This is a genomic window from Pseudomonas sp. R3-52-08 (assembly GCF_003851745.1).
Lineage (GTDB): Bacteria > Pseudomonadota > Gammaproteobacteria > Pseudomonadales > Pseudomonadaceae > Aquipseudomonas.
In genome coordinates, this window is the sequence record NZ_CP027730.1 from 5,531,976 (window position 1) to 5,588,019 (window position 56,044).

Here is a 56,044-nt window from a genome sequence, read left to right on the forward strand (position 1 = left end):
CTCCACCGCATCGAGGGTCTCGACGAAGGTGGGCTTGCCGCCTTCCTGGAAGGTCTCGACCATTTGCACTACAAGCTTTTTGCCGCGCTCGAGCAGTGCGACCGGCGCATCGTCGTGGCGCATATCCAGCCAGGCCGGCGTGCCATGGCGGCGGCCGCGTGGGTCGTGGCCCATGTTCGGCGCGCCGCCAAAACCAGCGAGGCGGCCACGGGTCACGGTGCTGGAATGGCCATCGCCGTCGACTTGCAGGGTGGCGCCGATAAACAGGTCCACCGCATATTGGCCAGCCAATTGGCAGAACATGCGGTTGGAGCGCATCGAACCGTCGCGGCCGGTGAAGAACACATCCGGGCGGGCGGCGATGTAGTTTTCCATGCCCAGTTCGGTGCCGAAGCAATGCACGCTTTCAACCCAGCCGCTTTCGATGGCGGGGATCAGCGTGGGGTGCGGGTTGAGGGTCCAGTTGCGGCAGATCTTGCCTTTAAGGCCGAGGGATTCGCCGTAGGTGGGCAGGATCAATTCAATGGCGGCGGTATTGAAACCGATGCCATGGTTGAGCGACTGCACATTGTGTTTTTCGTAGATGCCACGGATCGCCATCATCGCCATCAACACATGCACCGGCTTGATATGGCGCGGGTCGCGGGTGAACAGCGGCTCGATGTAGAACGGCTTGTCAGCCACCACCACAAAATCGACCCAGCTTGCCGGGATATCGACGCGGGGCAAGTCAGTGACGTCGTCCACCAACTGGTTGACCTGCACGATAACGATGCCGTCACTGAACGCGGCGGGCTCGATCAGCGCCGGCGTGTCTTCGGTGCTGGCGCCGGTGTAGATGTTGCCGGCGCGGTCGGCCATGAAACCGGCGGAGAGCACCACGTTGGGGATCAGGTCCACCACCAGCCGTGCATAGAGTTCGATGTAGGTATGGATCGCGCCGATTTCCAACAGGCCGTCTTCGAGCAACTGGCTGATGCGCAGGGATTGGGTGCCGGCAAAGGAAAAGTCGAGCTTGCGCGCGATGCCCTTTTCAAACAGGTCCAAGTGCTCGGAGCGCCCGACGCTGGGCATGATCATGTGCAAATCGTGGAGCTTTGCCGGGTCAGCCTTGGCCAGGGAGCGCGAGAGGAAATCGGCCTGTTTCTGGTTGTTGCCTTCCAGCACCACGCGGTCGCCGGGGAGGATCAATGCCTCAAGCGCCTCGACGATCCGGTCACTGGGCAACACTGCCCCGTCTGCAAACGGCTTAACCAGCCCGAGCCGCCGCTGCTTCTCGTCGCGCCGCCGCGTCCAGCGCGAGTCGGGGTTTATTGTGGTTGTCATGGTCGCTCCACGGGGTTTGCTGTCGTGGGCTGTACCTTAGGAGTGATTCAGGGGGGCATCAATCAAGCTCAGCAGCAGACCGTTACGCCTGGAGTAACGAAGATCAACATGTGGGAGGGGGCTTGCTCCTGATGGCGGTGGGTCAGTCGACACATCCATCGACAGACACTCTGCCATCGGGAGCAAGCCCCCTCCCACATTTTGTCCAGTGGTGTCTGAACGAGCCCGCTATATCCACTTATGACCAGCCAACAAACCTTCCAGTTTTATTCAGCAGATTCTCCAGGTTTGCCTTGCTGTCCATCCGTGGATTCCAGGGGGTTGGCCCCAATCAGATTGATCTTGTCCTGCTGCACGACCCGCTGCACAAAACTGTTTCCGGCATTCCATTTGCCGATCCAGTCTTCAGGGGTGTAAAGCGTCGGGTTGATGGTGCGGCCCAGGTGCTCTTCCAGCGGTATGAGCTGCTCCATGACTTCACTGTAGTTGAGGCTTTCGCCAATCAGCATCAGATCTATGTCACTGGATGAGTGCGCCTCGCCCTTGGCGATGGAGCCGTAGATAAAGGCCCAGGTTATGTGCTCGGCGAACGGTGCCAGTGCATTGCGCAATGGCTCATCCAGGCTCAGCGTCTTGCGCACGATGGCAAGCAGCTCCGCGTAAATAGGGCATTGAGGGTTGGCTTGATAGTGGGTCTGATTGCCCTGGCGCGTCATGCTCAAGATGCCCGCCAGCTGCAAACGCTCCAGTTCGCGAGTAAGACTGCCCTTGCCCACCAGCGCCCAGCGCGCGATTTCATTGGTGAAGAAACTTTGGTCGGGCTTACCGAAAAGCAGGCCCAGCACTTTTTGCTGGGTGACAGTGAAGAGCGCGGTGCTGAGAGGTAAGGTGTGCATGGCGGCGGCTAATAAGTCCCAAAAAGGGAACGATAGGTCCCTTTTTGGGAACGATCAAGTTTTAAGCCGCCGAGGAAGGGGAAATCTGTTCCAGCGCCTGATCCACCAACAACTGCCCCAGCTCGGCCATTTGCTGGATCCCGAGCATGATTGCGCGCTGGGAGGTGTCCAGGTCAAATGCCAGGTTGCAGGTGAGTGCGTTGAGGGAGGACAGGGTTTCGCTGGCGTTGACCAGCAGGGCTTCGGTATTTTGGTGAGGGGTTACGGTGAAGAGGCTTGCGGGTGGATTGGGTGTAGGTTTGACCATGATTTACAGCTCCGATATGTGATGGAGACTGCCCTTTTCCGCTTGCACGCGAATTAAGGTGGCAGCTGTGCGCAGGTGTGCAAGACCGGGCATATCGGACCCCGGCAGACCCCGAAGGATCTCCCGCGCACAGCCGCCATAACAAGTACAGCAGGCATGAAAAACGCCCGCTGAATGGCTATGGGCGTTGGTGCGCCGACATGTAACCGGACTTGCACGTCCGTGTCACCGTTTTTTGCGATGACGGGACGAAGACTAGGCGCGCGGGCTGCATGGGACAAGTTCATGCACAGCCCAAAATCATGCGGGAAAAATCCGAAGTCCCGCCTATCTGATCGTTCCCACGCTCCGCGTGGGAATGCCGCCGGGGACGCTCCGCGTCCCGCCAGCCAGCGCAACACTAAAGCCCTTCGCAAGGGTGACGCGAAGCGTCACGGGATGCATTCCCACGCAGAGCGTGGGGACGATCATCGACAGTTGCTGAGACTGGCACACCGCCATCGGGGGCAAGCCCCCTCCCACATTGGATCTGCGTAGGGATCAGGCCAGTCCGGACTCGGCCAGCAACGCTTCAAGCCCCATCAAGTCCGGCACCTTCGCCACATGTTCGCCCACCTGTACCGCCGCCAGTTCCAGCGGGCACAGCGGGACGTCCACGTAGCTCAGTTCGCTGTCGAGCTTGTACGAGCGCGGGATTCCCTGGATCACCAGCGCAATGAACTTCAACGTCGGCCGCCCACCCAGTGCATTCAACACGACGATGCGAGAACGCTCGCCGGTCATGCTGGCTTCGCCGCACACGGCTTCGAAGCTGATCAAGGGGATTTGCCGATCGCGCCAGGTCACCTGGCGCAGGTACCACGGCGGTGCATCGCTGGCCGGTTCGCCGCGCTGGAAGTCGATCAGTTCGGCTACCGCAACGTTGGGCACTATCAGGTGACGGTCAGCCAGCGGCAGCAACAGCCCGGTGAGTTGGCTTGCGCGGTGGTCAAGCATGGGACTTGCTCCAATAAGCGATGCTTTCCAGCAGCACCGACTCCTGGTACGGCTTGCCGAGGTAGTCGTTGACGCCGATGGCCATGGCGCGGTCGCGGTGTTTCTGGCCGGTGCGCGAGGTGATCATGATGATCGGCAGGCGCATCAGGCGTGGATCGTTGCGCACCTGGATCGCCACTTCAAAGCCGTCCATGCGCGGCATTTCGATGTCGAGCAGCATCAGGTCCGGGGTGTGTTCCTCGAGCACGGCGAGGGCGTCGAGGCCGTCCTTGGCGGTCAGCACGTTCATGCCATTGCGCTCCAGCAGGCGGCTGGTGACCTTGCGCACGGTGACCGAGTCGTCCACCACCAGCACCAGCAGCGGGCGCTTTTTCAGCGGGTCATTGAGGATCAGCGGCGCGTCCACCGACTGCGCCGGCAACGCCGGTTGCCGCGCGCGGATATGCGCCAGCAGGTCGATGATCAACACCACACGGCCATCGCCCAGGATCGTCGCCCCGGACAAGCCCTGAACGCCCGCAAACTGCGGCCCCAGGCCCTTGACCACAATCTCGCGGGTCCCGGCCATGGCATCCACATGCACCGCCACGTGCCGTTCATTGCACTGCACCAGCAACACCGGCACCGGCTGGTACTGGCCGAGCAGTTTGGGGCGGCTGACGGTGTGCAGCAGGTCGCCGAGGTAAAACAGTTCGTAGACTTGGCCGGCATAGGCATAGCGCGGCGGATCTTGCTGGTAGTGCCCCGCTAGTTCATGGGGCGGCACGCGCACCAGGCCGTCGATGGTATTGAGCGGGATCGCATACTGATCGTCCGCGCACTGCACCATCAGCGCACGGTTGACCGACACGGTAAACGGCAGGCGAATCCGGAAATGCACACCCACGCCGGGGATCGAGTCGATCACCATCGAACCGCCGAGCTGGCGCACTTCTTCGTGCACCACGTCCATGCCCACACCGCGTCCGGAAATCTGGGTGATTTTTTCTGCAGTGGAAAACCCCGGTTGCAGGATGAACTGCAGCACGTCGCGGTCGCTGATCTCTTGATTGGGGTCGAGCAGGCCGCGCTTGATCGCCTTGCGGCGCACGGCTTCGAGGGGCACCCCGGCGCCGTCGTCGCGCATGTCGAAGACGATGTCGCCGCCTTCGTGGGTCAGGTCCAGGGTGATGCGCCCCTTCTCCGGCTTGCCCGCCTGAAGGCGCACTTCGCGGGACTCCAGGCCATGGTCGACGGCGTTGCGCAGCATGTGTTCCAGCGGCGCCGCCATGCGCTCCAGGACGTTGCGGTCCATTTCGCCCTCGGCATTGCCGACCACGAATTCGACGTCCTTGCCCAGTTCGCCCGCCACTTGGCGCACGATGCGCTTGAGGCGCGGCAGCATACGCTCGAACGGCACCATGCGCGTGCGCATCAGGCCTTCCTGCAGCTGGGTGTTGATACGCGCCTGTTGCTGCAGCAGGTCATGGGCGTCTTGATTGCGGCGCTCAAGGGTTTCTTTGAGGTCGAGTAAATCGGAGGCCGATTCGGACAACGCGCGGGACAATTGCTGCAATTGCGAATGGCGATCCATTTCCAGCGGGTCGAATTCTTCGTAGCCCAGGCGCTCGGCCTCGGCCTGCTGGCGACTGAAAAGCCGGCTCTGGGTTTCGGTGTCGAGGCGGCGCAGTTGGTCGCGCATGCGCTCGATGGTGGTTTCCACTTCCGTGAGCGCAGTGCGTGCGTCGTTGACTTGTTGCTCGATACGGCCGCGGAAGATCGATGTTTCGCCGGCCAGGTTGACCAGGTCGTCGAGCAGTTCGGCAGATATCTTCACCATGTCGGCGGCCGGGTCGACCGCCGCTTCCGCCTTACCCACCGGTAATGCCACCGGCACTACCGGCTCATCGCTGGGGTGCACCAGGCTTTTGATGCGCTCGATCAGCTTGTCCACCGAGCCCACCGGCAAGCCGTCCGCCACCGCATCGATCATCTGCGCCAGCCGGTCGTGGCAACCTTGCAGCAGCGCGAACAGCTCGGGCGACGGCGCGAGCAGCCCTGCGGACAGCCCCTCGTAGAGAAACTCCAACTCGTGGGCCAGGTCGCCAATCGGGCCGATCTCGACCATGCGTGCGCCGCCCTTGAGGGTGTGCAGGTCACGCAGCAGGGTTTCCACTTCCTGGCGGTTGCCGGGTTCGGCTTGCCAGCGCAGCAACGCGCTGCCGGAGCTGTCGAGAATATCGGCAGCTTCCTCGAGGAAAATATCCAGCAGCTCGGGGTCGGCACCCGAGGCTTCCGGTGACGCGACCGGGGCCGCCGAAAGGCTGCTGTGGCGCAGTTCGCGCAACCGTGTGACCAGCTCGGCACTGTCGCTCAGGGGCTGGTGCTGATGCAGTTCCTCCAACTGCAAGGCCAGGCGTTCGTGGCTGGCCATCAGCAGCTGGGACAGCTCGGTGGAATAGCTGTAGCGGCGGTCTACCAGACCCTCGTAGACGCATTCCAGCTCCTGGGCCAGGTCGCCCACTGGGCCGATTTCGGCCATGCGCGCACCGCCCTTGAGGGTGTGCAGGTCTCGCTGTAACGAGGACAACGGCGCCAGGCCGTCGGGCTCCAGCAACCAGCGCTTGAGCGATTGCCCGGCGCTGTCGAGGATATCCACCGCCTCTTCAAGGAAGATGTCGACGATCTCATCGTCCATCGCCGTGTGCCGGCTCAGCTCCTCGGTCGCAGCACCCAGCTCGGCGACACTCAGGCCACGGCTGCCGTCACGTTTGATCAGGCCGGTGGCAGAGGGATCGAGGGCGTCATCCAGCAACGCGCGCAGAGCCTGTACCCGTGCCGGCACCGGGCTGATTTCCTGCCCGGCCGCCAATTGGTCGAGCATATTGATCAGCGCTTCATGGGCCTGCTCGGCCTCCTGGAAGAACCGCTCGCTGACCGCCAGGCTGCTTTCTTCCACCGCGCCATACAGGTCGAGCAAGGCTTCGCACAATTGATCGATAGGGTGCAGGTCGGCGATGTGCGCGCCCTCGCCCAGGGTGGTCAGTTCGTCCAGCAGCGCGGTCAGTTCCTGGCGCTCGCCGGGGTGTTGCTGCCAGCGGCGCAGCAGGCTTTCGGCGTCGAGCAGGATGTCCATGCCCTGGGCCAGGAAGTTGCTGATCAGTTGCGGGTCGCACTTGACGCGCAGGCCGGTGCCGGGGGCGTTGAGCAGGTTTTCGAGCTGTTGGTCCAACAGGCCTTGGGTGCGCGTGACCAAGTCTGCGGCGCCCTTGATCGGCGCCAGGGGATCGCCGTCCAGGTCACGCAATCCCTTTTGCAACAGGCCCTCGGCTTCCAGCAACAACTCGATTTCGTCCAGGTCCAGCGGCACACGGTGCGCCTTGTATTCGCGGGTCAGGTGGTCGAGCGGACGTACCAGTTCGGCAATCGGCAACACGCCGGCCATGTAGGCGCTGCCCTTGAGGGTATGCAGGGCGCGTTGCAATTCATCACTGACCTGCAGCGGCAGGTGTTCGGCGGCCTGTTGCAGGAACTGGTCGAGGCTGTCCAGATGGCTCTGGGCTTCATTGCGGAAGATCTCCAGCAACATCGGATCGTGGGGCTCGGCGACCGGTACCTGGGCGCCGCTGGCCAACCCGTGGGCGCGGGCAGCGAGGGCGTCGACCTCATCGCGCTGGCGCTGGTCGTCAGTGGCGAAGTCGGCGATCAACTCCGGCAGCAGCGCCACCGCGTCATCCAGCACCTGCTGCACTTCAGGGCCCATGGCCACGTTGCGCTCAAGCACGCGGTTGAGCAGGTTTTCCACGGCCCAGGCCAGTTCCGCCATCACCAGGGCGCGGACCATACGGCCGCTGCCTTTCAGGGTGTGGAAGGCACGGCGCATTTCGCCCTGGGCGGTTTTTTCCGTGCTGTCGGGCAGGTAACGGTGCAGCACTTCGAGGACTTCATCGGCTTCCTCGAGGAAGACTTCGCGCAACTCATCGTCAACCGGCGCTTCGTCGGGTGGGGGCGGCTGCAAGCTCCCCGGGCGCTGCAGGGCCGGAGGGTTGAGGCGCGAGGTGGGACTGGCCAGCGCATCGAATTGGGACTGGCTTGGCGCGCTGTCGCCGGACAGGGCGCCGTCGGGCGCAACCAATGCCTGGCGCCAGGGTTTTTCCACCGGCAGGTAGCCCAGCGCACTCAGGCCCTGGGTGGCCAGTTCCAGCATTTTTTCCCCAGCGGCGTCGGGGTCCTGGAGCATGCGTTCCAGGTAGTACTCCAGGCTGCTGATCACCTCGGCGAAATGCGCCAACGGCGCTTGGCCGGGTGCGGCATCGTTGACCATCAATTGCTCATCGACGTAATCGGTACAGCCGCGCATCAAGCTCGCCGCGCGAGGCAGTGGAATCATCGCCAGGGCGCCGCGCACCTGGCTCAGCAGTTCCGGCAGGGATTCCAGGCGTTGGCGGTCCCAATCGGCCTCGATGCAATCGATCACCAACTCTTTGGCCTGGCGCAGGCATTGGCAGGACTCGCGGATCACCAATTGGTGGATCTGGGTCAGGTCGGTGGTCGGCAGACGACTCTCTTCGCGGCTCTCCGGCTCCACCGTGCCGACCATCCCGGCCAACGTGGCTTCGACGTAGAGCAACGCCCCGGCAACGTCCATCAGTACGGCGTCACTGGGTTCGCGCTGGCCCTGCACCAGGCTCAAGACCACGGCGAGCTGGTCGATGATCACTTTGCGCGGCTGGCCGAAACCGAGGACCGCCAGGGTATCGGCGATCTGCCGCAGCGGCGCCAGCAGCGGGTCAAGGTCCTGGGTGTGCTGGCGGTCGCTGCGCACGAACAGATCGAGGCGTTCCTTGACCCGCACCAGCTCTTCGCACAATGCGCCGAGCACCGAGCCCATGGCGTTGCGGTCCGGCCCGGCCAGGCGCGCCCGCTCGGCATCCACCACGGCACTGTCGGGCAGGGCCTCGTCCAGGCCGTAGCGCTCCTTCAGGCTTTGCATGCGCGGCGTTGGCCGGGTGACTTTGGCGACGTAGAACAGCAGGCTCTTGAGCAACTCATCCGGCGCCGGCTGGTTGATCCCGACAATGCCCTGGGCCAGCAGGCGCTTGAGTTGCTTGCCGCTGGCCTTGAGCAGGCTGCGCAGTGCCGGGCTGTTGGCGATCACCCCGGTGAGCATGCCTTCGACCAGCGCCGAGGTGACCTGCCACAACGGCAACAGCGGCGCGCCCTGGCACAGCGCTTCCAGGCGCGCGAACACCCGCGCCATGTCTTCCAGGTTGCTCGGGCCGTGGTCCTCGCGCAGCAACCCGGCCAGGGCTTGCTGCAGCAGTGCGTGCCATTGGCGCAGTTGTTCGTGAATGTCCGGCGGCGTGCGCTGAACCAGCGCCTCGTCGGGCAGCGGCGCGATCGTCAGCAGCTGCGGGCTGAACAAGCTGGTCTCCGACAGCAGGCCTTCACCGCGGGCGCTGCGCAAATCGTTGAGCAGCGGCAACACCACCAGCGGCAGGTCGCGACGGGCGCTGTGCACGCGGTCCAGGTACAGCGGCAATTGGCCGAGGGCCTGTTGCAGCAGGCGGATGCTTTCGTCGCGCTGGCTGACCTGCCCGGCCTGCAGCGCGAGCGCCAGGGCTTCGATCTCTTCAGCCAGCAGGGCCGCGCCGTAGAACTCGACCATTTGCAGCGCGCCGTGCACCTGGTGGATACCGGCCAGGCACGCATCAATGCCGTCGCCGGTTTCAACATAAGTGTCCAGCGCCGAACGGGCCTGTTTCAGGGTTTCGGCAATGTCGCCCTTGACCCATTCGAGGGCCACGTAGTCGTGCCGATCAACCATAACTGCTCCGCTTAGAATTCATGAGTTGCTGGTGTTCTTGAAACCAATGGAGATCAACTGTGGGAGGGGGCTTGCTCCCGATAGCGGTGGTTCAGCTGATGGATCAAGTGACTGATGCACCGCCATCGGGAGCAAGCCCCCTCCCACATTTGGATCGCATTTCAGTCATCTGCCTGCTTGGCAGCCGGCAAGGTAAAACCTGACACCGACCTGCGCAACTGACTGGCCATCTTCGCCAGGTTACCAATACTTTCGGCGGTCGCCGTGGAACCGGACGACGTCTGCGTGGTGATCTGCTGAATCACATTCATGGTCAGGGAAATCTGCCCCGCCGACGAGGTCTGCTGCTGCGCCGCGTTCGAGATGCTCTGGATCAGCGCCGCCAGGGTTTTCGAGACGCCTTCGATCTCTTCCAGCGCCACCCCGGCGTCCTGAGCCAGGCGCGCGCCGCGCACCACTTCGGTGGTGGTCTGTTCCATGGAAATCACGGCTTCATTGGTGTCGGCCTGGATCGCCCGCACCAGGGTTTCGATCTGCCGGGTGGCGGCCGATGAGCGTTCGGCCAGCCGTTGCACTTCATCGGCCACCACCGCAAAACCGCGCCCGGCATCCCCGGCCATGCTCGCCTGGATCGCGGCGTTCAGGGCGAGAATGTTGGTCTGGTCGGCGATGTCGTCGATCAGGCTGACGATGTCGCCGATCTCCTGGGACGATTCCCCCAGGCGCTTGATGCGCTTGGCGGTGTCCTGGATCTGTTCGCGGATGTTGTCCATGCCGTGGATGGTGTTGTGCACCACCTCGTTGCCCTTGTTGGCGATCTCTACCGAACGCTCCGCCACCGCTGAGGACTCGGCGGCGTTGGCTGACACCTGGTCGATGGACTGGGCCATCTGGTTGATCGCGGTGGAGGCTTCGGCGATCTGCTGGGCCTGATGCTCCGAGGCCTGGGCCAGGTGCATGGCGGTGGCCTGGGTCTCCTGCACCGCGCCGGCGACTTGCCCGGCGGTGAGGTTGATGGTCGCCACCAGGTCGCGCAGCTGATCCACCGAATAGTTGATCGAATCGGCAATGGTGCCGGTGAAGTCTTCGGTGACCGAGGCCGTGACGGTCAGGTCGCCGTCAGCCAAGTCTTCGATTTCGTCCAGCAGACGCATGATCGCGTTCTGATTACGCTCATTTTTCTCGGCGGTTTCATGCAGTTGGCGGTTGGTCTCGCGCACCATCACCAGGCCGATCAGGATGATCGACGCCAGCGCCAAAAGCCCCAGCACATAGCCGCCGAGGGTATCCAGACTGCGCCCGCCAGCGAGGTTTTCAAAACCGGTGGCCAGGTGCGAGGCTTCATCGAGCAGGGTTTGCGACAGGTTGAAAATATTGCTCGCCGAAGCGCGTACCTGAAACAGCTGCGGCGAGGTTTCGAGAATTTCATCGACGGAACCCGAGACGAATTCGAACAGTTCGGCAATTTCCCCCAACCGGGCGCGGGCATCAGGGTCTTCGACCTGGGTGATGCGCAGGCCGGGGTTGCCGTTGAGCATGCCATTGAGCACCACGCCAAAACGGTTGGCGTCGCGACCGAAGGCATCGGCGGCCTGCACCGCGGTTTCGTCGCCGGCGAGCACAGTGTTGACCGCGCCCAGGATGCGCTCCGCCAGCAATGACTGGCGCTGGGCCAGTGCCACCTGGCTCGCAGGGGCGCCGCGCTGGAGCAATATGTCGACGACTTTTTCCGACTCTATCTGCAACTGCGGCACGGTCTCGGCGAGGGTGGCGGCCACCTGGTGCAATGACAGCACGGTCTGTTCGCTGGCGAGAATGGCGTCGGTATTTTTCAGCAGGGCTTCCCAGTCGGTCTGCACCGCACGCATTTCAGCGCGTACGGCGCTGGGTGCGGCCGGCAAGCCGGTTTGCGGGTCGCCTTTTTTCAAGTAGCCCCAGCGCTGGGCAAAGTCGTTGCGCGCCTCGCCCAGCAGTTTGAACGCGGCCGCCTTGCCAGCGGCGGCTTCGGTAGCGTTCTTGGCGATGCGCTGGGACAGCACCCGCAGTTCGCCCGCGTGGCCGATGTACTGTTTGTCGTAGGTGGACTGCGTGTTGAGGTACGCGAAGTTGGCGAACAACAGCATGATGAACACGATCAGGGCGATAAACAGCACGATGATCTGCGAGCGGCTGCGCGAGGCGGCCTGGGGTTTGGGCGTGGTCACGGTGCTCATGCGGCAACATCCATGAAGCCTGGAGCCTGGGCCAGGGCGAAGGGGCTGAAGACCTGCCACTGCGGGTCGCCATCGAATTGGCCCTGGATAAACGGCGCGCCAGCGGCGGTACTCGCCTGCCAGGCGTCCAGTGCGAAATGCTGCATGCCCACCACCTCGTCCACCAGCAACCCGACAAACAGATCGTTGAATTCCACCACCAGCACCCGCCGTTGCTTGCGCGCCTTGGACAGTGCCTGGCCGAGGAACCCGCCCAGGTCCATCACCGGCAGCAAGCGCCCGCGCAGGTTGGCCACGCCCTTGACCCAGGGCTTGACGCCGGGCATCAGGGTACAGCGCGGCTCATGCAGTACCTCGGCGACTTCGCCCATGGGCGCCACAAACCATTGCTGCCCCAGGCGAAAGCCAATCCCGCTCCAGCGTTGCAGGCGGGTTTCCTGGGATGGCAGGTCGGCGGCCAGCAGGCGGCAGCGGCGGTCGATGTCCAGCAGCAGCTCAAAGGCGGTTTGCGACTCGGTCATGATGGCGTGCCGTCAACCGGCCAGCACCTTGTTCAGCGTGGCGATCAGGGTTTCTTCATCGACCGGCTTGGTCAGGTAGTCCTTGGCGCCCTGGCGCGCGCCCCAGATCTTGTCGGTTTCCTGGTCCTTGGTGGTGATGATGATGATCGGGATGCCGTTGGTTTCCGGCTCTTTGGACAACTGGCGCGTGGCCTGGAAGCCATTGAGGCCCGGCATCACGATGTCCATCAGCACCGCGTCGGGTTTTTCCTGGCGGGCCAGGGCCACGCCGTCCGCGCCATTTTCGGCTTTCAACACCTGGTGACCATGCTTTTCCAGCATGCCGGTCAGTTTGTACATTTCGGTCGGCGAATCGTCGACGATCAGAACACGTGCCATGGTTTTCCCCACTACATTGGTCGGCGCCGGCCCCTTTGAGGCGGCGTCAGTGTGCTTGTTCTACTGCGGCGAAGGCAGGCACATAGGCCTTGATCGCACCCAGCAGTTCTTCCTTGCTGAAAGGCTTGGTCAAAAACTGATCGACACCCACGATACGCCCCTTGGCCTTGTCGAACAGGCCGTCCTTGGAGGACAGCATGATCACCGGGATCGACTTGAACGCCGGGTTGTTCTTCACCAGCGCGCAGGTCTGGTAGCCATCCAGGCGCGGCATCATGATGTCGACAAAGATAATGTGCGGGTGATGGTCCACGATTCGGGCCAGGGCATCGAAACCGTCAATGGCCGTGATGACCTCGCACCCCATGTTCTTCAACAGCGTCTCGGCGGTGCGGCGGATCGTTTTCGAATCGTCGATCACCATCACTCTCAAGGCGTTGGAATGCTGTTCCATAGTTGCTCTACCATCGCCACAGCGAATCGGTTTTCGGTGTGTACTGCCTGATCTCTCACAGAATGAGCGCCACAAGCCTTGGAATTCAAGGGCTGCTGCGCCGTGGCAGTCTTTTTAGCACAGTCTCCGGGCGCAATCTATCGAGGCGCCCGCCTGGTGGTTTTTCCTTGACCCACAACAGCCGCAGCGCCACTCTGACGCCACTTTTATGCGCCCTAATTTGCTAGAGGAAATCCCCCATGAGCGTTCGCGTCGGCATTGTCATGGACCCTATCGCCAGCATTTCCTATAAAAAGGACAGCTCGCTGGCCATGCTCCTGGCCGCCCAGGCCCGCGGCTGGACCCTGTTCTATATGGAACAGCGCGACCTTTACCAGGGCGACGGCGAGGCCCGTGCGCGGATGCGCCCGTTGCAGGTATTCGCCAACCCCGAGAAGTGGTTCGAACTGCAGGATGAAATCGACAGCCCCCTGAGCGACCTGGACGTGATCCTGATGCGCAAGGACCCGCCGTTCGACATGGAATTCGTTTATTCCACCTACCTGCTGGAGCAGGCCGAACGCGCCGGCGTGTTGATCGTCAACAAGCCGCAAAGCCTGCGCGACTGCAATGAAAAACTGTTCGCCACGCTGTTCCCGCAGTGCACGCCGCCGACCGTGGTCAGCCGCCGCGCCGACGTGCTGCGTGAGTTCGCCGCCAAGCACGGTGATGTGATCCTCAAGCCGCTGGACGGCATGGGCGGCACCTCGATCTTCCGTCACCGCGCGGGCGACCCGAACCTGTCGGTGATCCTGGAAACCCTGACCGCGCTGGGCACCCAGCAGATCATGGGCCAGGCCTACCTGCCAGCGATCAAGGACGGCGACAAACGCATCCTGATGATCGACGGCGAGCCGGTGGATTATTGCCTGGCGCGCATCCCGGCGGCCGGCGAGACCCGTGGCAACCTGGCGGCCGGTGGCCGTGGTGAAGCGCGGCCGTTGTCGGACAAGGACCGCTGGATCGCCGCTCAAGTCGGCCCGACCCTTCGCGAAAAAGGTCTGCTGTTCGTAGGACTTGACGTAATTGGCGAAAACCTCACCGAGATCAACGTCACCAGCCCGACCTGTATTCGCGAGATTGATAACGCATTTGGCACGAACATCGGCGAAATGCTGATGGCGGCCATTGAGCGCAAGCTACAAGCCAAGTGACATAGAACAGCCGGACATAAACCAACATTGCGTTATCATGCGCCACCTGTGAAACGCGCGATGTTGGTTTTCTTGTCATGACGCTCCCGTCCGAACTGCCCCCCGAACTCTCCCACAGCGGCGTGCGCCCGGCTGATCGGCTCGGATTTACCTTGTTTCTGGCAGCGCTGATTCACCTCGCACTGATCCTCGGCCTGGGCTTCACCATGGTCGAGCCCAAGCAGATCACCAAAACCCTGGAAATCACGCTGGCCACCTTCAAGAGCGATAAAAAGCCCGAGAAGGCCGATTTTCTCGCCCAGGAGAACCAGCAAGGCAGCGGCACGCTCGACAAGAAAGCCGTGCCCAAGACCACCGAAGTGGCACCGTTCCAGGACAACAAGGTCAACAAAGTCACCCCACCGCCGGCTCCCAGGCCTGAAGTCAAACAGACCACGCCCAAGGCTGCCGTGACCACGGTTGCGCCCAAACCGCAAAAAGCTCCGACCCAGCGCGAAAAGACCAAGACCGAGCCCAAACCCGAGCCCGTCAAGCCTGCGCCAACGTTCGATAGCTCGACGCTGTCCGACGAGATTTCCAGCCTCGAAGCCGAACTGGCCCACGAACAGCAGCTCTACGCCAAGCGCCCGCGCATCTACCGCCTGAACGCCGCCTCGACCATGCGCGACAAAGGCGCCTGGTATAAGGACGAATGGCGCAAGAAAGTCGAGCGCATCGGCAACCTCAACTATCCGGAGGAGGCGCGCCGCCAGCAGATCTACGGCAATTTGCGCTTGCTGGTGTCGATCAACCGCGATGGTTCGCTGTATGAAGTGCAGGTACTGGAGTCGTCCGGCCAGCCCTTGCTGGACCAGGCCGCCCAGCGCATCGTGCGCCTGGCCGCGCCCTTCGCGCCTTTTACGGGCGACTTGAACGATGTGGACCGCCTGGAAATCATCCGCACCTGGAAATTCGCCAAGGGTGACCGCCTTTCCAGCAACTAATCGCCGGATCATTCCCACGCTCCGCGTGGGAATGCTGCCCCGGACGCTCCGCGTCCTGTTTTAAAGCCGCGACGCTGAGCGTCACCGGATACGTTCCCACGCAGAGCGTGGGAACGATCAGCAGAGCGTGGGAATGATCAGTAACTCCCAGCTTGTCAGTTCGCCCCTCCAACGCCACACTAGTGGACATGAAAAATGTCAGCCCGACCTACCTCAAGCATCACTTCCTGATCGCCATGCCCCATATGGCCGACCCGAACTTTGCGCAGACCTTGACCTACATCGTCGAGCACACGGCCAATGGTGCCATGGGGCTGGTGGTGAACCGCCCGCAGGAGCTGAACCTGGCCGATATCCTCGAGCAGCTGCGCCCGGAAATCGATCCGCCAGCCAGCTGCCAAGGCGTGCCGATCTACATCGGCGGGCCGGTGCAGACCGATCGTGGCTTCGTGTTGCACCCCAGCGGGCCGAAGTTCCAGGCCACGGTAGACCTTGAGGGCGTCTCGCTGTCCACGTCCCAGGATGTGTTGTTCGCGATTGCCGACGGCGTCGGCCCCGAGCAAAGTGTGATCACTCTGGGATACGCCGGTTGGGAAGCCGGGCAGTTGGAGGCCGAACTGGCCAGCAATGCCTGGCTGACCTGCCCGTTCGACGCCGACATCCTCTTCAATACCGCCAGCGAACTGCGCCTGGAAGCCGCCGCCGCCAAGCTGCGGGTCAACCTCAGCCTGTTGACCAGCCAGGCGGGGCACGCCTGATGGCTTTGCGTCTGATCCTGGGGTTCGACTACGGCACCAAACAGATCGGCGTGGCAGTGGGCCAGGTGATTACCGGCCAGGCCCGCGAGCTGTGCACATTGAAGGCCCAGAACGGCGTGCCGGACTGGAACCAGGTTGAAGCGCTGATCAAGGAATGGAAGCCCGATGCCGTCGTGGTCGGCCTGCCCCTGAACATGGACGGCACGCCCAGCGAGATGTGCCTGCGCGCCGAAAAGTTCGCGCGCCGCCTCAATGGCCGCTACAACCTGCCCTTCTATACCCACGACGAGCGCCTGACCACCTTTGAAGCCAAGGGCGAGCGCCGTGACCGTGGCGGGCAGAAGGGCAGCTACCGCGACAACCCCGTGGATGCCATCGCCGCCGCCCTGTTGCTGCAGGGTTGGCTGGATGAAAACACCGCTTTATTTGAATCCTGACCCGCCGCGATCCTGTGGGAGCGGGCTTGCCCGCGAAGAACGTTAACGATACCGCGTGAAGGCTGGATGAACGCGGTGCCCATGAGTTTTTCGCGAGCAAGCTCGCTCCTACACACTTAATAAGGAGCCACCATGAGCCTGCCCAATCCCGCCGACCTGATCAGCCAGATGGCAATACGCCTCAAGACGCACCTGGAACACCGTGCCATCGGCGAACCGCGCTTTATCGGCATCCGCACCGGTGGTGTGTGGGTGGCCCAGGCATTGCTGGAAGAGTTGGGCAGTGATTCGCCCCTGGGCACGCTGGATGTGTCCTTCTACCGTGACGATTTCAGCCAGAACGGCCTGCATCCGCAAGTGCGCCCCTCACAGCTGCCGTTCGAGATCGAAGGCCAGCACCTAGTGCTGATCGACGACGTATTGATGAGCGGGCGTACCATACGCGCAGCCATGAATGAGCTGTTCGACTACGGCCGCCCGGCCAGTATCACCCTGGTGTGCCTGCTGGACCTGGAGGCTGGGGAATTGCCGATCAGCCCGGATGTGGTCGGTGCGACGCTGTCTTTGCAAGCCCACCAGCGGGTAAAATTGTCCGGTCCAACGCCGCTCGAACTCGAACTGCAAGACCTTGCCCTTTAACCCGCCTTGTAAAAGAGTCCCCGCGATGACGCCTCTAGATGCCAAGCGCCCGCTGCAGCTCAATGCTCAGGGTCAGTTGCAACATTTCTTGTCCCTCGATGGTTTGCCCCGCGAACTGCTCACCGAAATCCTCGACACCGCTGACTCGTTCCTCGAAGTCGGTGGCCGGGCGGTGAAAAAAGTCCCGCTGCTGCGCGGCAAGACCATCTGCAACGTGTTCTTCGAGAACTCCACGCGCACTCGCACCACTTTTGAGCTGGCCGCCCAGCGGCTGTCGGCCGACGTGATCACGCTGAACGTGTCCACCTCGTCGGCCAGCAAGGGCGAAACCCTGCTCGACACCTTGCGCAACCTGGAAGCCATGGCCGCCGACATGTTCGTAGTACGCCACGGCGATTCCGGCGCGGCGCATTTCATCGCTGAACATGTCTGCCCGAATGTGGCGATCATCAATGGCGGCGATGGCCGCCACGCCCACCCGACCCAGGGCATGCTCGACATGCTCACCATCCGTCGGCACAAAGGCAGTTTTGAAAACCTTTCGGTGGCCATCGTCGGCGACATCCTGCACTCGCGGGTCGCGCGCTCGAACATGCTGGCCCTGAAGACTTTGGGCTGCCCGGACATTCGCGTGATCGCACCGAAAACCTTGCTGCCCGTTGGGGTCGAACAGTACGGCGTGAAGGTCTACACCGACATGGCCGAAGGCCTCAAGGATGTCGACGTGGTGATCATGTTGCGCCTGCAACGCGAACGCATGGCCGGTGGCCTGCTGCCGAGCGAGGGCGAGTTCTACCGCCTGTTCGGCCTGACCACCGCACGCCTGGCCGGTGCCAAGCCGGATGCCATCGTGATGCACCCCGGCCCGATCAACCGAGGGGTGGAAATCGAGTCGGCGGTGGCGGACGGCCCGCAGTCGGTGATTCTCAACCAGGTGACCTACGGCATCGCCATCCGCATGGCCGTGCTGTCCATGGCCATGAGCGGGCAAACCGCGCAACGACAATTCGAGCAGGAGAACGCCCAGTGAAGCTCAGCATCCTCGGCGCCCGCGTCATCGATCCGGCCAGTGGCCTGGATCGCGTTACCGACCTTCATCTGGACGCCGGCAAGCTCGTCGCCATTGGCGCAGCGCCGGCAGGCTTTCTTGCCGTCGAGCGCATCGACGCCAAAGGCCTGGTGGCCGCGCCAGGGCTGGTGGACCTTAACGTCGCCCTGCGCGAGCCGGGCTACAGCCGCAAAGGCAACATCACCAGCGAAACCCGCGCGGCCGCCGCCGGTGGCGTGACCAGCCTGTGCTGCCCGCCGAACACCAAGCCGATCCTCGATACCTCGGCGGTCACCGAGTTGATCCTCGACCGTGCTCGTGAAGCGGGTAATTGCAAAGTGTTCCCTGTCGGTGCCTTGAGCAAAGGCCTGGAAGGCGAACAACTGGCTGAGCTGATCGCCTTGCGCGACGCCGGTTGCGTGGCGTTCAGCAACGGCCTGGAAAGCTTTCGCAGCAGCCGTACCTTGTGCCGTGCCCTGGAATACGCGGCCACCTTCGACCTGACGGTGATCTTCCATTCCCAGGACCGCGACCTGGCTGAAGGCGGCCTGGCCCATGAAGGCGCGGTGGCCAGCTTCCTCGGCTTGCCGGGCATCCCGGAAACCGCAGAAACCGTGGCCCTGGCCCGTGATTTGTTGCTGGTGGAACAAAGCGGCGTACGCGCGCACTTCAGCCAACTGACCAGCGCCCGCGGCGTCGCCCTGATCGCCCAGGCCCAGGCGCGCGGCTTGCCGGTCACGGCAGACGTCGCCCTGTACCAGCTGATCCTGACCGACGAAGCGCTGATCGACTTCTCCAGCCTCTATCATGTGCAGCCGCCGCTGCGCACCCTGGCCGACCGTGAAGGTTTGCGCGCGGCAGTAAAGTCGGGCGTGGTCTCGGCGATTTCCAGCCACCACCAGCCCCACGAGCGCGATGCCAAGCTGGCGCCGTTTGGCGCCACCGAGCCGGGTATCAGCAGCGTCGAGCTGCTGCTGCCGCTGGCGATGACCTTAGTGGAGGATGGCTTGCTGGACCTGCCTACATTGCTGGCACGTCTGAGCACCGGCCCGGCCCAGGCCTTGCGCTTGCCGGCGGGCCAGCTGGCGGTGGGGTCGGCGGCGGACCTGGTGCTATTTGACCCGGCCAGCTCCACGGTTGCCGGGGAGCACTGGCTGTCCAAGGGGGAGAATTGCCCGTTCATTGGCCACAGCCTGCCGGCAACGGTGCGGTACACATTGATGGATGGGCGGATTAGCTACCAGGCTTGAAGCGGGCACGGTAAAAAATGTGGGAGGGGGCTTGCTCCCGATCGCGGTGGATCAGTCAGCTTATCTGTAGCTGACCCACTGCAATCGGGGGCAAGCCCCCTCGCACATTTTGATTTTCACCAGACTTGAAGATCAGCGTCCAGCATTACGCTCGGCATTGCGGATCGAAATCTGGCTGTTCAATGTCCAGAAGTCGTACAGCACCCCCACCAGGAACAAACCACCGGTCAGCAGGTAGATCAGGCCGGTGATCCATTTGCCCTGGTACATCCGGTGCACACCGAACACGCCCAGGAATGCCAACAGAATCCAGGCCACGTTGTACTCGATGGGCCCGGCGGTAAAACGCAGGTCAGCTTCACGGTCCATGGCCGGGATCAGGAACAGGTCGATCAGCCAGCCAATGCCGAGCAGGCCGAAGGTGAAAAACCAGATCGTGCCGGTGACCGGCTTGCCGTAATAGAAGCGATGCGCTCCGGTAAAACCGAAAATCCATAGCAGGTAACCGATCACCTTGCTGTGGGTGTCTTGCTGCGAAGCAACCTGTTGATAGGTGTTCATGAACTACCTCTTTTCACTCAATAGATAAATTTGTTCATTTTTTTTGTGACTTTTTTACGGGCGCCCGACGTACGGCAAATGGTATCTTCCTGCCCTCAAAGCCTTATGCCGCCTGACTTGTGTCGGACAATTGCGACGAATCGTCGCGTTTTTGCTGAATTTGACCCCAAGGTTCAGTCGACAAACGGCCTGAGAACGACACCAAAACCTGTTATAAAGTTGCGCGCAAACCCATAAGAGCCACGCCTAATGCGACCATTTTTCAAGACATGGCTAACCATTTGCCTATTAATGCCACTGGCCGCCCACGCCACCAATCGTGAGCAACGTCTTCCAAACGTTAACGGTTTTACCCCTAAAGTTCATAGCACGCCTAGCACCGCCAAATCGGTAAAGCCGACTGTCAGCCGCCCGACTCAACTGAGCAAGGCCCACGGTAAAACGCTTTCCACCCAGCTGGCCGTGAATACCAAGCAAAGCAGCGATGTTCTCAGCCGTGCCGTCAACGTGCTCGGTACTCCTTATCGTTGGGGCGGCAGCAGCCCAAGTAAAGGGTTCGACTGCAGCGGCCTGGTGAAATATGCGTTCAACGATGTCAAGGCCGTGGATTTGCCGCGCACGTCCAACGCCATGGCCGCCGGCCACGGGTTGAAAGTCGATCGCAAAGACCTGAAGCCGGGCGATTTGTTGTTCTTCAAGCTCAAGAGCCGCCAGGTCAACCACGTTGCTATCTACCTGGGCAACGACCGCTTCATCCACGCGCCGCGTCGTGGCAAGTCGGTGAGCATCGACACGCTGAAAAAGCCGTTCTGGGACAAGAACTACGTGATCGCCAAGCGGGTGCTGCCCAAAGAGCAGAACAACACCCTGCGGATCGTGCAGCGCTGATTCCAGGCTGAAATGCAGTCAATGTGGGAGGGGGCTTGCTACCGATAGCAGAGTGTCATTCAACAGATTTGTTGGCTGATCTACCGCTATCGGGAGCAAGCCCCCTCCCACATTTGGTTTCATTGTTTGCTGAAACTCATATGTCTGCTGGCACCCTCGCCTTTTCTCGCGCGTCGTCCCGACTGATCACGCCCTGCGCGACCAACGCCTTCAAACTCATATCCAGCGTCTTCATCCCCACTGCCCCACCGGTCTGGATGGCCGAGACCATCTGCGCCACCTTGTCTTCGCGGATCAGATTACGAATGGCCGGCGTGCCCAGCATGATTTCGTGAGCCGCGGCACGTCCGCCGCCGATCTTCCTGACCAGCACCTGGGACACCACCGCCTGCAGCGACTCCGACAGCATCGAGCGGACCATGGCCTTTTCCCCGGCCGGGAACACGTCCACCAGCCGGTCTACCGTCTTTGCCGCCGAGGTGGTGTGCAAGGTGCCAAATACCAGATGGCCGGTCTCAGCGGCCGTCAGCGCCAGGCGGATGGTTTCCAGGTCGCGCAGCTCGCCCACCAGGATCACATCCGGGTCTTCGCGTAGCGCCGAGCGCAGGGCCACCGAAAAGCTGTGGGTATCGCGATGCACCTGGCGCTGGTTGATCAGCGCCATTTTCGGCCTGTGGATAAATTCAATGGGGTCTTCCAGCGTGAGGATATGCTGGCGCCGATGCCGATTGAGGTAATCGATCATCGCCGCCAGCGTGGTGGACTTGCCCGACCCGGTGGGCCCGGTCACCAGCACCAGGCCACGGGGTAGCAACGCGATACGCTGGAACACCTCGCCCAAGCCAAGGCTTTCCAGGCTCTGGATGTCGGTGGGGATGGTGCGAAACACGGCGCCAACGCCACGCGCCTGCTGGAACACATTCGCGCGAAAGCGCGCCACGCCGGGCAACTCGAACGCAAAATCCGTTTCAAGAGATGTTTCGAAATCCTTTTGTTGGTATTGGTTGAGCAAAGGGCTCAGTAAATCCGCCACCTGCGTGCCGGCCAGTATCGGGCTGTCCAGCGGCCAGACCTCGCCATCGATGCGCAGCATCGGCGCCAGGCCGGCCGACAAATGCAGGTCGGAGGCGCCTCGGCGCACGCTGGCCGTCAGTAATTCAGTGATATCCATAGGGCTTTCCATTTCCAGTAGAATGCCGCGGACTCCATATCCACGGGCGCAACTTGAATGTCGACGATAGCAGACAACATCGGCCTGGTTAGCCAGCGCATCCGCGCCGCCGCCGACGCCGTGCAGCGTGACGCAAGCAGCATCCACCTGCTGGCCGTGAGCAAGACCAAACCGGCGCAAGCCGTGCGCGAAGCCTTTGCCGCCGGGATGCATGACTTTGGTGAAAACTATCTGCAGGAAGCCCTGGGCAAACAGGCCGAATTAACCGACTTGCCCTTGAGTTGGCACTTCATCGGCCCCATTCAATCGAACAAGACTCGCGCGATCGCCGAGAACTTCGCTTGGGTGCATTCCGTGGACCGCCTGAAAATCGCACAACGTCTGTCCGAACAACGCCCTGCCGACCTGCCGGCGCTGAATATCTGCATCCAGGTCAACGTCAGTGGCGAAGCCAGCAAGTCCGGCTGTACGCCCGCCGACCTGCCGGCCCTGGCCAACGCCATCAGCGCCCTGCCGCGCCTGAAGCTGCGGGGCCTGATGGCGATCCCCGAGCCGACTGACGATCGCGCGGCGCAGGATACGGCGTTCGCCACGGTGCGCGAGCTGCAAGCCAGCCTGAACCTGCCACTCGACACACTTTCCATGGGCATGAGCCACGACCTCGAGTCGGCCATCGCTCAAGGCGCCACCTGGGTGCGGATCGGTACCGCGCTGTTTGGCGCCCGCGACTACGGCCAGCCGTGAAATGGCTGACGTTCATCTAGCTAAGGACCTGTCATGAAAGACATGCGTATTGCCTTTATCGGCGCCGGTAACATGGCAGCCAGCCTGATCGGCGGCCTGCGGGCCAAGGGCCTGGACGCTGCGCAGATTCGCGCCAGCGATCCCGGTGCCGAAACCCGCGCCCGCGTCAGCGCCGAACACGGCATTGAAACCTTTGCCGACAACGCCGAAGCCATCAAGGGCGTCGACGTCATTGTGCTGGCGGTCAAACCCCAGGCCATGAAGGCCGTGTGCGAAAGCCTGCGCCCAAGCCTGCAGGCGCATCAGTTGGTGGTGTCCATCGCTGCCGGCATCACCTGCGCCAGCATGAACACCTGGCTCGGTGCCCAACCGATCGTACGTTGCATGCCGAATACGCCGTCCTTGTTGCGCCAGGGCGTGAGCGGTTTGTACGCCACCGCCGACGTCAGCGCCGCACAGCGTGACCAGGCCCAGCAACTGTTATCCGCCGTGGGCATTGCCCTGTGGCTGGAGCAGGAGCAGCAACTGGACGCAGTCACCGCCGTTTCCGGCAGCGGCCCGGCGTACTTCTTCCTGTTGATCGAAGCCATGACCGCCGCCGGCGTGAAACTGGGCCTGCCTGCCGACGTTGCCGAGCAACTGGCCGAGCAAACCGCCCTGGGCGCCGCGAAGATGGCGGTGACCAGCGATGTGGATGCGGCCGAGCTGCGCCGTCGCGTAACCTCTCCGGGCGGCACCACGCACGCCGCTATCGAATCATTCCAGGCCGGTGGCTTTGAAGCCCTGGTGGAAAAAGCACTGGGTGCTGCGGCACATCGTTCCGCCGAAATGGCTGAGCAACTGGGCAAATAGTCGTCACTTACCAAGGTAAACAAACATGCTCGGAATCAATGACGCTGCCATCTTCATCATCCAGACCCTGGGCAGCCTGTACCTGCTGATCGTGCTGATGCGCTTTATCCTGCAACTGGTGCGGGCGAACTTCTACAACCCGTTGTGCCAGTTCGTGGTCAAGGCCACCCAACCACTGCTCAAGCCGCTGCGCCGGGTGATACCGAGCCTGTTCGGGCTGGACATGTCGTCGCTGGTACTGGCACTGCTGCTGCAGATCCTGCTGTTCGTGGTGATTCTGATGCTCAACGGCTACCAGGCCTTCACGGTGCTGCTGTTGCCATGGGCGCTGATCGGCATTTTCTCGCTGTTTTTGAAGATCATCTTCTGGTCGATGATCATCAGCGTGATCCTCTCGTGGGTTGCCCCCGGCAGCCGCAGCCCAGGCGCCGAGTTGGTCTACCAGATCACCGAACCGGTGCTGGCGCCGTTCCGCCGCCTGATCCCCAACCTGGGCGGTCTGGATATTTCGCCGATCTTCGCGTTTATCGCGATCCAGCTGATCCAGAGCTGGGTGATTCCACGCTTGGCGTTCTACGCGTTCATGCCTAAGGAGTTGTTCGGCCTGATCTGAAATGCGTTGAAAAATGTGGGAGGGGGCTTGCCCCCGATGGCGGTAGATCAGTCAAATAGACGTCGACTGACACACCGTCATCGGGAGCAAGCCCCCTCCCACATTTTGTATCTGTGTACCGGCGCAGGCCTTTGCTTGCCGCTGGGTCCACTGGTCTTTAGACTTACGCCTCATTTAAACGAGAGCAGGGTCGATGCCAACTGCCTTCCCCCCCGATTCCGTTGGACTGGTCGTGCCCCAAATGGCGCACTTCAGCGAACCGTTGGCCCTGGCCTGCGGCCGTTCGCTGCCCGCCTACGACCTGATCTACGAAACCTACGGCCAACTCAACGCCACGGCGAGCAACGCCGTGCTGATTTGCCACGCCCTGTCCGGCCACCATCACGCTGCGGGCTTCCACAGCGTTGACGAGCGCAAGCCCGGTTGGTGGGACAGCTGCATCGGCCCCGGCAAGCCCATCGACACCAACAAGTTCTTCGTGGTCAGCCTGAACAACCTCGGCGGCTGCAACGGTTCCACCGGCCCCAGCAGCCTCAACCCGGAGACCGGCAAGCCCTTCGGCGCCGACTTCCCGGTACTCACCGTGGAAGACTGGGTGCACAGCCAGGCGCGCCTCGCCGACCTGCTGGGCATCGGCCAATGGGCGGCCGTGATCGGTGGCAGCCTGGGCGGCATGCAAGCCCTGCAATGGACCATCACCTACCCGGATCGCGTGCGCCACTGCCTCGCGATCGCCTCGGCGCCCAAGTTGTCGGCGCAGAACATTGCCTTCAACGAAGTGGCGCGCCAGGCCATCCTCACCGACCCGGAGTTCCACGGTGGTTCGTTCCAGGAAGCGGGGGTGATCCCCAAGCGTGGCCTGATGCTGGCGCGGATGGTCGGGCACATCACCTACCTGTCCGATGATTCCATGGGCGAGAAATTCGGCCGTGGCCTCAAGAGCGAGAAGCTCAACTACGACTTCCACAGCGTCGAGTTCCAGGTGGAAAGCTACCTGCGTTATCAGGGCGAGGAGTTCTCCGGGCGTTTCGACGCCAACACCTACCTGCTGATGACCAAGGCGCTGGACTACTTCGACCCGGCCGCGAACTTCAATGACGACCTGGCGAAAACCTTCGAGCAGGCCACGGCCAAGTTCTGCGTAATGTCGTTCACCACCGACTGGCGCTTCTCGCCGGCGCGCTCACGCGAGCTGGTGGACGCCCTGATGGCTGCGCGCAAAGACGTCTGCTACCTGGAGATCGATGCACCGCAAGGCCACGACGCCTTCCTGATTCCGATTCCCCGTTATCTGCAGGCGTTCAGTAACTACATGAACCGCATTACGCTTATATGAATTGCTTACGCTTTGGGAGAACGCCATGAGAGCCGACCTGGAAATCATCCAAGACTGGATCCCCGCCGGCAGCCGCGTGCTCGACCTGGGCTGCGGTGATGGCGAGCTGCTGAGCTGGCTGCGCGACAACAAGCAAGTCACCGGCTACGGCCTGGAAAACGACCCGGACAACATCGCCCAGTGCGTGGCCAAGGGCATCAACGTGATCGAGCAGGACCTGGATAAGGGCCTGGGCAACTTTGCCAGCGACAGCTTCGACATCGTGGTGATGACCCAGGCCCTGCAAGCAGTGCACTACCCGGACCGTATCCTCGACGAAATGCTGCGCGTCGGCCGCCAGTGCATCATCACCTTCCCCAACTTCGGGCACTGGCGCTGCCGCTGGTACCTGGCCACCAAGGGCCGCATGCCGGTATCGGACTTCCTGCCGTACACCTGGTACAACACGCCGAACATCCACTTTTGCACCTTCGAAGACTTCGAAGCCCTGTGTGGCGAGCGTGAGGCCAAGGTGATCAACCGCCTTGCCGTCGATCAACAACATCGCCACGGCTGGGCGAGTAAGCTATGGCCCAACCTGTTGGGCGAAATCGGTATCTACCGGGTCAGCAGCCCTGGCCTGACCGACCACAAGATTGCCGTCTAATCATTATCAAGAGGGACGCTCATGAGTCGTTTGGCTGTTTTTCTCCTGACCGCCTGCCTGGGCGCCAGCGCCATGGCTGCGGACGCTATCGACGCTAACCGCAAAAAAGACTTCGGCGATATCACCGTCCACTACAACACCTTCACCTCCAGCTTCCTGCCACCCGAGACCGCCCAGAACGTCGGCATCGTGCGCAGCAAGGAAAAGGGCTTGATCAATGTGACCGTGATCAAGGGCGTCACACCGGTCGCAGCCCAGGTAACCGGTACCATCAAAGACCTGGGCGGCAAGAGCGAAATCCTGACCTTCAAGCAAATCGAAGAGAAAGGCGGCATCAGCTACCTCGCGCCCTACTCGGTGACGCAGCGGGAATACAAGACGTTCACCATCAACGTTGAAACCGGTGGCAAGGCCCATGGTTTCCAATTCAACCAAGAACTGTTCCCGGCCGAATGATGAACCTTACCCAACTCGTACTGGCCAGCCACAACGCCGGCAAACTCAAGGAACTGCAGGCCATGCTCGGTGAGTCCGTGCAACTGCGCTCCATTGGCGAGTTCAGCCAGGTAGAGCCGGAAGAAACCGGCTTGTCGTTCGTTGAAAACGCCATCCTCAAGGCACGTAACGCTGCACGGATCTCCGGCCTACCGGCTTTGGCGGATGATTCTGGCCTGGCGGTAGATTTCCTCGGCGGCGCGCCGGGCATCTATTCGGCACGCTACGCCGATGGCAAGGGCGACGCGGCCAACAACGCCAAGCTGCTCGACGCCCTCAAGGACGTGCCCGATGCCGAACGTGGCGCGCAGTTCGTCTGCGTGCTGGCGCTGGTGCGGCACGCCGATGACCCGCTGCCGATCCTGTGCGAAGGCTTGTGGCAGGGTCGCATTCTGCACGCGGCCAGCGGTGAGCATGGCTTTGGCTATGACCCGCTGTTCTGGGTACCGGAGCGCAACGTCTCCAGCGCCGAACTGAGCCCGGCCGACAAGAACCAGATCAGCCACCGCGCCCGCGCCATGGCGTTGCTGCGCCAGCGTTTGGGCCTGAAATGACCCAGAACACCTCTGCGCAGCCGCTGATCCACGGTGGCACGCAAACACCCCGGGCGGCTCTGCCGGTGCTGCCGCCCCTGGCGCTGTACATTCACATTCCGTGGTGCGTACGCAAATGTCCGTATTGCGACTTCAACTCCCATACCGCAAGCACCGTGCTGCCGGAAGAAGCGTATGTGGACGCCTTGCTGGCGGATCTGGACCAGGACCTGCACGCCGTTCATGGCCGCAAACTGAGCTCGATCTTCTTTGGCGGCGGCACCCCGAGCCTGTTTAGCGCCGCCGCGTTGGGGCGGCTGCTCGAAGGGGTGCAAGCGCGCATCGCGTTTGCCGACGACATCGAAATCACCCTGGAAGCCAATCCTGGCACCTTCGAACAAGAGAAGTTCGTGGCGTACCGCAAGCTGGGGATCAATCGCCTGTCCATTGGCATCCAGAGCTTCCAGCAGGAAAAACTCGAAGCTCTGGGCCGCATCCACAACGGCGATGAAGCCGTTCGCGCTGCGGGTATGGCGCGCCAGGCCGGGTTCGATAACTTCAACCTGGACCTGATGCACGGTTTGCCCGATCAGTCCCTGGACGACGCCCTGGCCGATCTGCGCCAAGCCATCGCATTGAAGCCGACGCACTTGTCCTGGTACCAGTTGACCCTGGAACCCAACACGGTGTTCTGGAACCAGCCCCCCGAGCTGCCGGAAGACGACACCCTGTGGGACATCCAGGAAGCCGGCCAGGCGCTGCTCGCCGAGCACGGTTACGCGCAATATGAGGTGTCGGCCTACGCCCAACCGGGTCGACCGGCGCGGCATAACCTCAATTACTGGAGCTTTGGCGACTTCATCGGTATCGGTGCCGGTGCCCATGGCAAGCTCAGCCATCCGGACGGGCGCATCGTGCGCACCTGGAAAACCCGCGCACCGAAGGACTACCTCAACCCGGCCAAAAGCTTCCAGGCGGGGGCCAAAGAACTGACCAATGAAGAGCTGCCGTTCGAGTTCCTGATGAACGCCCTGCGTCTCACCGAAGGCGTAGACGCCAGGCTTTACGCCGAGCGCACCGGCCTTGACCTGGCGAGCCTCGCCGAAGGTCGCCGCGAGGCAGAACAAAGTGGCTTAATGCAGGTCGAACCGTCACGCCTGGCGGCGACCGACCGCGGGCAACTCTTTCTCAATGACCTGTTGCAGACGTTTTTGAGCTGACGCTTTTTAAGGAAATCGAATGGATTTGGTACTCGACCTGCTCGCCACCGTATCCCGCTGGAGCCGTAGCAACCTGTCGGAAATCTCCCTGGCCTTGGTCGGTTGTTTGCTGGTGCTGTTCGGCGCTGACATCAAGGGCTGGATCGAAGCCCGCCTGGGCAGCATCGCCGGCGCGTTGCGCGTCCCCCTGATGGCGTTGGTGTGCATGATCGGCAGCGGCGCGGCGCTGATCTACGCCACGCCGTGGATCGTGCGCGGGCTGAGCCAGTTCAATAACTACAGCCTCGCGCCGGTGCTGGTGGTGGTGCTGGTGTTGATTGGCGTCGTCGCCGACCGCCGCTGACCGCTAACCCAGCACAAAACAAATGTGGGAGGGGGCTTGCCCCCGATGGCAGGGTGTCAGACAACACATGTTTGGCTGACCCACCGCTATCGGGAGCAAGCCCCCTCCCACATTTTTACTGCATTTCAACGTTGCAGGCGGGTTACGCCAGCTTCTCGAACTTCAAATCCCACACCCCATGCCCCAACCGCTCGCCACGGCGTTCGAACTTGGTGATCGGGCGCTCCGCAGGGCGCGGTACGCATTTGCCGTCTTCGGCCAGGTTGCGATAGCCGGGGGCGACGTTCATCACGTCCAGCATGTATTCGGCATAGGGCTCCCAGTCGGTGGCCATGTGCAGGATGCCCCCCACTTTCAGCTTGCTGCGCACCAGTTCCGCGAAGGAAGCCTGGACGATGCGACGCTTGTGGTGACGGGCCTTGTGCCATGGGTCGGGGAAGAACAGCATCAGCCGGTCAAGGCTGTTGTCGGCAATGCAGCGGTTGAGCACTTCAATCGCGTCGCAGTCGTAGACCCGCAGATTGGTCAGGCCCTGGGTCAGCACGCCGTTCAGCAGCGCGCCGACACCTGGGCGGTGCACTTCTACACCGATGAAATCCTGGTCCGGCGCGGCCGCCGCCATTTCCAGCAGGGAATGGCCCATGCCGAAGCCGATTTCCAGGGAACGCGGGGCCGAGCGCCCGAACACCTGGTCGAAGTCCACCGGCGCATCGGCCAGGGGCAACACGAACAGCGACGTGCCTTGGTTCAGGCCTTTTTGCTGGCCTTCGGTCATGCGCCCGGCGCGCATCACGAAGCTCTTGATGCGGCGGTGCTTGGACTCGTCGCCTGCTTCCACGGGGTTCGGCGTTTCGTTTGATTCAGTCATCAATAGCTCTTACTTGATCAGGCCATCCAGCGGCGAAGAGGCGCTGGCATAGAGTTTTTTCGGCATACGCCCGGCGAGGTAGGCCAGGCGGCCCGCGACGATTGCGTGTTGCATGGCTTCGGCCATCATGATCGGTTGCTGGGCATGGGCAATGGCCGAGTTCATCAGCACCGCGTCGCAGCCCAGCTCCATGGCGATGGTAGCGTCGGAGGCAGTGCCCACGCCCGCATCCACCAGCACCGGGATCCTGGCTTCTTCAAGGATGATCTGCAGGTTGTAAGGGTTGCAGATCCCCAGGCCGGAGCCGATCAGGCCAGCCAGTGGCATCACCGCGATGCAACCGATTTCCGCCAGCTGGCGGGCGATGATCGGGTCATCGCTGGTGTAGACCATCACGTCAAAGCCTTCCTTGACCAGGGTTTCGGCGGCCTTGAGAGTTTCGATCACGTTGGGGAACAGGGTTTTCTGGTCGGCCAGCACTTCCAACTTCACCAGGTTGTGGCCGTCGAGCAGCTCACGGGCCAGGCGGCAGGTGCGCACGGCTTCGATGGCGTCAAAGCAGCCAGCGGTGTTCGGCAGGAAGGTGTAGCGGTCCGGCGACAGCACTTCGAGCAGGTTCGGCTCGCCCTCGATCTGGCCGAGGTTAGTGCGACGTACGGCGAAGGTAACGATTTCGGCGCCCGAGGCTTCGATGGCCAGACGGGTTTCTTCCATGTCGCGGTACTTGCCGGTGCCGACCAGCAGACGGGACTGGTAGGTACGACCGGCCAGGACGAAAGGCTTGTCGCTACGAACGATGCTCATGGGAAATCCTCGTAATGGGGTGAGGTTCTGCAGAATGCGTTACGGCCGGGGCGACTAACCGCCGCCGATGGCGTGCACCACTTCGACACGGTCACCTTCGCTGAGCGCGGTGCCTTCGTGCTGGCTGCGCGGGACGATATCCAGGTTGAGTTCCACTGCGACACGGCGCCCGGTGAGGTCCAGGCGGGTCAGCAGGGCCGCGACGGTTTCACCGTCGGGCAGTTCAAGGGGTTCGCCGTTCAACTGAATGCGCATGCCACGGGCCGCCATCGTTTTTAGGGGCCGGCATTCTAACGCGATTGGGCGCTGAAGGTCAGCTTCAAGCGTCAAGCGGTCAGTTGCAGGCGCCAGGCGAGCAAGCCGAGGAAAAACCAGCCGAGCAGGAACGCCAGCCCGCCGAACGGCGTGATGATTCCGAGTTTGCTGATGCCGGTCAGGGTCAACAGATACAGGCTGCCGGAGAACAGCACGATGCCGACCACAAATGAAATGCCCGCCCAGGTGACCAGTCGGCCAGGAATATGCGCGGCCAGCAGCGCCACGCCAAACAACGCCAGGGTATGCACCAGTTGATACGTCACGCCGGTGTGGAAGATCGCCAGGTAGTCGGCGCTCAGGCGATTTTTCAGGCCATGGGCGGCGAACGCGCCGAGGGCGACACCGGTAAAGCCAAAAAAGGCAGCCAGCATCAGAAAGCTACGCAGCATGAGGAACTCCAGTCAGACTCATCGGGCAGGGTCTGTATAATGGCCCGCTCAACGGGTTCGGCCAAGCCATCTCTATGCTGCGTGTCCTCATCAATCGCTTTCTCAACGTCGTGAAATGGTTCGTCATCGCCAGTGTGCTGCTGGTGCTGCTGTTTCGCGTCGTACCGCCGCCGTTCACTGCGCTGATGGTGGAGCGCAAGGTCGAATCCTGGATCGACGGCGAACCTATCGACCTGCAGCGCAGCTGGGTGGCATGGGACGAGATTTCCGACGACCTCAAAGTGGCGGTGATGGCCGGTGAAGACCAGCGTTTCCCGCAGCACTGGGGCTTCGACTTTGGCGCGATTCAGGCGGCGATCGTGCATAACGAGCGCGGCGGTACCATTCGCGGCGCCAGCACCTTGAGCCAGCAGGTGTCGAAGAACCTATTCCTGTGGACCGGCCGCAGTTATCTGCGCAAGGGCCTGGAAGCCTGGTTTACCGGGTTGATCGAAGTGCTATGGCCCAAGCAGCGCATCCTTGAGGTGTACCTCAACAGCGTGGAGTGGGACGAGGGTGTGTTCGGTGCGCAAGCAGCGGCGCGGCATCATTTCGGAGTGAGTGCCAAAGGGTTGTCGCGTCAGCAGGCCAGCTACCTGGCGGCGGTGTTGCCGAACCCGCGCGTGTGGAGTGCCAGCCATCCGACCGCCTATGTGGCGCGGCGCGCGGCGTGGATTCGCCAGCAAATGAGTCAGTTGGGTGGCGAGGACTATTTGGTCGAGTTGAACAACTCCCGCAAGGCTCCTTGGTCCGACTGACACAACACAGAAACAAATGTGGGAGGGGGCTTGCTCCCGATAGCGGTGGATCAGTCACTCATATGTCGACTGACACTCTGCTATCGGGGGCAAGCCTCCTCCCACATTTTTAACCCAGCATTGCCAGCTGGATCAGGCCGCAATCGACAGCTTCAGCTTGTTCATCGCGCTTTTCTCAAGCTGACGAATCCGCTCGGCCGACACGTTGTACTTCTGCGCCAGGTCGTGCAGCGTGGCTTTTTCTTCCGCCAGCCAGCGCTGGTAGAGAATGTCACGGCTGCGGTCGTCCAGCACTTCCAGCGCTTCGTGCAGGTTGTGATTGGAGTTGTCGCTCCAGTCGGCGTCTTCCAGTTGACGCGCCGGGTCGTACCGGTGGTCTTCCAGGTAATTGGCCGGCGATTGGAAGGCGCTGTCGTCGTCTGCTTCGGCAGCCGGGTCGAAGGCCATATCATGGCCGGTCAGGCGACTTTCCATCTCGCGCACTTCACGGGGCTCCACGCCGAGGCTTTCGGCCACGCGGTGGACTTCCTCGTTGTTCAGCCACGCCAGGCGTTTCTTCTGGCTGCGCAGGTTGAAGAACAGCTTGCGCTGGGCCTTGGTGGTCGCGACTTTCACGATGCGCCAGTTGCGCAGGATGAATTCGTGGATTTCCGCCTTGATCCAGTGCACGGCGAACGACACCAGGCGCACACCCATTTCCGGGTTGAAACGCTTCACCGCCTTCATCAGGCCAACGTTGCCTTCCTGAATCAGGTCAGCCTGGGCCAGGCCGTAGCCGCTATAGCTACGGGCGATATGTACGACAAAACGCAGGTGGGCGAGCACCATCTGCCGAGCCGCCCCCAAATCCTGCTCATAATAGAGACTCTCGGCCAGTTCACGCTCCTGCTCGGGCGTCAGCAAGGGAATGCTGTTTACCGTGTGCACATAGGCTTCCAGGTTCGCACCTGGGACCAAGGCATAAGCAGGTTGCAAAGAAGTGGTCATACGAAAAAACCTCCGACTCACATAACTCGTGCAGTTCAGCACTGCGAAAATTGACCGGGGAACCGTAGGACAAGTTCCCTAAACTGCTGACAAGGTCAATACAAACGAAACTACATTACCCTGACATTAACTACTTCGGTGCCAGCTCACGTAAGTGCCGTGCCACCGCAATCCACGCACCGATATACCCCAACAATACCGCGCCAAGCAAGAGGCTCAAACCATCGGCTACCGGCACCCCTGCCAGGGCAAAATCGCTGCCGTACAAGCCGGCAAGCCCGATAACCGCATCGTTCAGCCAGTTCAGGCCAAAAGCCAGCACGCCCCAGGACAAAATCCCGGCACCAAAGCCATAAAGCGCACCCATGTACAGAAAAGGACGACGCACATAGCTGTCCGTGCCGCCGACCAGTTTAATCACTTCTATCTCGGTGCGGCGGTTTTCAATATGAAGACGAATGGTATTACCTATCACCAAAAGTAATGCAGACACCAACAGCACCGTCAAACCGAACACGAAGCGGTCGCCCAGCTTGAGGATCGCGGCCAGCCGCTCTACCCAGACTAGATCAAGTTGCGCCTGTTGCACCTTGGGCATCTCTGCGAGTTTTTGTCGCAGGGCTTCCAGGGCCGGCTTGTCCACTTCATTGGGCGTCACCAGCACCACGCCTGGCAGCGGGTTCTGCGGCAGCTCTTTAAGCGCCTCGCCCAGGCCGGATTGTTGCTGGAACTCTTCCAGCGCCTGATCGCGGCTGATGTATTCGGCATCCGCCACCCCTGGCAGGTTCTTGATCTCGTCGCGCAGGCCCTCGCCGTCCTTGGTGCTGGCGTCGAGGTTCAGGTACAGGGAAATCTGCGCCGCGCGCTGCCACGAACCGCCCAGGCGCTCCACATTATTGAGCAGCAACGACAAGCCCATTGGCAGGCTCAGGGCCACGGCCATCACCAGGCAGGTGAAAAAGCTGCCGATCGGCTGCTTGCCCAGGCGGCGCAGGCTGTCGAGCAGGCTGGCACGATGGCTTTCGATCCAGGCACGCAACAGGGTGCCAAAGTCCGGGCCGTCGTCTTCGTCGTGTTTTTTCTTTTTCGGTTGCGGGTCGGCCGGTTTCGGCGCCACGCGTTCGGATACTTTAGGGCTGCGTGTTGCACTCATACGCCAGCCTCCCCGTCGCCGATCAGACGACCGCGTTGCAGGGTCAGCATGCGATGGCGCATGCGCGCAATCAGCGCCAGGTCGTGGCTGGCGATCAACACGCTGGTGCCCAGCCGGTTGATGTCTTCGAACACCCCCATGATCTCGGCCGCCAGGCGCGGGTCGAGGTTACCGGTGGGTTCATCCGCCAGCAGCAAGGCCGGGCGGTGGACGATGGCGCGCGCGATACCGACGCGCTGTTGCTGGCCGGTGGACAGGTCGCCGGGGTAGAGGTCGGTCTTGTCCGATAACGCCACGCGCTCCAGGGCTGAATCGACCCGCTTGACGATCTCGGCCTTGGACAGCCCGAGAATCTGCAGGGGCAAGGCAATGTTGTTGAACACCGTGCGGTCGAACAGCAACTGGTGGTTTTGAAACACCACGCCAATCTGACGGCGCAGGAACGGGATCTGCGCATTGCTGATGGTGGCCAGGTCCTGTCCCGCCAGCAGCAGCTTGCCGGTGGTTGGGCGCTCCATGGCCAGCAGCAGGCGCAACAAGGTGCTCTTACCGGCGCCGGAATGCCCGGTCACGAACAAAAACTCGCCCCGCCGTACTCGAAAGCTCAGCTCATGCAAGCCCACATGCCCGTTGGCGTAGCGTTTACCGACCTGTTCGAATCGAATCATGAACGCTCCCGCTCGGCAAACAGTGCCTGTACAAAGGGTTCGGCTTCAAAGGTGCGCAGGTCGTCGATGCCTTCACCGACGCCGATATAACGAATCGGCAACCCGAACTGCTTGGCCAGGGCGAAAATCACACCGCCCTTGGCCGTGCCGTCGAGCTTAGTCAATGCCAGGCCGGTCAGTTGCACCGTCTGGTTGAATTGTTTGGCCTGACTGATGGCGTTCTGCCCGGTACCGGCGTCCAGCACCAGCAGTACCTCATGCGGGGCGTCGGCGTCGAGCTTGCCGATCACGCGGCGGACCTTCTTCAGCTCTTCCATCAAATTGTCTTTGGTGTGCAGGCGGCCGGCGGTGTCGGCGATCAACACATCGATGTTCCGGGCCTTGGCTGCCTGCACGGCATCGAAAATCACCGACGCGGAGTCGGCACCGGTGTGCTGGGCGATCACCGGGATCTTGTTGCGCTCGCCCCACACCTGCAGTTGCTCAACGGCAGCGGCACGGAATGTGTCGCCGGCGGCGAGCATGACTTTCTTGCCTTCGGACTGCAGTTTTTTCGCCAGCTTGCCAATGGTGGTGGTCTTGCCGGCGCCGTTGACGCCTACCACCAGGATCACGAACGGCTTCTTCGGGGTGATCACCAGCGGCGCTTCAACGGGTTTAAGCATGGCGGCCAGCTCGGCCTGCAAGGATTTGTACAACGCGTCGGCGTCGGTCAGCTGCTTGCGGGCGACCTTCTGGGTCAGGCTCTGGATGATCACGGCGGTGGCTTCGACGCCTACGTCTGCGGTGAGCAGGCGGGTTTCGATGTCTTCCAGCAGCTCGTCATCAATGGTCTTCTTGCCGAGGAACAGGCTGGCCATGCCCTCGCCGATACTGGCGCTGGTTTTGCTCAGACCTTGCTTGAGCCGGGTGAAAAAGCCGGTTTTGCTGGTTTCAGCGGCCGGCTCTTCGATGACGGCAGGCGCGGGGGCCTCAACGGCGGGTGGCGTCTGGACGACTGTCGCTACGGGTTCAACCACCGTAGGAATAGGCGGCGCTACGTGCTCAACCTGCACATCTTCAACCAGCGCCACCGGCTCTTCAGCCACCGGCAGTGGCGGCCACGGCTTGTGCTCTGGCTCTGGCTCTGGCTCTGGCTCGACCGCAGGCTGCAGCACCGGCTCGGCCATCGGCAACACCGTCGGCGCCGGTGTTTCGGCTACCGGGTCGGCTTCTACTATAGGCTCAGGGATAGGTTCAGGTTGAACCTGTGGCTGTTCGACGACGGTTTCCTGCGGCTTTTTGCGCAGCCATCCGAACAGGCCTTTCTTCTCGCCAGCCGCAGCTGGGGTCTTCTTGTCGTCGTTGGAACCAAACATGGAGACGGCTATCTCAAGGTAGCGACGCGCCAGCAGGCGCTTCGGTAAATAAAATTCGATGCGTAACAGACTGTTTTTTAGCCAGCTCGTTCATGCGCAACATTTTGAAGGCCAAAATAGAGCCTCAACAAGACAGCCGCAGTGGCCGCCCCTAAGTCGGATCGGTATCCTAGCACCTCCTCGCCCGCCGACGCTAAGACCAAGCGGGCAGTCCAACAGGTTAAAAAACGAATGAATGCTCTAGCCCGCCGCGCCGCAGGCCTGCTGCTCAGCACAGTTTGTCTGCCCCTTTCAGCTTTGGCTGCCGACCCACAACCCACCCACGAATTCACCCTCGACAACGGCCTCAAGGTGGTCGTGCGCGAAGATCATCGCGCGCCGGTGGTGGTTTCCCAGGTCTGGTACAAGGTCGGCTCGAGCTACGAAACCCCGGGCCAGACCGGTTTGTCCCATGCCCTGGAACATATGATGTTCAAGGGCAGCGCCAAGGTCGGCCCCGGCGAAGCCTCGCTGATCCTGCGCGACCTGGGCGCTGAAGAAAACGCCTTCACCAGTGACGACTACACCGCTTATTACCAGGTGCTGGCCCGCGACCGCCTGGGCGTGGCCTTCGAACTGGAAGCCGACCGTATGGCCAGCCTGCGCCTGCCGGCCGATGAGTTCAGCCGCGAAATCGAGGTCATCAAGGAAGAGCGCCGCCTGCGCACCGACGACAACCCGATGTCCAAGGCCTTTGAACGTTTCAAGGCCATGGCCTTCCCGGCCAGCGGCTATCACACGCCCACCATCGGCTGGATGGCTGACCTTGAGCGCATGAAGGTCGAGGAACTGCGCCACTGGTACCAGGCCTGGTACGTGCCGAACAACGCGACCCTGGTAGTGGTCGGCGACGTCACGCCGGACGAGGTGAAAAACCTGGCCCAGCGCTACTTCGGCCCGATCCCCAAGCGTGACGTCCCGCCAGCCAAGGTCCCGATGGAGCTGGCCGAGCCCGGCGAGCGCCTGCTGACCCTGCACGTGCAAACCCAGCTGCCCAGCGTGTTCCTCGGTTTCAACGTGCCGAGCCTGGCCACTGCCGAGGACAAGCGCTCGGTACAAGCCCTGCGCCTGATCTCGGCCCTGCTCGACGGCGGTTACAGCGCGCGTATCTCCGAGCAGTTGGAGCGGGGTGAAGAACTCGTCTCCGCCGCGTCCACCGATTATGACGCCTTCACTCGCGGCGACACGCTGTTCATGCTGACCGCCACGCCCAACCAGCAGAAGAAAAAGACCGTCGCCCAAGCCGAAGCCGGCCTGTGGCGCCTGTTGGAAGAGCTCAAAGCCAAGCCGCCAACCGTCGAAGAGCTGGAACGCATCCGCGCCCAGGTGATTGCGGGCGTGGTCTACCAGCGCGACTCCATCACCGCCCAGGCCACGGCGATCGGCTCGCTGGAGACCGTCGGCCTGTCCTGGAAGTTGATGGACACCGAGCTTGCCGACCTGCAAAGCGTCACCCCGGAAGATATCCAAAAAGCTGCACGCACCTATTTCACCCGCGAACGTCTGAGCGTCGCCCATGTTTTGCCTGAGGAGACCGCTCATGAGTGACCGCAAGAGCAACCGCCTGATTCTGCCCGGCCTGATCGCCGTCACCTTGATCGCGGCCGGTGCCGTGTACCTGTTGCGCCCGAGCGAGTCGGTCGCCAGCCAGGCACTGGACAAGGCCCAAACGGCCAACACACTGCAATCGCTGGCTGAACTGGACGGCAAGGCGCCGACCAACCGCAAGCTCGACGTGCAAACCTGGGCCACCGCCGAAGGCGCCAAGGTGCTGTTCGTCGAAGCCCATGAACTGCCGATGTTCGACGTGCGCATCCTGTTCGCCGCCGGCAGCAGCCAGGACGGCGATGTGCCGGGCCTGGCCCTGATGACCAATGCCATGCTCAACGAAGGCGTGCCGGGCAAGGACGTCAGCCAGATCGCCAGCGGCTTTGAAGGCCTGGGGGCCGACTTTGGGAATGGCGCCTATCGCGATATGGCCCTGGTGTCCCTGCGCAGCTTGAGCGACAGCGACAAACGCGATGCCGCACTCGCGCTGTTCGATGACGTGATCGGCAAGCCGACCTTCCCGGCCGACTCACTGGCACGCATCAAGAATCAGATCCTGGCCGGCTTCGAATACCAGAAACAGAATCCCGCCAAGCTGGCGAGCATCGAGCTGTTCAAGCGCCTGTACGGCGACCATCCGTATGCCCACCCAAGCGAAGGTACGCCTGAAAGCGTGCCGGCGATTACCGTGCAACAGCTGCAGGCATTCCACGCCAAGGCTTATGCGGCAGGCAATGCAGTGATCGCGGTGGTGGGCGACCTGACACGCGCCGAAGCCGAAGCCATGACCGCCAAGGTCTCTGCCGCGTTGCCCAAGGGCCCGGCCCTGGCGAAGATTGCCCAGCCAACCGAGCCAAAGGCCGGCCTGAGCCGCATCGAGTTTCCCTCCAAGCAGACCCACCTGCTGTTTGCCCAGTTGGGCATCGATCGCGCCGACCCGGACTACGCTGCACTGTCCCTGGGCAACCAGATTCTGGGTGGCGGCGGTTTCGGCACGCGGTTGATGAGCGAAGTGCGTGAAAAACGCGGCCTCACCTACGGCGTGTACTCCGGCTTCTCGCCGATGCAGGTGCGCGGCCCGTTCATGATCAACCTGCAAACCCGCGCCGAAATGAGCGGCGGCACGTTGCGCCTGGTCGAAGACGTCGTGGCCGACTACCTCAAGACCGGCCCCACCCAGAAAGAGCTGGATGACGCCAAGCGCGAACTGGCCGGCAGCTTCCCGCTGTCCACCGCGAGCAACGCCGATATCGTCGGGCAGCTCGGCGCCATGGGTTTCTATAACCTGCCGCTGAGCTATCTGGAGGATTTCATGAAACAATCCCAGGCCCTGACCGTGGAGCAGGTCAAGGCTGCAATGAACAAACACTTGAGCGCCGACAAGATGGTCATCGTGACCGCCGGCCCGACGATTGCGCAAAAGCCACTACCGCCCCCCACTGATAAACCTGCCGAGCAGCCGCTCGGGGTTCCGGAGCATTAATGGCCAGTTCATCTCGCCCGAAAAAACCTGTCCACAACGTACATAACGGTGTGGGCCAACTGCGCATCATTGGCGGTGAATGGGGCAGCCGCAAGCTGAGCTTCCCCGATGTCGTAGGCCTGCGCCCGACGCCAGATCGCGTGCGCGAAACCTTGTTCAACTGGCTTGCGCCCTACATCGGCGGCGCCAAGGTGCTCGACCCGTTTGCCGGCAGTGGCGCGCTGTTCCTGGAGGCGCTGTCCCGTGGCGCCTCCCAGGCCCAGGCGCTGGATGCGAGCAATGTGGCGGTGTCCAGCCTCAAGGAACACTTGGGCACGTTGCGCTGCACCAACGGCCAGGTTCAGACCGCCGACGCCTTGCGCTACCTGGAAACCCAGGCGGCCAGCGAATACGACGTGGTGTTCCTCGACCCACCGTTCAACCAGAACCTGCTGCCGACCGTGTGCGCATTGCTGGAAGAACGCCAATGGTTGGCGCCGGATGCGTGGGTCTACACTGAAAGCGAGACAGCGCCGTCGACGCTCGGCCTGCCGGGGAGCTGGCGCTTGCACCGTGAGCAGAAGTCCGGGCGGGTTTATTACGCGTTGTGGCACCGCACCCTGTAGGAGCGAGCTTGCTCGCGAAGGTCGAACAGGCGACACGGGCTGCCTGATAGCGCTGCGTTATCGTTTACGTTTTTCGCGAGCAAGCTCGCTCCTACAGGAGTCAGGGTAAGTTCGTCCGGCGGCGAGTATTTCATGACAGCATCTGTGGACCGCTTCACCCCCGCCTTCGGCCTCGGCAACCCCCATCTGCAAACGCTGTGGGGGCCGCTATGGCGTCCCACCACGCATATCGAGCGCCAGCGCGAACGCCTATGGCTGGAAGACGGCGACTTTCTGGACCTCGACTGGCACGGCCCACATGACGTGCACGCGCCTCTGGTGCTGGTGCTGCACGGACTGACCGGTTCGTCCAATTCGCCCTACGTGGCCGGCCTGCAAAAAGCGCTCGCCGCCCAAGGCTGGGCCAGCGCAGCCTTGAACTGGCGCGGTTGCTCGGGCGAGCCGAATTTGTTGGCCCGCAGCTACCATTCCGGTGCCAGCGAAGATCTGGCGGCAGCGATCGCCCATCTGCGTGCCAAGCGGCCGTTGGCGCCGTTATATGCGGTGGGTTATTCCTTGGGCGGCAATGTATTGCTCAAGCACCTGGGGGAAACCGGCGACGCCTCCGGGCTGCAAGGCGCGGCGGCGGTATCGGTGCCGTTTCGCCTGGATCAATGCGCGGACCGTATCGGGATTGGCTTTTCGCGGGTGTATCAGAAGCACTTTATGCGCGAGATGCTGGCTTATATCCGCGTCAAGCAACGCCAGTTTTTGCAGGACGGCCGACAAGACGGGCTCAACACCCTGGAGGCGTTGGGTCCGTTGGAGAAAATGCGCACGTTCTGGGATTTCGATGGCCGGGTCACCGCGCCGCTGCACGGTTTCCTCAGCGCCGAGGATTACTACCGCCGCGCCTCGAGTCGCTATTACCTGGGCGCTATCCGCACGCCGACGTTGATTATCCAGGCGGCGGATGACCCGTTCGTGTTTGCCCACAGTTTGCCCGAAGCCAGTGAGCTATCAGACTGTACCGAGTTCGAGCTGACGGCCAAGGGCGGGCATGTGGGGTTTATAGAGGGTTCGCTGAAACGCCCCGGCTACTACCTGGAACGCCGCATCCCCCAATGGCTACTGGCACAACACGGATAAAAATGTGGGAGGGGGCTTGCTCCCGATTGCAGTGGATCAGCTAAAGATAAGCTAGCTGATACTCCGCTATCGGGGGCAAGCCCCCTCCCACATTTTGATTGGGTTCACAGGCCGATTGCTCAGTCGCCAGTGGCAATTTCCCGCGCTGGATCTGTGATCCACTCACTCCACGACCCCGCATACAACTTGCCCAACGGGTACCCCGCCAAGCCCAACGCAAACAGGTTATGACACGCTGTCACCCCCGAACCGCAATACGCCACCAGCTCATCCGGCGACCGGCCCTGCAACTGCGCAGCAAAACGCTGTTTGAGCTGCTCAGCCGGCAAAAAGCGCCCATCGCTGCCCAGGTTTTCATTGAAGGCCGAGCATTGAGCGCCTGGAATATGCCCCGCGATCGGGTCGATTGGCTCCACATCGCCACGAAAACGCGCCTGGGCGCGAGCATCAATCAACGTCATGCCCGGTTCGCCCAGGCGTTTCTGCAACTGTTCGGCATCGAGCACCAATCGATTATCCGGCGTACCGGCAAACGTGCCTCGTTCAACCACCGGCGCATCCAGGCTCAATGGGAAGCCCGCCGCGTGCCACGCCTTGAGGCCGCCATCCAGGATAAACACACCCTCGCGCTTGCCGAGCCAGGCCAGCAACCACCATGCCCGAGTCGCAAAGGCCCCTGGGCCGTCGTCATACAGCACCACGTCGGTATCAGCGCTGATGCCCCATGCCTGCAATTGCTGAATGAAGGCGTGCGCCGCGGGCAGCGGGTGACGGCCGGTCACGCCCTTGATCACCGGGCCGCTGAGATGGCGCTCCAGGTCGGCATATTGCGCCCCTTCGATGTGCCCTTCGGCATAGCTGCACAGGCCGTAATCCGGGTCTTCCAGGGCAAAACGGCAATCGAGGATCACCAGCCCGGCCGACGTTTGGCGCTCGGCTAATGCCTGGGGGCTGATCAGTTGGGCAAGCGGCATGACTGACTCCTGTGCATACAAAGGGGAAAGGTCTTACTTCACTTCTTCCAATGCCTGGTTCAATGGCACGTAAAACTCTTTGAACAACGCATCCACCGCCGTTTTTGCCTGAGGCGTGACAAACCCCGCCTCCAGCACCAGCACCTGATAGACCCCACGTTTTATCGCTTCGGCGCTCAAATGGGTGGAATTTTCATTGGTGGTGCACAGGAAACGCACCCACGAGGTCAGGATGATCCAGGCATTGAGGGTCAGGGCCTCGGTTTGCACCGGGTCCATCGTGAGGATGCCGGCGTCGACAAAGCCCTGGTAGATCGCCCCGCCCTGGATCAGGCAGCGCTGGGAGAAGCGTCGGTAGCCAGTGGCCAGCTCGGGGTCGCTTTCCAATAAATGTTCGAGGTCGCGGTGCAGGAAGCGGTAGCGCCACATGCCGGCCAGTACCGCCTGCAGGTAAAAGCGCTTGTCTTCCACCACCATCGCCCGCCCCTGGGGCGGGCGTAGGAAACTGTCCACCAACGCTTCGTATTCGCGAAACAGCACGGCGATAATCGCCTGCTTGTTGGGGAAGTGGTAGTACAGGTTGCCCGGGGAAATTTCCATATGGGCAGCGATATGGTTGGTGCTGACACTGCGCTCGCCCTGCTGGTTAAAAAGCTCCAGGCTGGTTTGCACAATTCGCTCGCTGGTCTTTACTCGTGGTGCCATAGGGCTCAGCTTCCAAACACGGGATTGGGCATCTTACGGCCTATCCGGGTCAGGATAAATCTGGTTGTTACTGCAATGTTATTTGACAATTTAGAGTAATGACTCTAAAAATCCAGGCAGACCTATAACAACCGGGACCGCGCCATGTCTGCCAACGTTGCCTACCTGCAGCAATCCCAGGCGCTGGATCAACTCCAGATCCTGTTCGACGCCCAACGTCGCGCCTATGCCGCCAACCCGATGCCGCCGGCCGCGCAACGCCAGCAATGGCTCAAGGCCCTGCGCGATGTGCTCAGCGATGAACGCCAGGCGCTGATCAATGCGATCAGCCAGGACTTCAGCCATCGCAGCGCGGACGAAACCCTGTTCGCCGAACTGATGCCCAGCCTGCACGGCATTCATTACGCGAGTAAAAACCTGAAAGGCTGGATGAAACCTTCCCGACGCGCTGTAGGCATTGCCTTTCAGCCCGCGTCGGCCAAAGTCATTTACCAACCGCTGGGTGTGGTCGGCGTCATCGTGCCGTGGAACTACCCGCTGTACCTGGCCATCGGTCCGCTGGTCGGGGCCTTGGCCGCCGGTAACCGGGTAATGCTCAAGCTCAGCGAATCCACGCCGGCAACCGGCGAACTGCTCAAGGCATTGCTGGCAAAAATCTTCCCCGAGGACTTGGTGTGCGTGGTGCTCGGCGAAGCTGATGTCGGCGTGGCGTTTTCCAGGTTGCGTTTCGATCATTTGCTGTTCACCGGCGCTACCAGCATCGGCAGGCATGTGATGCGGGCCGCCGCCGAACACCTCACACCGGTCACCCTGGAGTTGGGCGGCAAATCGCCGGCCATTGTTTCCGCCGACGTACCGCTCAAGGACGCCGCCGAACGTATCGCCTTCGGCAAGGCCTTGAACGCCGGCCAAACCTGCGTGGCGCCCGACTATGTGCTGGTGCCGGAGGAACGTGTGGACGATTTTGTCGAGGCTTACGCCAACGCGATTCGCGGGTTTTATCCGACCCTGGCCGACAACCCGGACTACACCGCCATCATCAACGAGCGACAACTGGCCAGGCTCAATGCCTACACCAAGGATGCCACCGACAAGGGCGCCACCCTGATTCCTCTTTACGACCAGGGCCAGGCACGTCGTATGGCCCATAGCCTGCTGCTGAATGTGAGCGACGATATGACGGTCATGCAGGACGAGATCTTTGGTCCGCTATTACCGATCGTGCCCTATCGCGGCATCGACCAGGCCTTTGCCTACATCAACCAACGCCCTCGCCCGCTGGCCCTGTATTACTTCGGCTACAACAAACGCGAACAGGACCGTGTGCTCCACGAGACCCACTCGGGCGGCGTGTGCCTGAACGATACCCTGCTGCACGTGGCCCAGGACGACATGCCATTCGGCGGCGTCGGCCCCTCTGGCATGGGCCACTACCACGGCCACGAAGGTTTCCTGACGTTCAGCAAGGCCAAGGGCGTGCTGGTCAAACAGCGTTTGAACGCGGCGAAGCTGATCTACCCGCCCTACGGGAAAACCATTCAGAAGTTGATCCAGAAGCTGTTTATCCGCTGATAACCCCACCTGCGGGACAAAAAAACAATGAACCCCAGCCTGACTGAAACACCTGCGCTGTCGCGGCGCGGCGTCTTGAAAATCGGCCTGTGCGCCAGCGCGTTCCTGGTCACCGCCGGGCTGGGGGCGAGCCTCAGCGGCTGCTCAAGCAGCACGCCGGCCAGCGGCTTTGCGCTGTTGCGGACCAGTGACCTGCCATTTTTGCGCGCGGTCATCCCGGTACTGCTGGAAGGCGCAGCCAGCGCCCAGGCCATCAGCGCCGGAATTGAAGACACCCTGAAAAAGCTCGACTACAGCCTGCAGCACCTGTCACCGCAGATGTTCAAGCTCACCCAGCAGCTGTTCGATGTGCTCGGCATGGGCATTACCCGAGGCCCGCTGACGGGTATCTGGGGCAGCTGGGAAAATGCCAGCGCGGAGCAGATCCGCAACTTCCTGCACCGCTGGGAAAACAGCTACCTGAACCTGCTGCGCATGGGCCAGGGCTCGCTGCTCAAGCTGGTGACCATGGCCTGGTACTTCCGGCCCGAGTCCTGGGCCCATTGCGGCTATCCCGGGCCGCCGAAAATCTAATTTGCATCCCCAACAATAAAAACCAGAGACGAACCTGATGCCCGTACCCGATCTATTCCGCGATGGCATGGCCCGCGGCTGGAAAACCCACAACGGCGCCGCCCTCGACAGCGACCTGACCCTGGAAGCCGACGTAGCCATCATCGGCAGCGGCGCCGGTGGCGGCACCACCGCCGAAATCCTCAGCGCCGCGGGCTACAAGGTGCTGTTGATCGAAGAAGGCCCACTCAAGACCAGCACTGATTTCAAGCTGCTGGAAGACGAAGCCTATGCCAGCCTGTACCAGGAAGGGATCGGCCGCATGAGCAAGGACGGTGCGATTACCATCCTGCAGGGCCGGGCGGTGGGCGGCACGACGCTGATCAACTGGACCTCCAGCTTCCGCACACCGGATGCCACCCTCGCCCATTGGGCCAGCGATTACGCGGTGAAGGGCCATAGCAGCGCCGAGATGGCACCATGGTTCGAGACCATGGAGCAGCGCCTGGGCATCGCGCCATGGGCCCTGCCGCCCAATGCCAACAATGACGTGATCCGCAAAGGCTGCGAAAAGCTCGGCTACAGCTGGCACGTGATCCCGCGCAATGTGCGCGGTTGCTTCAACCTGGGTTATTGCGGCATGGGCTGCCCGGTCAACGCCAAGCAATCGATGCTGGTGACCACCATCCCCGCCACCCTGGAAAAAGGCGGCGAGCTGCTCTACCTGGCCCGCGCCGAGCGCCTCAAATACAGCGGCGACATGATCAGCAGCCTGGAATGCGTGGCCATGGATGAGCGCTGCGTGGCGCCTACCGGCCGCAAGATCACCGTGAAGGCCAAACACTACGTCCTCGCGGGCGGCGGCATCAACAGCCCGGCATTGCTGATGCGCTCAGGCGCGCCCGACCCGCATTCACGCCTGGGCAAACGCACCTTCCTGCACCTGGTGAATTTCTCCGCCGGGTTGTTCGACGAGGTGATCAACCCGTTCTACGGGGCGCCGCAATCGATCTATTCCGACCACTTCCAGTGGCAGGACGGCACCACCGGTAAAATGTCCTACAAACTAGAAGCTCCGCCCCTGCATCCAGGACTGGCCACCACCCTGTTCGGCGGCTACGGCGCGCAGAATGCCTTGGACATGAGCCAATTGCCCCACACCCACGCCATGCTCGCGCTGTTGCGAGACGGCTTTCACCCCGACAGCCCTGGCGGCGCAGTGGAATTACGCGGTGACGGTACGCCGGTGCTCGACTATCAGGTCTCGCCCTATGCCTGGGACGGCCTGCGCCGGGCCTTCCACAGCATGGCCGAGATTCAGTTCGCGGCGGGCGCCAAATCGGTCAAGCCCCTGCATCACGACGCCCGGTACGTGAATAACCTGGCAGACGCACGTAGTTTGATCGACGGTTTGAGCCTCGAGCTGCATCGCACCACCCTGGGCAGCGCCCATGTGATGGGCGGTTGCGCCATGGGCGAAGACCCGACAAACGCAGTGGCCGATAGCCTCGGTCGCCATCACCAACTGCGCAACCTGTCGATTCACGACGGCTCTCTGTTCCCCACCAGCATTGGGGCAAATCCCCAATTGTCGGTGTATGGATTGACTGCCCAACTGGCGTCGGCTTTGTCCGAACGTCTGAAAACAGCGTGAAAAATCGCAGGATTCACCGCATCTATCTACATAAGTCGACTTGGCCGACCGGGATGGCTGCGATACCATCCGGTTCCCCAACGGACTCCGCCAGGACGACGCGATGAACCGAGTGTTGTACCCAGGTACCTTCGACCCGATTACCAAAGGCCATGGCGATCTGGTCGAACGCGCCTCTCGCCTGTTCGACCATGTGATCATCGCGGTTGCCGCCAGCCCCAAGAAAAACCCGTTGTTCCCGCTGGAACAACGCGTGGAGCTGGCCCGTGAGGTCACCAAGCACCTGCCTAACGTAGAAGTGGTGGGCTTTGCGACGCTGCTGGCGCATTTTGCCAAGGAGCAGAACGCCAATGTGTTCCTGCGTGGCCTGCGCGCGGTGTCGGATTTCGAATATGAATTCCAGCTGGCCAACATGAACCGCCAACTGGCGCCGGACGTGGAAAGCCTGTTTCTGACGCCGTCGGAACGTTACTCGTTCATTTCCTCGACGTTGGTGCGCGAAATCGCTGCTTTGGGCGGAGATATCACCAAGTTTGTGCATCCGGCCGTTGCGGACGCGCTGACGCTGCGCTTCAAGAAGTAAGACCGCTCAACCGGCGCCCGCTCGCGCTGCGGGCGCCAATGCGGCACAATTGCGCGCATTAGTTTTCAGATGCCTTGGCTGACGGCCCTGGCAGGAGTTTTCATGTCCCTGATCATCACCGACGATTGCATCAATTGCGACGTCTGCGAACCCGAGTGCCCGAACGCTGCAATTTCCCAGGGCGAAGAGATCTACGTGATCGACCCCAACCTATGCACCCAGTGCGTCGGCCACTACGACGAGCCCCAATGCCAGCAGGTGTGCCCGGTGGATTGCATTCCATTGGATGAAGCCCATCCGGAGACGGAAGAGCAGTTGATGGAGAAGTACCGGAAGATTACCGGGAAGGCCTGAGGCTATTCAGCGCCTGTAAGGGCCTCATCGGGGGCAAGCCCCCTCCCACATTTGAAATGCGTTCACACGTGGGAGGGGGCTTGCCCCCGATGGCGATATCAGCCATCACACAGCACTCAGCTCTGACACTTGGGGCAAAACACACTCGCCCGCTGCCCCAGCACCACATTGCGCAACTCGGTCCCGCAGACCTTGCACGCCGCGCCGCCCCGGCCATAAACGAACAGTTCCTGCTGGAAATACCCCGGCTGCCCATCGCCGCCGATAAAGTCGCGCAACGTGGTACCGCCGCGCTCGATGGCTGCCGCCAGCACGCGCTTGATCTCGATCGCCAGCTTCAGATAACGCCCCCGCGATATACCGCCCGCCGCGCGACGCGGATCGATTCCGGCCGCAAACAGCGCTTCCGTCGCATAGATATTGCCCACGCCCACCACCACCGCGTTATCCATGATGAACGGCTTCACCGCCATCGACCGCCCACGGGACAGCTGGAACAAGCGCTCGCCATCAAACAGCGCGGTCAACGGCTCCGGCCCCAGGCGGATCAGCAGCTCGTGGTTGTGCGGGTCCTGGCTCCAGAGCATCGCGCCAAAGCGCCGGGGGTCGGTGTAGCGCAGGGCCAGGCCGGATTCCAGCTCGATATCCACATGTTCATGCTTGGCCGCAGGCATGCCGACTTCAACCAGGCGCAGGTTGCCCGACATGCCCAGGTGGCTGATCAAGGTGCCCACTTCGGCATTGATCAACAGGTACTTGGCGCGCCGCTCCACCAGCACGATGCGCTGCCCGGACAGGCGCACATCGAGGTCTTCCGGGATCGGCCAGCGCAGACGGCGCTCACGCACCACCACCCGGCTGACGCGCTGGCCCTCCAAGTGAGGGGCAATCCCGCGCCGGGTGGTTTCGACTTCTGGTAACTCAGGCATGTGTACCTCGGGAAGAAAGGCTCAGTGCGCGCCCAGCTCGCGGATCGACAACTTCAGGCTTTCGAAGTCGTAGTCCGACAGGCCCACGTAATCCAGCACCAGGTGGCCGATCGCCTCCCATTCACGGTCGACGGTCTGGTTGCCCAGCACGCGATAGGACGAACAAATGTGCTCGGCCATTTTCAGGATCGCCAGCAGGTTTTTAAGCACGGGTGCGCGCGATGACTCATCGCTGAAAATCGCCAGGGCGTTGTGGTGATTGGCGATGGCGTCGGTCACATGCTCCGGCAGGCGCCAGGATTTGGCGGTGTAGTAGCCCACCACGGCATGGTTGGTGTTGAACGCGTTGTTTTCGGTGTCGACCACACGGCAATCCGGGCCGGCATTGGCGTAGGCCTGTTCCAATACCGTCATGTAATTGGGGAACCGCTTGAGCATCAGCGGTACGCCGCAATCGTGGAACAGGCCCAGGGCATAGGCTTCGTCAACCGCTTGAGCGCCGGTGCGCTTGGCCAGGGTCAGGCAGGTCATGGCCACGTCCTGAGCCGTGTCCCAGAAGCGGTTGAGCATGACGATGGTGTCATCGCTCATCTCGCCTTTGATCGACAACGCATTGATCAGGTTGATCACCGAGCGGCTGCCCAGCAGGTTCACCGCGCGCTGGATCGAGGCGATCTTGTTGCTCAGGCCGTAATACGGCGAGTTGACGATTTTCAGCAACGCGCCGGACAGGCCCGGGTCCTGGGCGATCAGCCGGGCGATCACTTCCAGGTCCGGGTCGGGCATGTACTGTTCCATCTGCAAATCCACCATGATTTGCGGCTGGGGCGGCACGCTGATGCCTTGCAGCACCTGCTGAATCTGTTCGGCGGAAAGCTCTTGGGACATAAGTACACACTCTGGGCTAGGCGGGGATTCTAACCCTTATGCAGACATGGCCGACACCCAAATGCCCGATTGAAATCGGACTAAATGTGGGAGGGGGCTTGCTCCCGATAGCAGTGGATCAGTCAGCTCATCTGTTTCTGACATACCGCTATCGGGAGCAAGCCCCCTCCCACATGTCCGGCGGCGCGCTCAGTAACTACACAACACGGTATACTCCCGCTCTTTTTTCCGGAGCGACGTCATGTCCCTGCCAAGCCTGCGTCTCAAAGCCAACGCCGATCGTCGTTTGCGCAACGGCCACCTGTGGGTCTACAGCAACGAAATCGACGTGGCCGCCACCCCACTCCATGGCTTCCAGGCAGGTAACCAGGCTATCCTGGAAGCGGCCGGCGGCAAGACCCTCGGCATCGTGGCCATGAGCCCGAACAACCTGATCTGCGCCCGCCTGCTGTCGCGCGACATCAAGTTGCCGCTCGACAAGTCGCTGCTGGTGCACCGCATCAACGTCGCGCTGTCGCTGCGTGACCGCCTGTTCGACAAGCCGTTCTATCGCTTGGTCTACGGTGATTCCGACCTGCTGCCAGGTTTGGTGGTCGACCGTTTCGGCGACATCCTCGTCGTGCAGATCGCCTCGGCGACCATGGAAGCCCATAAAGAAGACGTGATCGCCGCGCTGACCCAAGTGCTCAAGCCGAGCGGCATCCTGTTCAAGAACGACTCCGCCGCGCGCGACGCCGAAGGCCTCAACCGCTACGTCGAAACCGTGTTCGGCCTGGTGCCGGAGTGGGTGGCGCTGGAAGAAAACGGCGTGAAATTCGAAGCCCCGGTGATCCAGGGCCAGAAAACCGGCTGGTTCTACGACCACCGCATGAACCGCGCACGCCTGGCGCCGTATGCCAAGGGCAAGCGCGTACTCGACCTGTACAGCTACATCGGCGGCTGGGGCGTACAAGCCGCGGCTTTCGGCGCCAGTGAAGTGTTCTGCGTCGACGCCTCCGCTTTCGCCCTCGATGGCGTCGAGCGCAATGCCGCGCTGAACGGCGTCGCCGAGAAAATGACCTGCATCGAAGGCGACGTGTTCGAAGCGCTCAAGGAACTCAAAGCCAGCGAAGAACGCTTCGACGTGATCGTCGCCGACCCGCCGGCCTTCATCAAACGCAAGAAAGACATGAAAAACGGCGAAGGCGCCTACCGCCGCCTGAACGAGCAAGCCATGCGCCTGCTCAGCAAGGACGGCATCCTGGTCAGCGCCTCGTGCTCCATGCACCTGCCCGAAGACGACCTGCAAAACATCCTGCTGACCAGCGCCCGCCACCTGGACCGCAATATCCAGATGCTCGAACGCGGCGGCCAGGGCCCGGACCACCCGGTGCACCCGGCGATTGTCGAGACGCGCTATATCAAGAGCATTACGTGCCGGTTGTTGCCGAACAGCTAAGGCTTCACCCACCCCTGTAGGAGCGAGCTTGCTCGCGAAAAACGCATAGACGACGCGGGCTACCTGATAGCGTTGCGTCATCGTTGACGATCTTCGCGAGCAAGCTCGCTCCTACATAGCTACGGGAAACTTCCCACAATAGTTTTGATTGAATTCCACTTTTCGCAGACTAGTATCGGTTTCTGGTTTTACTCCGGAAAATAAAAACGATGTCTGGACCCACCCTCTCTCGCTCTATCCTCATCACCTGCATTTCCCTGATCAGCTTCTTCCCGATCAATATCCTGCTGCCCTCTTTCCCCGCACTGGCAACCCGGTTCGACACGCCCAGCGCAGACATCGCGCTGTCGATCAGTCTGTTCACGCTGGTGTTTTCGATCTCGCAACTGGTCGCCGGTCCGCTGTCAGATAAATGGGGGCGCAAGGAAGTGCTGCTCGGCTGCATCACGCTGTCGATCTTCGGGGCAATAGGCTGCGCAATGGCCTCGGATTACCTGACGTTCCTGCTGTTTCGCACGGTGCAGGCCATGGGCTGCGGCTTCTTCGTACTGGGTCACGCGCTGGTGGAGGACCTATTCGACGAACAGGACCGCGCCCGGGTACGCCTCTATTACATGACCCTGAGCGGCTCGTTTGTTGCCCTGTCGCCACTGATCGGCTCCTGGCTGCAAACCACCTTCGACTGGCAAGGGAGCTTTTATGGGTTTGCGCTCATGGCCTTGGGCATGTTGATCCATGCGTTTTGCGTCCTGCCTTCCAAGGCTGCCGGCCAGCATCGCGCGACCGTCTCGATCCTAGGCACGCTCAAAGCCGTCGCCACCAATCGCGACTTCCTGCGTTACTGGTGGATCGCCGCCCTGGTGTTTGCCTGCTACTTCGCCTTGATCAGCGTGACACCGCTGATTTTCATGGACGCGCTAAAGCTGTCCGAATATCAATATGCGCTGGTGCTGATGGTGTACGGCGTGGCCTACCTGCTCGGCGGCGTTGCTGCCTCGTACCTGCAAAAACGTATGGCGCTGTCCCGGCAAATCAACATCGGCCTCGGACTATTGCTCGTCGCGGGTGTGCTGCTGACGTTGATCATTATTTTTGAGGCCATCACCACCTTGACTCTGCTGATCCCGATATTGATCAGCGCCTTGGCCGTGACGCTGGTTCGTCCGGCGGCGATTTCGGCGGCGATGCTGTTGTTCTCAAGCAGCGCGGGCACTGCCGCATCGGCCGGGAACAGCATCATGTTCCTCACGGCCGCCATCAGCAGTGCGGCCTTGGCACAAACCGGAACGCATCTGCTGCTGACCATTGCGGTCAGCTTCATCGTGTTCAGCCTCTGGGGCTGGTTGACGAATTTACGGGTCGGGCGCTAGCGCTTTCCCCTGTAGGAGCGAGCTTGCTCGCGAAAAACTCATACACGACGCGGGCTACCTGATAGCGCTGCGTTATCGTTGACGTTCTTCGCGAGCAAGCTCGCTCCTACAAGTGAAGGTGCGTCATATCCAGATGGCATCCCATAGCGGGTATTGACCAATGTGCTCGACCAAACCAGCACGCAAAGGATTCGCGACGATATAGCGGGCCATTGCTTTCAAGTCCTCCTCGCGACGCAGTGCCCGATCGAAATAGCCTTTTTGCCAAAGCGTCCCGTAAGAACCCCTCGCACTGTTTATCGCGCGGGCACTTCGCGACTTGGTTATTCGCATCAACCTTGGCAAGTCGCCATTGTGCAGTTCGACCAACCAATGAAAATGGTCAGGCATCACGACCCAGGCCAGCGAGGTCGCCTCACCGTCTTCCTGAGCTTTCCTGAATTCGCTGACGAGCAGGCGACCCGTGCGCCAGTCCTGAAAAATTGATTGTCGTTGGTAGGTAACAGCCGTGATCAGGTACACGCGGCCCGATTCTGAATAGCGCCCAGTGCGCAGCCGATGAGCATTTTGCTGGGTGGACATTCCTTCGTCCTCTTCTGTGATTGGAAGAGAAACGGTAGGAGCCGAAGCGTCGACTAGCCTGTAAACAATAGTTCTGAATATGTCTTGCCCCTGTAGGAGCGAGGCGGGCGGCTAGCCCTTGCTCGCGAAAAACCAACAGGCGACGCGCGCTGCCTGATAGCGCTGCGTTATCGTTGACGTTTTTCGCGAGCAAGCTCGCTCCTACAGGAAGACGGTGTAGAATCGGCCCTATTCATCGCCAGTCATCCCCCGGCGGGTTTATGAGCTCGAGGCCCCAGCACGCGGCGATCCCGCGACGCGAGTGGCAACTTCCGGACACACGGCCATTTTCTGAGTGTTCCAGACGTCTATAGAAGCTCACTCCCCTTTAGCACCTGATTAGTAAGTGATTAGCCGCCCGGAGTGCTCCATGCCAGATTACCGCTCGAAAACATCCACCCACGGCCGCAACATGGCCGGCGCGCGCGCACTGTGGCGTGCCACGGGGATGAAAGATGACGACTTCAAGAAGCCGATCATCGCGATTGCCAACTCGTTCACCCAGTTCGTCCCTGGCCACGTCCACCTCAAGGACCTGGGCCAATTGGTCGCCCGCGAGATCGAACGCGCCGGCGGCGTGGCAAAGGAATTCAACACCATCGCCGTGGACGACGGCATCGCCATGGGCCATGACGGCATGCTGTACTCGCTGCCGAGCCGCGAGATCATCGCCGACTCCGTGGAGTACATGGTCAACGCCCACTGCGCCGACGCAATCGTGTGCATTTCCAACTGCGACAAGATCACCCCCGGCATGCTGATGGCCGCCCTGCGCCTGAACATCCCGGTGATCTTCGTTTCCGGCGGCCCGATGGAAGCCGGCAAGACCAAGCTTGCCTCCCACGGCCTCGACCTGGTCGACGCCATGGTCATCGCCGCCGATTCCAGCGCTTCTGACGAGAAGGTCGCGGAATACGAGCGCAGCGCCTGCCCGACCTGCGGTTCATGCTCTGGCATGTTCACCGCCAACTCGATGAACTGCCTGGTGGAAGCCCTGGGCCTGGCCTTGCCGGGCAACGGTTCGACGCTGGCCACCCACAGCGACCGTGAGCAACTGTTCCTGCAGGCCGGCCGCACCATCGTCGAGCTGTGCAAGCGCTACTACACCGAGAACGATGAGTCGGTATTGCCGCGCAATATCGCCAACTTCAAGGCGTTCGAAAACGCCATGACCCTGGACATCGCCATGGGCGGTTCCACCAACACCATCCTGCACTTGCTGGCTGCCGCCCAGGAAGCCGAGATCGATTTCGACCTGCGCGACATCGACCGTCTGTCCCGTCACGTGCCGCAACTGTGCAAGGTCGCGCCGAACATCCAGAAGTACCACATGGAAGACGTGCACCGCGCCGGCGGGATCTTCTCGATCCTGGGCTCCCTGGCCCGTGGCGGCCTGCTGCACACCGACCTGCCGACTGTGCACAGCACGTCCCTCGCCGAAGGCATCGCCAAGTGGGATATCACCCAGACTGACGACGAAGCCGTGCACACCTTCTTCAAGGCAGGCCCTGCAGGCATTCCGACCCAGACCGCGTTCAGCCAGTCGACCCGTTGGGACACCCTGGACGACGACCGTGAAAACGGCTGCATCCGCAGTGTCGAGCACGCCTACTCGCAAGAAGGCGGCCTGGCCGTGCTGTACGGCAACATCGCCCTGGACGGTTGCGTGGTGAAGACCGCCGGTGTGGACGAGTCCATCCACGTCTTCGAAGGCCGCGCCAAGATCTACGAAAGCCAGGACAGCTCGGTGCGCGGCATCCTGGCTGACGAAGTCAAAGAAGGCGACATCGTAATCATCCGCTACGAAGGTCCCAAAGGCGGCCCGGGTATGCAGGAAATGCTTTACCCAACTTCGTACCTCAAGTCCAAAGGCCTGGGCAAAGCCTGCGCCCTGCTGACCGATGGCCGCTTCTCCGGCGGCACGTCGGGCCTGTCCATCGGCCACGCTTCGCCGGAAGCCGCTGCCGGCGGCGCGATCGGCCTGGTGCAGGATGGTGACAAAGTGCTGATCGACATCCCGAACCGTTCGATCAACCTGTTGATCAGCGATGAAGAACTGGCCGCGCGCCGGGTTGAGCAGGACAAGAAAGGCTGGAAGCCGGTGGAGAAGCGTCCGCGCAAAGTCACTACCGCGTTGAAGGCTTACGCCCTGTTGGCGACCAGTGCCGATAAAGGTGCGGTGCGTAACAAGGCGATGCTCGACGGCCTGTAATCGTCGCCCATGAAAATGCCCCGCACTTGGCGGGGCATTTTTTTGCCTGGAGATAACCCCCAAGACCGATGAAGATCAAATGTGGGAGGGGGCTTGCTCCCGATAGCAGAGTGTCAGGCAATATATGAGCTGCCTGACCCACCGCTATCGGGAGCAAGCCCCCTCCCACATTTTTTGACCGCGTTCAGCCTGTTACTGAATATCCTCCGGCTTGACGATCACCCAATTCTTGTCCGCCGTCACCGGCAACCCTTCCTTGGCCTGCGCCGCCGCATGCTTGGCCATCATGCCGTTGAGCTGGGTCATGTATTTGTCCTTGCGGTTGATCCACAAATGAATGCCGCCCTTGGCCACGTCTACATCGTGGAACAGCATGTAACCGTCGCTGGTCGGGGTGTCGCCACCCACGATCACGGGCTTTTTCCATTCGTCGATGTAGGTGAGGATGGCCGCGTGCTTGCCCGCCATCCAGGTCGCCGGGGTCCACAGGTACGGCGTGAGCTCCAGGCCAAGGTTGGCCTTCTCGTCGTATTTGCCGGCAGCGATCTGTTTGCGCGCGGTGGTCAGTTCGCCCGTTTTGCGGTCTTTGAGCAGGGTGGTCACGCCGATGACGTTTTCGGGTTTGACGTTGTAGCCGTACTTCGGATCGGCGGCGACCATGCGCACAAGTTCCTCCGAGGCAGCAGTCATCACATACACTTCGATGCCGTTTTCCATCAGCTTGTTGTACAGCTCGGCCTGGCCGGTGAAGACTTTCGGTGGCTGCACTTCGGATTTCTTCACCGCGTCGCCTTCAAAATAGGTGACGGGCACAGGCTTGCCGGAGGCCATCAGTTCGTCGACCTGGACCTTGAGTTCCTTGAGGGTGAAGCCGGAAAACACCTGGGCCACCCACGGGTAGCACACCATGTCGTCCACTTCGCAGAGGCGATAGTAGTAGCTGAACAGGCTTTCCTTGTGGTCGGCGGTGTCTTTGAACGGCATCAGCTTGAGCGAAGGGTCGAGGCTGTCGCGGGTGATCAGGCCCTTGTTCTCCATGTACGGCAGCAAGGATTCTTCAAGGTCGTAGCGGTAGCTGGTGTTGTCCATGTCGAACACCGCGAAATTGCCCTTGTTGGCATTGGCAGCGATCATCTCGTTCAATTGTTTGGCGGCAGGCGCCGGCCAGTGTTTCAACTCGGTGGCGGCCAGCGCCTGGCTGGCGAGCCCAAGGCAGAGAGCGGCGGCAAGCAATTTCGGCGCGAGCTTCATAAGCGTTCCTTCCTGAGTGAAAGACATCGACGCTAACAAATCTGTGTGACAGTACTCGCGTTGAGCACGACGGCCTGCGTCCTGATTCCGCCAAGGGCATACGCGGCAGCGTCAAACGCTTATTCCAAAAACGACAGTGACCATTCCATATCGGTATTAAATCAATATATTTCAAGCTGTTAGGCTCTC

General features: G+C 61.7%; 55 protein-coding genes (1 of these 55 running past the window's edge). 30 read left to right on the forward strand and 25 right to left on the reverse strand.

Annotation, left to right across the window (positions count from 1 at the left end; genetic code table 11):
• The 9 genes from mdcA to pilG all read right to left on the reverse strand — a co-directional run.
• On the reverse strand, positions 1–1,326 hold the 5' portion of the coding sequence (gene mdcA / locus C4J91_RS25590; RefSeq protein ID WP_124364789.1) for a malonate decarboxylase subunit alpha. It extends 345 nt beyond the left edge of the window; only the first 1,326 of its 1,671 coding nucleotides appear in the window; its start codon is at positions 1,324–1,326; the stop codon falls past the left edge of the window.
• Between the two features lie 266 nt (positions 1,327–1,592).
• On the reverse strand, positions 1,593–2,222 hold the full coding sequence (locus C4J91_RS25595; protein WP_124364790.1) for a nucleotidyltransferase domain-containing protein: 630 nt from the start codon (positions 2,220–2,222) through the stop codon (positions 1,593–1,595).
• A 61-nt stretch (positions 2,223–2,283) separates the two neighbouring features.
• The gene (locus C4J91_RS25600) at positions 2,284–2,529 is read right to left on the reverse strand and encodes a DUF6124 family protein (protein ID WP_124364791.1); all 246 of its coding nucleotides are present in this window, start codon (positions 2,527–2,529) and stop codon (positions 2,284–2,286) included.
• 540 nt (positions 2,530–3,069) lie between these two features.
• Complete coding sequence (locus tag C4J91_RS25605) at positions 3,070–3,525, reverse strand: chemotaxis protein CheW (protein WP_124364792.1); 456 nt, start codon at positions 3,523–3,525, stop codon at positions 3,070–3,072.
• The gene (locus C4J91_RS25610; protein WP_124364793.1) at positions 3,518–9,331 is read right to left on the reverse strand and encodes an Hpt domain-containing protein; all 5,814 of its coding nucleotides are present in this window, start codon (positions 9,329–9,331) and stop codon (positions 3,518–3,520) included. Before C4J91_RS25610 ends, C4J91_RS25605 begins: the two co-directional genes overlap by 8 nt.
• 161 nt (positions 9,332–9,492) lie before the next feature.
• A complete protein-coding gene (locus C4J91_RS25615; protein WP_124364794.1) occupies positions 9,493–11,544 on the reverse strand; it encodes a methyl-accepting chemotaxis protein in 2,052 nt (683 codons plus the stop codon).
• On the reverse strand, positions 11,541–12,065 hold the full coding sequence (locus C4J91_RS25620; protein WP_124364795.1) for a chemotaxis protein CheW: 525 nt from the start codon (positions 12,063–12,065) through the stop codon (positions 11,541–11,543). The genes C4J91_RS25615 and C4J91_RS25620 overlap by 4 nt, the downstream gene beginning before the upstream one ends.
• Before the next feature lie 12 nt (positions 12,066–12,077).
• Positions 12,078–12,443: a twitching motility response regulator PilH gene (gene pilH / locus C4J91_RS25625; protein ID WP_014720320.1), complete on the reverse strand. Its 366-nt coding sequence runs from the start codon at positions 12,441–12,443 to the stop codon at positions 12,078–12,080.
• A 46-nt stretch (positions 12,444–12,489) separates the two neighbouring features.
• Positions 12,490–12,897, reverse strand: a complete 408-nt coding sequence (pilG, locus tag C4J91_RS25630; RefSeq protein WP_124364796.1) for a twitching motility response regulator PilG — start codon at positions 12,895–12,897, stop codon at positions 12,490–12,492.
• 239 nt (positions 12,898–13,136) lie between these two features.
• On the opposite strand from pilG, the gene gshB reads away from it, so the two are divergent.
• The 7 genes from gshB to C4J91_RS25670 all read left to right on the forward strand — a co-directional run bounded on the left by gshB (position 13,137) and on the right by C4J91_RS25670 (position 19,205).
• On the forward strand, positions 13,137–14,090 hold the full coding sequence (gshB, locus tag C4J91_RS25635; RefSeq protein ID WP_028618297.1) for a glutathione synthase: 954 nt from the start codon (positions 13,137–13,139) through the stop codon (positions 14,088–14,090).
• A gap of 77 nt (positions 14,091–14,167) precedes the next feature.
• Positions 14,168–15,073 carry an energy transducer TonB gene (locus C4J91_RS25640; RefSeq protein WP_124364797.1) on the forward strand — a complete coding sequence of 302 codons (906 nt, stop codon included), beginning with the start codon at positions 14,168–14,170 and terminating at the stop codon, positions 15,071–15,073.
• Positions 15,074–15,261: 188 nt separating this feature from the next.
• Entirely contained in the window at positions 15,262–15,831 is a 570-nt protein-coding gene (locus C4J91_RS25650; protein WP_124364798.1) for a YqgE/AlgH family protein, read from the forward strand.
• Positions 15,831–16,268: a Holliday junction resolvase RuvX gene (gene ruvX, locus C4J91_RS25655; protein ID WP_003213744.1), complete on the forward strand. Its 438-nt coding sequence runs from the start codon at positions 15,831–15,833 to the stop codon at positions 16,266–16,268. Before C4J91_RS25650 ends, ruvX begins: the two co-directional genes overlap by 1 nt.
• Positions 16,269–16,400: 132 nt before the next feature.
• Entirely contained in the window at positions 16,401–16,907 is a 507-nt protein-coding gene (pyrR, locus tag C4J91_RS25660; protein ID WP_124364799.1) for a bifunctional pyr operon transcriptional regulator/uracil phosphoribosyltransferase PyrR, read from the forward strand.
• Between the two features lie 25 nt (positions 16,908–16,932).
• Positions 16,933–17,937: an aspartate carbamoyltransferase catalytic subunit gene (locus tag C4J91_RS25665; RefSeq protein ID WP_124364800.1), complete on the forward strand. Its 1,005-nt coding sequence runs from the start codon at positions 16,933–16,935 to the stop codon at positions 17,935–17,937.
• A complete protein-coding gene (locus C4J91_RS25670; protein ID WP_124364801.1) occupies positions 17,934–19,205 on the forward strand; it encodes a dihydroorotase in 1,272 nt (423 codons plus the stop codon). The genes C4J91_RS25665 and C4J91_RS25670 overlap by 4 nt, the downstream gene beginning before the upstream one ends.
• A 132-nt stretch (positions 19,206–19,337) precedes the next feature.
• Here the strand turns inward: C4J91_RS25670 and C4J91_RS25675 are convergent, their stop codons facing one another.
• On the reverse strand, positions 19,338–19,766 hold the full coding sequence (locus C4J91_RS25675; RefSeq protein ID WP_124364802.1) for a TM2 domain-containing protein: 429 nt from the start codon (positions 19,764–19,766) through the stop codon (positions 19,338–19,340).
• A 249-nt stretch (positions 19,767–20,015) separates the two neighbouring features.
• On the opposite strand from C4J91_RS25675, the gene C4J91_RS25680 reads away from it, so the two are divergent.
• Positions 20,016–20,654, forward strand: a complete 639-nt coding sequence (locus C4J91_RS25680) for a C40 family peptidase (protein WP_124364803.1) — start codon at positions 20,016–20,018, stop codon at positions 20,652–20,654.
• A 136-nt stretch (positions 20,655–20,790) separates the two neighbouring features.
• Here the strand turns inward: C4J91_RS25680 and C4J91_RS25685 are convergent, their stop codons facing one another.
• Positions 20,791–21,825: a type IV pilus twitching motility protein PilT gene (locus C4J91_RS25685; protein ID WP_124364804.1), complete on the reverse strand. Its 1,035-nt coding sequence runs from the start codon at positions 21,823–21,825 to the stop codon at positions 20,791–20,793.
• 57 nt (positions 21,826–21,882) lie between these two features.
• Here C4J91_RS25685 and C4J91_RS25690 point away from each other — a divergent pair, with 57 nt between their 5' ends.
• The 9 genes from C4J91_RS25690 (at position 21,883) to C4J91_RS25730 (ending at position 28,607) form a co-directional block, all read left to right on the forward strand.
• Complete coding sequence (locus tag C4J91_RS25690; protein WP_124364805.1) at positions 21,883–22,569, forward strand: YggS family pyridoxal phosphate-dependent enzyme; 687 nt, start codon at positions 21,883–21,885, stop codon at positions 22,567–22,569.
• A gap of 33 nt (positions 22,570–22,602) precedes the next feature.
• Positions 22,603–23,421, forward strand: a complete 819-nt coding sequence (gene proC, locus C4J91_RS25695) for a pyrroline-5-carboxylate reductase (protein WP_124364806.1) — start codon at positions 22,603–22,605, stop codon at positions 23,419–23,421.
• A 25-nt stretch (positions 23,422–23,446) separates the two neighbouring features.
• Complete coding sequence (locus C4J91_RS25700; protein WP_124364807.1) at positions 23,447–24,034, forward strand: YggT family protein; 588 nt, start codon at positions 23,447–23,449, stop codon at positions 24,032–24,034.
• A gap of 193 nt (positions 24,035–24,227) precedes the next feature.
• Positions 24,228–25,370: a homoserine O-acetyltransferase gene (locus tag C4J91_RS25705; protein ID WP_124364808.1), complete on the forward strand. Its 1,143-nt coding sequence runs from the start codon at positions 24,228–24,230 to the stop codon at positions 25,368–25,370.
• A gap of 25 nt (positions 25,371–25,395) precedes the next feature.
• Positions 25,396–26,016, forward strand: a complete 621-nt coding sequence (gene metW, locus C4J91_RS25710; RefSeq protein ID WP_124364809.1) for a methionine biosynthesis protein MetW — start codon at positions 25,396–25,398, stop codon at positions 26,014–26,016.
• A gap of 21 nt (positions 26,017–26,037) precedes the next feature.
• Positions 26,038–26,472, forward strand: coding sequence for a DUF4426 domain-containing protein (locus tag C4J91_RS25715; protein ID WP_124364810.1), 435 nt, complete (start codon positions 26,038–26,040; stop codon positions 26,470–26,472).
• Positions 26,469–27,065, forward strand: coding sequence for an RdgB/HAM1 family non-canonical purine NTP pyrophosphatase (rdgB, locus tag C4J91_RS25720; protein ID WP_124364811.1), 597 nt, complete (start codon positions 26,469–26,471; stop codon positions 27,063–27,065). The genes C4J91_RS25715 and rdgB overlap by 4 nt, the downstream gene beginning before the upstream one ends.
• The gene (gene hemW / locus C4J91_RS25725; protein WP_124364812.1) at positions 27,062–28,264 is read left to right on the forward strand and encodes a radical SAM family heme chaperone HemW; all 1,203 of its coding nucleotides are present in this window, start codon (positions 27,062–27,064) and stop codon (positions 28,262–28,264) included. Before rdgB ends, hemW begins: the two co-directional genes overlap by 4 nt.
• Positions 28,265–28,283: 19 nt before the next feature.
• Positions 28,284–28,607, forward strand: a complete 324-nt coding sequence (locus C4J91_RS25730; protein WP_122716594.1) for a DUF3392 domain-containing protein — start codon at positions 28,284–28,286, stop codon at positions 28,605–28,607.
• A 142-nt stretch (positions 28,608–28,749) separates the two neighbouring features.
• Here the strand turns inward: C4J91_RS25730 and trmB are convergent, their stop codons facing one another.
• The 4 genes from trmB to C4J91_RS25750 form a co-directional block, all read right to left on the reverse strand.
• Positions 28,750–29,475 (reverse strand): tRNA (guanosine(46)-N7)-methyltransferase TrmB, encoded by a 726-nt coding sequence (trmB, locus tag C4J91_RS25735; RefSeq protein ID WP_124364813.1) that lies wholly within the window; start codon positions 29,473–29,475, stop codon positions 28,750–28,752.
• Positions 29,476–29,484: 9 nt separating this feature from the next.
• A complete protein-coding gene (locus tag C4J91_RS25740; protein WP_124364814.1) occupies positions 29,485–30,279 on the reverse strand; it encodes a thiazole synthase in 795 nt (264 codons plus the stop codon).
• Positions 30,280–30,333: 54 nt separating this feature from the next.
• Positions 30,334–30,534 carry a sulfur carrier protein ThiS gene (gene thiS / locus C4J91_RS25745; protein WP_122462156.1) on the reverse strand — a complete coding sequence of 67 codons (201 nt, stop codon included), beginning with the start codon at positions 30,532–30,534 and terminating at the stop codon, positions 30,334–30,336.
• A 71-nt stretch (positions 30,535–30,605) separates the two neighbouring features.
• Positions 30,606–30,986: a DUF423 domain-containing protein gene (locus C4J91_RS25750; protein WP_124364815.1), complete on the reverse strand. Its 381-nt coding sequence runs from the start codon at positions 30,984–30,986 to the stop codon at positions 30,606–30,608.
• 74 nt (positions 30,987–31,060) lie between these two features.
• Here C4J91_RS25750 and mtgA point away from each other — a divergent pair, with 74 nt between their 5' ends.
• Positions 31,061–31,783: a monofunctional biosynthetic peptidoglycan transglycosylase gene (gene mtgA, locus C4J91_RS25755; RefSeq protein ID WP_124364816.1), complete on the forward strand. Its 723-nt coding sequence runs from the start codon at positions 31,061–31,063 to the stop codon at positions 31,781–31,783.
• A 132-nt stretch (positions 31,784–31,915) separates the two neighbouring features.
• On the opposite strand, the gene rpoH is transcribed toward mtgA, so the two are convergent.
• The 4 genes from rpoH to ftsY form a co-directional block, all read right to left on the reverse strand.
• Positions 31,916–32,770: an RNA polymerase sigma factor RpoH gene (gene rpoH, locus C4J91_RS25760; protein ID WP_003176698.1), complete on the reverse strand. Its 855-nt coding sequence runs from the start codon at positions 32,768–32,770 to the stop codon at positions 31,916–31,918.
• A 130-nt stretch (positions 32,771–32,900) separates the two neighbouring features.
• A complete protein-coding gene (ftsX, locus tag C4J91_RS25765; protein WP_124364817.1) occupies positions 32,901–33,923 on the reverse strand; it encodes a permease-like cell division protein FtsX in 1,023 nt (340 codons plus the stop codon).
• Entirely contained in the window at positions 33,920–34,591 is a 672-nt protein-coding gene (ftsE, locus tag C4J91_RS25770) for a cell division ATP-binding protein FtsE (protein ID WP_003213784.1), read from the reverse strand. Before ftsE ends, ftsX begins: the two co-directional genes overlap by 4 nt.
• Complete coding sequence (ftsY, locus tag C4J91_RS25775) at positions 34,588–35,949, reverse strand: signal recognition particle-docking protein FtsY (RefSeq protein ID WP_124364818.1); 1,362 nt, start codon at positions 35,947–35,949, stop codon at positions 34,588–34,590. The genes ftsE and ftsY overlap by 4 nt, the downstream gene beginning before the upstream one ends.
• A gap of 231 nt (positions 35,950–36,180) precedes the next feature.
• Here ftsY and C4J91_RS25780 point away from each other — a divergent pair, with 231 nt between their 5' ends.
• The 4 genes from C4J91_RS25780 to C4J91_RS25795 all read left to right on the forward strand — a co-directional run bounded on the left by C4J91_RS25780 (position 36,181) and on the right by C4J91_RS25795 (position 40,752).
• Positions 36,181–37,536 (forward strand): pitrilysin family protein, encoded by a 1,356-nt coding sequence (locus C4J91_RS25780; protein ID WP_124364819.1) that lies wholly within the window; start codon positions 36,181–36,183, stop codon positions 37,534–37,536.
• Positions 37,529–39,019 (forward strand): pitrilysin family protein, encoded by a 1,491-nt coding sequence (locus C4J91_RS25785; RefSeq protein ID WP_124364820.1) that lies wholly within the window; start codon positions 37,529–37,531, stop codon positions 39,017–39,019. Before C4J91_RS25780 ends, C4J91_RS25785 begins: the two co-directional genes overlap by 8 nt.
• Positions 39,019–39,624 (forward strand): 16S rRNA (guanine(966)-N(2))-methyltransferase RsmD, encoded by a 606-nt coding sequence (rsmD, locus tag C4J91_RS25790; RefSeq protein WP_124364821.1) that lies wholly within the window; start codon positions 39,019–39,021, stop codon positions 39,622–39,624. Before C4J91_RS25785 ends, rsmD begins: the two co-directional genes overlap by 1 nt.
• 132 nt (positions 39,625–39,756) lie before the next feature.
• On the forward strand, positions 39,757–40,752 hold the full coding sequence (locus tag C4J91_RS25795; protein ID WP_124364822.1) for a hydrolase: 996 nt from the start codon (positions 39,757–39,759) through the stop codon (positions 40,750–40,752).
• A gap of 119 nt (positions 40,753–40,871) precedes the next feature.
• Here the strand turns inward: C4J91_RS25795 and C4J91_RS25800 are convergent, their stop codons facing one another.
• Both C4J91_RS25800 and C4J91_RS25805 read right to left on the reverse strand, forming a co-directional pair.
• Positions 40,872–41,726 carry a sulfurtransferase gene (locus C4J91_RS25800; protein ID WP_124364823.1) on the reverse strand — a complete coding sequence of 285 codons (855 nt, stop codon included), beginning with the start codon at positions 41,724–41,726 and terminating at the stop codon, positions 40,872–40,874.
• Positions 41,727–41,759: 33 nt separating this feature from the next.
• Positions 41,760–42,431: a TetR/AcrR family transcriptional regulator gene (locus C4J91_RS25805; RefSeq protein WP_124364824.1), complete on the reverse strand. Its 672-nt coding sequence runs from the start codon at positions 42,429–42,431 to the stop codon at positions 41,760–41,762.
• A gap of 144 nt (positions 42,432–42,575) precedes the next feature.
• Between C4J91_RS25805 and C4J91_RS25810 the strand changes: the two genes are divergently transcribed.
• The 5 genes from C4J91_RS25810 (at position 42,576) to C4J91_RS25830 (ending at position 47,146) form a co-directional block, all read left to right on the forward strand.
• Positions 42,576–44,003 (forward strand): coniferyl aldehyde dehydrogenase, encoded by a 1,428-nt coding sequence (locus tag C4J91_RS25810; protein WP_124364825.1) that lies wholly within the window; start codon positions 42,576–42,578, stop codon positions 44,001–44,003.
• Between the two features lie 27 nt (positions 44,004–44,030).
• Positions 44,031–44,576 (forward strand): twin-arginine translocation pathway signal protein, encoded by a 546-nt coding sequence (locus C4J91_RS25815; RefSeq protein WP_124364826.1) that lies wholly within the window; start codon positions 44,031–44,033, stop codon positions 44,574–44,576.
• Between the two features lie 37 nt (positions 44,577–44,613).
• On the forward strand, positions 44,614–46,209 hold the full coding sequence (locus tag C4J91_RS25820) for a GMC family oxidoreductase (RefSeq protein WP_124364827.1): 1,596 nt from the start codon (positions 44,614–44,616) through the stop codon (positions 46,207–46,209).
• A 103-nt stretch (positions 46,210–46,312) separates the two neighbouring features.
• Positions 46,313–46,792: a pantetheine-phosphate adenylyltransferase gene (gene coaD / locus C4J91_RS25825; RefSeq protein WP_049711086.1), complete on the forward strand. Its 480-nt coding sequence runs from the start codon at positions 46,313–46,315 to the stop codon at positions 46,790–46,792.
• Between the two features lie 102 nt (positions 46,793–46,894).
• Positions 46,895–47,146 carry a YfhL family 4Fe-4S dicluster ferredoxin gene (locus C4J91_RS25830; protein WP_003195146.1) on the forward strand — a complete coding sequence of 84 codons (252 nt, stop codon included), beginning with the start codon at positions 46,895–46,897 and terminating at the stop codon, positions 47,144–47,146.
• Between the two features lie 116 nt (positions 47,147–47,262).
• Here C4J91_RS25830 and mutM read toward each other — a convergent pair whose 3' ends face one another.
• Together mutM and C4J91_RS25840 are read right to left on the reverse strand one after the other, a co-directional pair.
• The gene (gene mutM, locus C4J91_RS25835) at positions 47,263–48,075 is read right to left on the reverse strand and encodes a bifunctional DNA-formamidopyrimidine glycosylase/DNA-(apurinic or apyrimidinic site) lyase (RefSeq protein ID WP_124364828.1); all 813 of its coding nucleotides are present in this window, start codon (positions 48,073–48,075) and stop codon (positions 47,263–47,265) included.
• Between the two features lie 21 nt (positions 48,076–48,096).
• Positions 48,097–48,909, reverse strand: coding sequence for an HDOD domain-containing protein (locus C4J91_RS25840; protein WP_177412857.1), 813 nt, complete (start codon positions 48,907–48,909; stop codon positions 48,097–48,099).
• A gap of 295 nt (positions 48,910–49,204) precedes the next feature.
• Between C4J91_RS25840 and C4J91_RS25845 the strand changes: the two genes are divergently transcribed.
• A complete protein-coding gene (locus C4J91_RS25845; RefSeq protein WP_124364830.1) occupies positions 49,205–50,401 on the forward strand; it encodes a class I SAM-dependent rRNA methyltransferase in 1,197 nt (398 codons plus the stop codon).
• A gap of 209 nt (positions 50,402–50,610) precedes the next feature.
• Entirely contained in the window at positions 50,611–51,771 is a 1,161-nt protein-coding gene (locus tag C4J91_RS25850; protein ID WP_124364831.1) for an MFS transporter, read from the forward strand.
• Between the two features lie 123 nt (positions 51,772–51,894).
• Here C4J91_RS25850 and C4J91_RS25855 read toward each other — a convergent pair whose 3' ends face one another.
• Positions 51,895–52,353 carry a transposase gene (locus tag C4J91_RS25855; RefSeq protein WP_124364832.1) on the reverse strand — a complete coding sequence of 153 codons (459 nt, stop codon included), beginning with the start codon at positions 52,351–52,353 and terminating at the stop codon, positions 51,895–51,897.
• A 409-nt stretch (positions 52,354–52,762) separates the two neighbouring features.
• Here C4J91_RS25855 and ilvD point away from each other — a divergent pair, with 409 nt between their 5' ends.
• Positions 52,763–54,604: a dihydroxy-acid dehydratase gene (gene ilvD, locus C4J91_RS25860; RefSeq protein WP_057723488.1), complete on the forward strand. Its 1,842-nt coding sequence runs from the start codon at positions 52,763–52,765 to the stop codon at positions 54,602–54,604.
• Between the two features lie 192 nt (positions 54,605–54,796).
• Here the strand turns inward: ilvD and C4J91_RS25865 are convergent, their stop codons facing one another.
• A complete protein-coding gene (locus C4J91_RS25865) occupies positions 54,797–55,855 on the reverse strand; it encodes a haloacid dehalogenase-like hydrolase (protein ID WP_124364833.1) in 1,059 nt (352 codons plus the stop codon).
• Between the last annotated feature and the right edge of the window lie 189 nt (positions 55,856–56,044).

Bases quoted from the DNA above. Each gene is read 5' to 3' on its own strand.
- C4J91_RS25595 (WP_124364790.1), bottom strand. From the start codon at position 2,222: ATGCACACCTTACCTCTCAGCACCGCGCTCTTCACTGTCACCCAGCAA.
- C4J91_RS25600 (WP_124364791.1), bottom strand. From the start codon at position 2,529: ATGGTCAAACCTACACCCAATCCACCCGCAAGCCTCTTCACCGTAACC.
- C4J91_RS25605 (WP_124364792.1), bottom strand. From the start codon at position 3,525: ATGCTTGACCACCGCGCAAGCCAACTCACCGGGCTGTTGCTGCCGCTG.
- C4J91_RS25610 (WP_124364793.1), bottom strand. From the start codon at position 9,331: ATGGTTGATCGGCACGACTACGTGGCCCTCGAATGGGTCAAGGGCGAC.
- C4J91_RS25615 (WP_124364794.1), bottom strand. From the start codon at position 11,544: ATGAGCACCGTGACCACGCCCAAACCCCAGGCCGCCTCGCGCAGCCGC.
- C4J91_RS25620 (WP_124364795.1), bottom strand. From the start codon at position 12,065: ATGACCGAGTCGCAAACCGCCTTTGAGCTGCTGCTGGACATCGACCGC.
- pilH (WP_014720320.1), bottom strand. From the start codon at position 12,443: ATGGCACGTGTTCTGATCGTCGACGATTCGCCGACCGAAATGTACAAA.
- pilG (WP_124364796.1), bottom strand. From the start codon at position 12,897: ATGGAACAGCATTCCAACGCCTTGAGAGTGATGGTGATCGACGATTCG.
- gshB (WP_028618297.1), top strand. From the start codon at position 13,137: ATGAGCGTTCGCGTCGGCATTGTCATGGACCCTATCGCCAGCATTTCC.
- C4J91_RS25640 (WP_124364797.1), top strand. From the start codon at position 14,168: ATGACGCTCCCGTCCGAACTGCCCCCCGAACTCTCCCACAGCGGCGTG.
- C4J91_RS25650 (WP_124364798.1), top strand. From the start codon at position 15,262: ATGAAAAATGTCAGCCCGACCTACCTCAAGCATCACTTCCTGATCGCC.
- ruvX (WP_003213744.1), top strand. From the start codon at position 15,831: ATGGCTTTGCGTCTGATCCTGGGGTTCGACTACGGCACCAAACAGATC.
- pyrR (WP_124364799.1), top strand. From the start codon at position 16,401: ATGAGCCTGCCCAATCCCGCCGACCTGATCAGCCAGATGGCAATACGC.
- C4J91_RS25665 (WP_124364800.1), top strand. From the start codon at position 16,933: ATGACGCCTCTAGATGCCAAGCGCCCGCTGCAGCTCAATGCTCAGGGT.
- C4J91_RS25675 (WP_124364802.1), bottom strand. From the start codon at position 19,766: ATGAACACCTATCAACAGGTTGCTTCGCAGCAAGACACCCACAGCAAG.
- C4J91_RS25680 (WP_124364803.1), top strand. From the start codon at position 20,016: ATGCGACCATTTTTCAAGACATGGCTAACCATTTGCCTATTAATGCCA.
- C4J91_RS25685 (WP_124364804.1), bottom strand. From the start codon at position 21,825: ATGGATATCACTGAATTACTGACGGCCAGCGTGCGCCGAGGCGCCTCC.
- C4J91_RS25690 (WP_124364805.1), top strand. From the start codon at position 21,883: ATGTCGACGATAGCAGACAACATCGGCCTGGTTAGCCAGCGCATCCGC.
- proC (WP_124364806.1), top strand. From the start codon at position 22,603: ATGAAAGACATGCGTATTGCCTTTATCGGCGCCGGTAACATGGCAGCC.
- C4J91_RS25700 (WP_124364807.1), top strand. From the start codon at position 23,447: ATGCTCGGAATCAATGACGCTGCCATCTTCATCATCCAGACCCTGGGC.
- C4J91_RS25705 (WP_124364808.1), top strand. From the start codon at position 24,228: ATGCCAACTGCCTTCCCCCCCGATTCCGTTGGACTGGTCGTGCCCCAA.
- metW (WP_124364809.1), top strand. From the start codon at position 25,396: ATGAGAGCCGACCTGGAAATCATCCAAGACTGGATCCCCGCCGGCAGC.
- C4J91_RS25715 (WP_124364810.1), top strand. From the start codon at position 26,038: ATGAGTCGTTTGGCTGTTTTTCTCCTGACCGCCTGCCTGGGCGCCAGC.
- rdgB (WP_124364811.1), top strand. From the start codon at position 26,469: ATGATGAACCTTACCCAACTCGTACTGGCCAGCCACAACGCCGGCAAA.
- hemW (WP_124364812.1), top strand. From the start codon at position 27,062: ATGACCCAGAACACCTCTGCGCAGCCGCTGATCCACGGTGGCACGCAA.
- C4J91_RS25730 (WP_122716594.1), top strand. From the start codon at position 28,284: ATGGATTTGGTACTCGACCTGCTCGCCACCGTATCCCGCTGGAGCCGT.
- trmB (WP_124364813.1), bottom strand. From the start codon at position 29,475: ATGACTGAATCAAACGAAACGCCGAACCCCGTGGAAGCAGGCGACGAG.
- C4J91_RS25740 (WP_124364814.1), bottom strand. From the start codon at position 30,279: ATGAGCATCGTTCGTAGCGACAAGCCTTTCGTCCTGGCCGGTCGTACC.
- thiS (WP_122462156.1), bottom strand. From the start codon at position 30,534: ATGCGCATTCAGTTGAACGGCGAACCCCTTGAACTGCCCGACGGTGAA.
- C4J91_RS25750 (WP_124364815.1), bottom strand. From the start codon at position 30,986: ATGCTGCGTAGCTTTCTGATGCTGGCTGCCTTTTTTGGCTTTACCGGT.
- mtgA (WP_124364816.1), top strand. From the start codon at position 31,061: ATGCTGCGTGTCCTCATCAATCGCTTTCTCAACGTCGTGAAATGGTTC.
- rpoH (WP_003176698.1), bottom strand. From the start codon at position 32,770: ATGACCACTTCTTTGCAACCTGCTTATGCCTTGGTCCCAGGTGCGAAC.
- ftsX (WP_124364817.1), bottom strand. From the start codon at position 33,923: ATGAGTGCAACACGCAGCCCTAAAGTATCCGAACGCGTGGCGCCGAAA.
- ftsE (WP_003213784.1), bottom strand. From the start codon at position 34,591: ATGATTCGATTCGAACAGGTCGGTAAACGCTACGCCAACGGGCATGTG.
- ftsY (WP_124364818.1), bottom strand. From the start codon at position 35,949: ATGTTTGGTTCCAACGACGACAAGAAGACCCCAGCTGCGGCTGGCGAG.
- C4J91_RS25780 (WP_124364819.1), top strand. From the start codon at position 36,181: ATGAATGCTCTAGCCCGCCGCGCCGCAGGCCTGCTGCTCAGCACAGTT.
- C4J91_RS25785 (WP_124364820.1), top strand. From the start codon at position 37,529: ATGAGTGACCGCAAGAGCAACCGCCTGATTCTGCCCGGCCTGATCGCC.
- rsmD (WP_124364821.1), top strand. From the start codon at position 39,019: ATGGCCAGTTCATCTCGCCCGAAAAAACCTGTCCACAACGTACATAAC.
- C4J91_RS25795 (WP_124364822.1), top strand. From the start codon at position 39,757: ATGACAGCATCTGTGGACCGCTTCACCCCCGCCTTCGGCCTCGGCAAC.
- C4J91_RS25800 (WP_124364823.1), bottom strand. From the start codon at position 41,726: ATGCCGCTTGCCCAACTGATCAGCCCCCAGGCATTAGCCGAGCGCCAA.
- C4J91_RS25805 (WP_124364824.1), bottom strand. From the start codon at position 42,431: ATGGCACCACGAGTAAAGACCAGCGAGCGAATTGTGCAAACCAGCCTG.
- C4J91_RS25810 (WP_124364825.1), top strand. From the start codon at position 42,576: ATGTCTGCCAACGTTGCCTACCTGCAGCAATCCCAGGCGCTGGATCAA.
- C4J91_RS25815 (WP_124364826.1), top strand. From the start codon at position 44,031: ATGAACCCCAGCCTGACTGAAACACCTGCGCTGTCGCGGCGCGGCGTC.
- C4J91_RS25820 (WP_124364827.1), top strand. From the start codon at position 44,614: ATGCCCGTACCCGATCTATTCCGCGATGGCATGGCCCGCGGCTGGAAA.
- coaD (WP_049711086.1), top strand. From the start codon at position 46,313: ATGAACCGAGTGTTGTACCCAGGTACCTTCGACCCGATTACCAAAGGC.
- C4J91_RS25830 (WP_003195146.1), top strand. From the start codon at position 46,895: ATGTCCCTGATCATCACCGACGATTGCATCAATTGCGACGTCTGCGAA.
- mutM (WP_124364828.1), bottom strand. From the start codon at position 48,075: ATGCCTGAGTTACCAGAAGTCGAAACCACCCGGCGCGGGATTGCCCCT.
- C4J91_RS25845 (WP_124364830.1), top strand. From the start codon at position 49,205: ATGTCCCTGCCAAGCCTGCGTCTCAAAGCCAACGCCGATCGTCGTTTG.
- C4J91_RS25850 (WP_124364831.1), top strand. From the start codon at position 50,611: ATGTCTGGACCCACCCTCTCTCGCTCTATCCTCATCACCTGCATTTCC.
- C4J91_RS25855 (WP_124364832.1), bottom strand. From the start codon at position 52,353: ATGTCCACCCAGCAAAATGCTCATCGGCTGCGCACTGGGCGCTATTCA.
- ilvD (WP_057723488.1), top strand. From the start codon at position 52,763: ATGCCAGATTACCGCTCGAAAACATCCACCCACGGCCGCAACATGGCC.
- C4J91_RS25865 (WP_124364833.1), bottom strand. From the start codon at position 55,855: ATGAAGCTCGCGCCGAAATTGCTTGCCGCCGCTCTCTGCCTTGGGCTC.